The organism is Pseudomonas matsuisoli, from assembly GCF_014647635.1.
GTDB lineage: Bacteria > Pseudomonadota > Gammaproteobacteria > Pseudomonadales > Pseudomonadaceae > Pseudomonas_P > Pseudomonas_P matsuisoli.
The window spans coordinates 1-56,595 of the sequence record NZ_BMPO01000008.1 but is presented as its reverse complement, the minus strand read 5'-3'; the positions used below and the strand labels follow the sequence as shown (position 1 = coordinate 56,595).

Genomic DNA, 56,595 nt, shown 5'->3' with positions numbered 1-56,595 from the left:
CTGGTGACCAGGAGGGCCAGCGCGACGATCAAACGCGTCACGGCGCCCCTCGCGCAGGACTGTTTACGCTGGTGCGTTGCACCGTGAACCGATGTTCGTCGCTACGCTGCACGACGTTCCCGTTCTGGGTTACCTCCACTGCCAAGGTGTGTTCCCCACGATCCATCTCCGTGAGGGTGAAGCCCGAGGCGTCCGGGGTTTCCGCGTAGACCTGGCCATCGACCAGGAGTCGCAATCCGTGTCCTGGGAACAGCGGCGGTTGCAGCGTCACACCGACTGAAAAGTTGCCCGCATTCGCGCGCAACGCGCCGCCGTTTTCCGGCAGCCCCGTGAGTTCGATGCGGCTGTAGGGCGGCTGCGCGGTTTTCACGCCGGCTGTAGGGGGCGGCGATGGCGGCACTTCTGGGACGGATACGGTATTGGCGGGCGGCAGCTCGACTTGCTCAGCTTTGACGCCCTCCGGGGACTGATCGCTGAACACCACGTTGCCAGCGGCATCGGTGTATTTGTAGATCTGCGCGGAGACGGGCAGGGCCAGGCACAGCAGCAGGGCGGGCAGCAGGTATCGCATGGCGAGTCTCCAACAAGGTACGAAAGTGTGCGACGGAAGCTTAATGCAGCGCCAATACGAACGTGAGCATCGTATGGCGGACGGTGTACGGATGCCGATGGCGCGCATGTCTCAGGGTCTTCCCCCGGATGACGGGTCCGGTCGGATCGGTAATGGATCGGTTTGACCGGGTCGTGGGTCATCCGGTCGCCGATAGGGCTCTGGACTGCGTGGAAGCCGGTGTTCCGGAGGAGGCCGTTGCATGCCAGGGGGCAGGCGATTCTGGCCGGGTACGACCCGTAGGTCGTGCGGCGCGGTTGGCTGCCGAATATCGATTTCGGCAGGGCGACGATCCGCTGCGAAGGCAGCGCTCCCTACCGCGAGCGCCAGCATGCTCATGCCAAGAGAAAACGCGAGTCGGTGCATCGTTTTTTACATCTCCGCGTGGGGTCACCGTGGCTATCGCGAAGTTGTCCCCTATGGACGTGCATGAGGATGTGGACAACCTGTCGGGCGTTCGCTGCAGCCCAAGCGCTGCAAGGCTTTCAGTGTTCTGATCAAATTTTGATCAGCTCATGTTGTGGACTGTTTATGTTTCCCACAGAGGCTGTGAGGCGAGCTGTGGATAAGGTGTGTGAACAACGTCAGGCGCTAGGCGCGGCGGGCCGTTCGACAGGCCGCTCACTTTTTGAGCGATTTATACCATCGGTAGTTCGTGAGTCCTGGAACGTTACTGATCACGGGGCATGTATCTGATACGAAAGAAAAACGGCCTGTTTACCCACAGTTGCTGTGCACGCGGTTGTGGATAACGTGTGCAGACACGCTGGGTTGCCAGGCAGCGCGGCGCTTTAAACGTACTGTTTAAATATTGACCAGCTGACCTTTATGCACTACTCATGACGTAAGTCGCTGCAACGAAAGCAGTTTTTTGGATTGCTTTGGCCTTGCCGCAGCGAGTTACTCACAATGGCTGTGCATGCTGCTGTGCATAACATGTGTGGATACCTGGCAGGCCTATAAGCAGCAAGGCTTACAGCGCGCTGTTCGTTTTTTGATCAGGCCTGATCCAGGCGATCGCCGCTCGGGCTGCAGTCGTATCGGTTTCGGTAACAACGCGAAAAATAGGATGAGGACTCGAAGCCACACGCAAGGCTGATTTCCAGCACGCTCATGTCGGTCTGACGAAGCAGCTGGCGGGCTTTTTCCAGGCGCAGGCCGAGGTAGAACGCTGAAGGTGTCTCGTCAAGGTGAAGCCGGAAAAGCCGCTCCAGTTGGCGGGCGGTTATATCGACTCCGCGCGCGAGCTCCGCTGTGCTGAAGGGCGATTCGGTATGTTGCTCCATCACACCGATGACGTGGATAAGCTTGCGATTCTGCAACCCATAACGCTGGCCAATGCGCAGGCGCTGGTGATCCTGGGGCGAACGGATGCGGCCGTAGACGAACTGTTCGGAGACCTCGACGGCCAATTCGGTACCGTGGGCCTCGGCGATGAGGTCGAGCATCAGGTCGATGGACGCCGTTCCGCCGGCAGAGGTGATGCGTTTGCGGTCGATCTCGAACAGTTCCTGGGTCACTTCCAAGCCAGGGTAGCGTTCCTGAAACGAAGCAATGGCCTCCCAATGCAGCGTGGCGCGGTAGCCGTTCAATAGCCCTGCTTCGGCCAGCAAATAGCTGCCCGTATCGATGCCGCCGAGCATGGCTGCCTCACTGGCGCGCCGTAGCCAGTTCGCCAGCACCGCGTCGTAATGCGCCAGGGGCTCGAACCCCGCCACGATAAAGACCCAGTCTTCATGTCCGGGTGCCTGCAAGCCATGGTCGACGTTCAGCGACATGCCGTTGCTGGCAGAGACGGGCCCGCCGTCGAGTCCCATCACCCGCCATCGATAGGTATCCGGACGGAATCGATTCGCCACGCGCAGCGGTTCGATGGCTGACAGGAATCCCATCATCGAAAACTTCGGAATCAGCAGAAACCAGATATCACGGGGCATTACGCGCACTCGTCGTCGAGAAGGCAGATGGGCTCACTGTACCGCAGGTCGCCTGAGTTCAAGTGAGGGTCGCTGGAGTGCGCACGATCATATCGGTGAGCCCGTAGTCTGAAAGGCGAACCACAAGCGGATTGCACGAGAGCGTGTGATCGAAAAACAGAACAAACCGCCTTGAGGATGGAGCCTGATGAAAAAAATGATGACGAGTTGCGCGCTTTCTCTGCTGGTCGCGGGTAATGCGATCGCGGCCGAACCTGCTGCATGTCAGAAGCCGCGCATTGGTGTAGTGGGCTGGACCGATGTCGTCGCCACGACTGCCATCAGCGAAGTACTGCTGGAGGGCCTGGGATATGCCCCGAAGCAGACGGTCGCTTCCCAACAAATCGTATTTGCCGGAATGCAGAAGAAACAGCTCGATTTCTTCCTCGGCTATTGGAACCCGATCATGACCGAGACCATCACCCCGTTCCTGAAGTCGGGTGATCTGGAGGTACTGAAGGTGAACCTGGACGGCGCTGTCGCGACGCTCGCTGTGCCACGCAAGGCCTATGACGCAGGTCTGAAAACCTTCGCGGACATCGCCCAGTTCAAAGATAAGCTGGACGGCAAGATCTACGGTATCGAGCCTGGCACGGGCGCCAATACCGGCATCCAGAAAATGATCGACTCGAACCAGTTCGGTCTGGGCGACTTCAAGCTCATGGAGTCCAGTGAAGCCGGCATGCTGGCAGCGGTCAACCGCGCGGATCGCCGTGGGGAATGGGTCGTATTCTTCGGTTGGGCGCCGCATCCGATGAACGTTCAGATGGACATGGAATACCTGACGGGTAGCGAAGACGCGCTGGGCGCTAATGATGGCGCGGCGACGGTCGAGACGGTGGTTGCCAAAGGCTACACCGATCAATGCCCGAATGTAGGGCAGTTGCTGAACAACCTGACCTTCACCATCGAGCAGGAAAGCCGCTTGATGCAGCCGATCATGGATCGCAAGAACCCTAAAGCGGTGGCGACCCAGTGGCTCAAAGAGCATCCGGACGATCTCGGCAAATGGCTGTCCGGCGTGACCACCTTCGATGGCAAGGATGGTGCGGCCGCAGTGAAGGCGCATCTCGCGAAGTGAGCCATTACTAGCTCTTGTAGGAGCGGGCTTGCCCGCGAAAACAATTCCTGCCGCGAAGATCGTGTTGACCTTGCCGCCGCATTCGCGGGCAAGCCCGCTCCTACAAAAGCATTCGCGCACCACACTCATCTTTTTCACTCAGGAACCAAACACCGTGAACTACGACGTCATTGTGACCTGCGCCGTTACGGGCGCGGGCGATACCGTGGGCCGTAATCCCCATGTTCCCGTGACCCCGAAACAAATCGCCGATGCCGCAATTGAGGCGGCGCGGGCCGGTGCGACCGTCGCGCATTGCCATGTGCGTGACCCTGAAACGGGCAAGCCCAGCCGTGATGTCGAGCTTTACCGCGAAGTGGTCGAGCGCATCCGCGACAGTGAGGTTGACGTCATCCTCAATCTCACCGCGGGCATGGGCGGCGATCTCGAGATCGGCGCGGGAGAATCGCCGACTGCGTTCGGACCCGGCAGCGACCTCGTTGGGCCGCTGGAGCGTCTCAAGCACATCGAGGCGCTACGCCCGGAAATCTGCACCTTGGATTGCGGCACGCTCAACTTCGGCGATGGCGACTACATCTACGTCTCGACGCCGGCACAACTGCGTGCCGGTGCAAAGCGCATCACCGAACTGGGCGTGAAGGCCGAGCTGGAGATTTTCGACACCGGCCACCTCTGGTTTGCCAAGCAGATGCTCAAGGAAGGCTTGCTCAAGGACCCGCTGTTTCAACTCTGCCTCGGTATCCCGTGGGGAGCGCCAGCCGATACCGCGACCATGAAGGCAATGGTGGACAATCTTCCGGCTGACGCCACCTGGGCCGGCTTTGGTATCGGCCGCATGCAGATGCCGATGCTGGCACAAGCTGTGCTGCTCGGCGGCCACGTGCGCGTGGGGTTGGAAGACAACATCTGGCTCGACAAGGGCGTTCCCGCCACCAATGGCAGTCTCGTCGAGCGCGCGGGGGAAATCATCGGCCGTCTGGGGGGGCGTGTACTCACCCCGGCCGAAGGTCGCGTGAAGATGGGGCTCGCTCCGCGCCGCTAGCCCACAACCTCTTGTCATTGTTGCCGGCCGTATATGCGGTCGGTCGTCTCTATTCGCCATCAGGAAGCTCCGTCATGGCTTACGTCACCGATATCAAGACATTCGCCGCCCTGGGCACGGGCGTCATCGGCGCGGGATGGATAGCCCGCGCGCTTGCGCATGGCCTGGATGTGCACGCCTGGGACCCGGCTCCCGGCGCCGAGCAGACATTGCGTACGCGGCTGGCGAATGCCTGGCCGGCGCTGCAGAAGCAAGGGTTGGCCCCTGGCGCATCGCTGGAGCGCCTGCGGTTTTTCGACACCATCGAGGCCTGTGTCGAGCACGCGGATTTCATCCAGGAAAGCGCCCCCGAGCGGCTCGATCTCAAGCGCTCGCTCCACGCAACGGCAAGTGCTGCTGCGCGGCCCGACGTGATGATCGGCTCCAGCACGTCAGGCTTGCTGCCCAGTGAGTTCTATGGGGACGCCGTGCATCCCGAGCGTTGTGTGGTAGGCCATCCGTTCAATCCGGTCTACCTCCTGCCGTTGGTGGAGGTCGTAGGCGGGGAGCGAACGGCGCCTGAAGCGCTAAGCGCAGCGATGAGCGTCTATTCATCGCTCGGCATGCGCCCGTTGCACGTGCGTAAGGAAGTGCCGGGTTTCATTGCCGATCGACTGCTCGAGGCGCTGTGGCGTGAAGCGTTGCACCTGGTGAACGACGGTGTGGCCACAACGGGTGAAATCGATGATGCGATTCGCTTTGGCGCCGGGCTGCGCTGGTCGTTCATGGGCACCTTTCTCACCTACACGCTGGCAGGCGGTGAGGCGGGCATGCGGCATTTCATGGCGCAGTTCGGCCCTGCGTTGAAGCTGCCCTGGACCTATCTGGAAGCGCCGGAGCTGACCGATTCGTTGATCGACGCAGTCGTCGAAGGAACATCCGCTCAGCAGGGGCAACGCAGCCTGGCTGATCTCGAACGCTATCGTGACGACTGCCTGCTCGCGGTAACCGCCGCCATTCGCGAGACCAAGGTTCGTCACGGTTTCGCTTTCGAGGAATAGCCATGCTGGAGACCTATCGTACGGACGTCCTGCCCGAGTGGACCGATTACAACGGCCATCTGCGCGATGCGCATTATTTGCTGCTATTCAGTTTCGCCACGGATGCGCTGATGGATCATCTTGGTCTGGACGCTGCCGGTCGTGCTCGTACGGGGCATACGCTGTACACGCTGGAGGTACATCTCAACTATCTGGCTGAAGTGAAAGTGAGTGAAACGGTGTGCGTCATGACGCAGCTGGTAGGCCGCGACCGTAAACGGCTGCACGTTTACCACGCGTTGTATCGGGGAGAGACGTTAGCGGCTGCCAGTGAACAGATGTTGATGAACATCGACACAGCGACCGGGCGCTCGGCGGTTTTTGAAGAGACGGTTGAAAAGAGCGTCGAGGCGTTGATGAAGACGCAGTGCGGTATGGAAAAGCCTGCTTATTGCGGTCGGGTTATCGGTCTACCCGCTGGACGATGAAACGGGTCCTGGCCGAGGGCCAGGACCTGTCGCAATCAGTTTTTCTTTTCTTTGCTGGCGCCAGCGTCTTCGGTGCCTTCGTTCGCACGGTCGTCATCCGGCATGCCGGTCGCGGTGGAAGCACCTGGGCCAGTGTTGACGCCTGCGCCCGAGCCGCCTGCAGTGCCGTCGTCAGTACCCATGGAGGCTTCCGGGGTCGCTTTGCTGTGGTCTTTGTCGTGCGTGCCGTCAGCTGCGTAGGCAGTGCCGAAAAGGCCCATCAGAGAAGTCAACAGCAGGGCGGTTGTCGTTTTGCTTTTCATATGTACATCTCCTGGAATGTTTTATGGCCTTACCTGTGTTTTGGCCGCAACAGGCTCGCGATCGTTCAATCGGGTCATGAGTCGTTACGGTTTTAGGGGCAAATTGCTTTAATCCTCATGAGACGTGGATGGAGCTGTGGATAACCTGTAGGCGATCGCTTGCATACCGCGCTAGGCACGGCTTGCGGAGACATGATTAAAAAATGAGCACTATCAGAGGGTTAGCATCGAGGTTGCACACAATATCTGTGTGGCGACCTGTGCATAACCTGTGCGAGTAAGCCTGGAGGCCCCGCAAGTTAAGGGCTCGACGGGTGTTGGTCGTATTTTGAACAGAGACGACTGGCGATCAGCGATACGAACAATGTAGGGGCGACTATAAGTCGCCAAGGCGGTAAGAAAGCGCCGCCCGGTTGCCCCTACGCTGACGATGCATCCGAATGCGTTCGATACATCAGTACTCGATAACGACGTCGCCCTTCGGCGTGCTGCAGCAGGACAGGATGTACCCTTCGGCCTCGTCTTCCTCGGTGATTCCGCCGTTGTGGTCCATTACCACTTCGCCAGACAGCTTCATCACCTTGCACGTGCCGCAGATGCCCATCCCGCATGCTTTGGGAATGTGTAAGCCAAGTTGCGCGGCAGCAGCATGCACCGTCTCGCCGGATGCGATGCGGATGCTCTTGCCTGTGGATGAAAATTCGACCTGATGCAGTTCGGCGGCCGGGATATCCGGTGCTTCGGCTGCCTGTTCGGCGAGTTCCTTCACGTCCTCGCGGATTTCGGCTGGGACTGGCCCAAACGCTTCCTCGTGGTAGCGGTTCATGTCGAAGCCGTTGGCTTGAAGCAACTTCTTTACCGCCGACATGTAGGGCGTCGGGCCACAGCAGAAGATCTCCCGCTCCAGATAATCCGGCGCCATCAGCTCGAGCATGTGCTGGTTAAGGTAGCCGCGATAGCCGGACCAACTCCAGCCCAGGTCCACGCGTTCGCAGATCAGGTGCAGGCTGAAGTTATGAATGCGCGAGGCCATGTGCTCGAGCTCGCGATGGTAGATCACGTCACGCGGTGTACGGGCGCTGTGGACGAACGTCATGTCGACGTTGGCGTTGGTGTCGAACAACCAACGGGCCATGGACATGACCGGGGTGATGCCTACCCCTCCGGATAGGAACAAGATCTTGTCCGACGGGTTGTCGATGATGTTGAAGAGGCCCACCGGGCCATGCACGGGGAGCTGGTCACCTTCGGACAGGTTGTCGTGCAGCCAGTTGGAGACCTTACCGCCGGGGATGCGCTTGATGGTGATGGAGAAGCTATAGGGCACCGAGGGTGAGCTCGAGATGGTGTACGAGCGCATGACGGGCTGGCCGTCGATCTCCAGTTCCAAGGTCACGAACTGGCCAGGCTTGAAGAAGAACAACACCGGGACATCCGCCATGAAGCAGAAGGTGCGCACGTCCCAGGTCTCCTGGATGACCTTCACGCAGCGCACCACATGGCGGCCGTTGGTCCAGGTCTGGGTCGTAACCGGGTTGAGGAAGTTGTTGCTCATGGCGACCTCTGTGCGCGTGCTCATCGGCATCCGGATGCGTCCGGGGGCTCTGGTTCTTGCGGCGGATTGTGGAACAACGGCAAGCGACGCCATTTACCTGCCAGCGACATCGGCATGCTTATCGCGACCGGCCCCTAACCATGGGGCTTTGCGCGTCGGAAACGGATTCGGCCATGTCGTCCATGGATAAGGTTCGGGTTTTTGCCAAGAACACACTGGCGCCAGCCGAAAACCGAAGTATTTCCCGAGGATCGTGCCTGCTACGCAGTCGCGATCACAGAGCGTCCAGCAACCTCAAAGTCCGCGAATCGGCACGTGGGCGGGCTGTCGTTCAGCCAAGGAGAGGGCCAGGTTCGCCGTCTTGCGTCTACCGTAAAAGCCACTTTTGCTCCGGATGCGAAATCGTCCGGTATGAGGAGTTACCGATGGATGTCACCGCTTTGAGCCTGGGCGATCCGCTGGAGCCCGCACGCAAGGCCACCGCCGAGATGTTGCAGAACCGTGAGCGCACGTTCTCCCTGCCGCAGCCGTTCTACAGCGACGAACGCCTGTTCAAGATCGACATGCAGGAAATCTTTCACAAGGAGTGGCTGATCGCAGGCATGACCTGCGAGATCCCGGCCAAGGGCAACTACCTGACGCTGCAACTCGGTGACAACCCTGTCATGGTGGTGCGTGGCGCCGAGAACAAGATTCACGCCTTTCACAACGTCTGCCGCCATCGCGGCTCGCGCCTGTGCGTGAGCGAGAAGGGCAAGGTGGCCAAGCTCGTTTGCCCCTATCACCAGTGGACCTACGAACTGGACGGTCGCCTGTTGTTCGCCGGGACCGAAATGGGCGCGGACTTCAACCTTGCGGACTACAGTCTCAAGCCGATCCACGTGAAGACAGCGGGTGGCTATATCTTCATTTCGTTGGCGGAGAATCCGCCGGCGATCGACGATTTCCTGCGTACGCTCGAGCACTACATGGAGCCGTACGACATGGCCAACACCAAGGTCGCGGTCCAGACCAACCTGTTGGAAAAGGCCAACTGGAAGCTGGTGCTGGAGAACAACCGTGAGTGCTACCACTGCAACGGTTCGCACCCGGAGCTGCTGAATACCTTGCTGGAATGGGACGACGTGACCGATCCGCGCGCGACGCAGGCCTTCAAGGATCAGGTGTCCGAATGCACGACGCGCTGGGACCGCGACAACATTCCGTATGCACACGCCAGCTTCGGCCTGCGTAACCGTATCGTGCGCATGCCGCTACTCAAGGGCACCGTCTCCATGACCATGGATGGCAAGCCGGGGGTGAAGAAGTTGATGGGGCGCATCACCGATCCCGACTTGGGCTCAATGCGTATCCTGCACCTGCCGCATTCCTGGAACCACTGCATGGGCGACCACATCATCGTGTTCACCGTGTGGCCGATCAGCGCGCAGGAAACGTTGGTCACCACCAAATGGCTGGTGCACAAGGATGCGGTGGAAGGCGTCGATTACGACGTGGAGAACCTGCGAAAGGTCTGGGATGCGACCAACGATCAGGACCGGCGCTTGGCCGAGGAAAATCAGCGCGGTATCAACTCCACGGCTTACCAGCCAGGGCCGTATTCGAAGACCTACGAATTCGGCGTGGTGAATTTCATCGATTGGTACAGCGAGCGCATGCTCGCGAACCTCGGAGCCGAGCCCGCGCCGTATTTGCGGCAGGTTAACGAGTAAGAGAGGGGCGTAGGGTGGATAACGGCGCAGCCTTATCCACGCTACAAAGCTATCTCTGTGGGAGCGGGTCGGGCGGCGATCCGCCATGCCCGCGAAGCAGCATTGAGCCCACCACCGGTTGCGTGCCTTGATCCCTTCGCGGGCATGGCCCGCTCCCACAGGAGGATTAGGGGCGCCTAGCCAGCAGGGTGGACTAGCCCCAGGGGTAGTCCACCGCTTACCGCGCGAAAGCCATCACTCAAATCATGTCGTCGAAACGCGTGTCCGCTTTGTACACCAACGGATGGGCAAAGCCTGGCACGTTGACCTGTCGTTCATTCAACGCAAGCTCGCTGTCGTCGATCAGGCCTTCGCCGAAGTTGTAGATCACATCGAGCTGCCCCTTCAGCGCCTTTTCATCGTATGCCGCTGCGGCGGTGCGAGTCTCGTCACGGCGCTCGCGCCACGCGTTTAGCTTCGCTTCACCATGCCGCTTGGTCAGCATGCGTTCGACCACGTGCGGGGCAAGCACATAACCGCTGGCATTGTTGCCGCCGAACCCCTTGGAGTTGATGAAGCACACATCCAGCGATTCGGGCGCGTATTCGCGGTCCTTGGTGACGATACCCAGGTGCGACTGATGAACATCATCCGCGACCTTGTCGATGGTTTTGATCCCCGGAATGACGCCGTACCGGAATGTGCCGAGGGCAGAAATCAGCTGATCACCGCTGGCCGGCGCCAGTGAGTGGCCAACGAATGCCTTGACCGCCGTGACCGGCCATTGCGGGATATCGAACGCCGCTGCGACACGGCCCAGCAATTCGGACTCGGTGACACGGTTCGCTGGCGTACTGGAGCCGTGGGCATGCACGAAGCTGCGGGTGCGCACCGCGTCGATACCGACAAGATGGGCGGCGCTGGCAACGGCGCTGGCCATGCTCAGGTAATTGCCTGGGCCTGGCGCGGAAATGGACTTCTTGAAGCCATCCGCATTGACGAATACGTCGGTGACGGCGCCGTGGATATCGGCGCCCAGTTGCAGGGCGAGCTCGTCATCCATCAGTACGACGAATTGCGCGGCTTCGGCCAGGGTGAATCCGCAGTTATCGCCGAAAGGACGGCTGGCGCGGCGGAAGTCGACCTCATCCTTGCCTTCGATCGAGCGCAAACCCTCTTCGGTCGCCAGGGCACCCATGGCGCCGTAGCCTTCGATGCACTCGAGGGTGATTGGCGCCTCGGCGTTGCCGACGATCACCACGCGCGCGCGGCCTGAGGAAATGACCTCGATGCCTTTCTGCAGGTTATAGAGGAAGGTCGCGCAAGCGCCGGTGACGCTGCCCGTGGCGCCGACGCTACCCAGCACATAGGCATTGATGAAGTCAGCGGGCATCGTGTTCAGGCCTAGTGGCAGCTGCTTGGCGCTGACCCGGCTGCCGCGCAGGCGCGATTGCAGCAAACCGCCGAAGCCGTACTCGTCGATCTGACTCATGATGTTGCCGGCGAACACCGCGACCTCATCCGGCGCGACGCTGTCCGCGATGGTCTGCCAGTCGATACCGATCGAGCGCAATGCATCGGTGACACCCGCGATGGTCAGTTGCAGCGCGCGCGGGTGGAAGCGCGAGTTGTAGAGTTCGGAGGGATCGAAGCCCGTGGGGAGCTGGCCGGCGGACTTGACCGGCAATGGCCGGTAACTATCGACCTTGAACTCACAGCTGCCGTGCACCGTGACGCGAACGTCACTGCCTTCCAGCGGTTCGACGCTCCAGTTTGCGGGCAAGGGCTCGGGTAGGAGTTTTTGCTGTGTGGTGAAGGCCAGCGGCTGGTCCGGCGCCATATCGACCGATAGGTTCTTGTGCCAGTGAGCGGCGTCGACGTCCAGATAGCTCGTCTCGATGCGGCGCACGAGAGTCGAGTCGAGAATTTGCTGGCCCAGGCGACGCTCTATCTCTGCTGCCGTGATGGGCTCGCCTTGATGGAAAAAGCCTTCGTCGCGGCCTTCGACAAGTTTGGTCATGACGGCCAGCCCGGCGAGGGTTTCCTGGCGCGCTTGGCTGTCTAGCGTCTCGATTACGGTGCGGCGAAAGCCGTGGTGGAAGGAGCTGCGGCCAGCGGCGTTGTAACCGCCGAACCCAACGATAACGGGCAATCGAGACATGCTTTTCGAAAACTCCTCAAACAGTAGGGCACGCCGCACGGATCGGATGTGTGCCCAGCCTGCTCGTCTTCCGGGATGGATAGCGAGCGTGGCTCGAACAGGGATACCTGACCTGACGTGGTTGAATGGCGCCGGGTCACGGTTTTTTACAAGTATGACGGGCCTGCCGAATTTAGTCAGGTCCGAAGTTGGTGCGGGGGCGAATGGCCTGCGAAGTATTCGGCCTGCCGGCGTCTACGTTGGTATGGGGGCGGCAATGCATGTTTTGGTGTCCGGGCGATTCGTCATAAAGCAGGACAGCCGCTTTCGCGGGAGCCTGATAGGGGCATCGGCTTCAGCTGCGTGCGATATCTTGGGCAATACCCCGTCAAGGTCGAACCAAAGCTCAGCGCATGCGACCCAAAAGCAGGCGACTAAAGTCGCCCCTACAGGGTTTGAGCCACGCTTGAGCGGCAACGGCAACCTCGCATCAATGTAGGGGCGGCTTTAGCCGCCTGTGATGCACCAGTCACACCCACGTTAGGGACAAAACGCGATTCGAAGCCGCACGTAGGCAGGGCGCATCTCCGCGCATGAAAGAAAAAACCCGGCGCGAGGCCGGGTTCTTTCAAAACGAACCGCTGTTACGGCATCCCCAACCAATTCGGCAGCGCCGTCGAGATCCATGGCACGTAGGTGATGAGCACCAGGAACGACAGCAGCAGCATCAACCACGGCATAGCCGCGCGGATGACCGACGTCACCGGCATGCCCGTCACCGCCGAGGTCACGAACAGGTTCAGGCCCACCGGTGGCGTGATCAGGCCGATTTCCATGTTCACCACCATGATGATGCCCAGGTGGATCGGATCGATGCCCAGCTCCATGGCGATCGGGAACAGAATCGGCGCGAGGATCAGGATCACCGCCGACGGCTCCATGAACGCACCCGCAATCAGCAGCACAATGTTCACCACCAAGAGGAACATCCAGGGTTGCAGGCCCGCTTCGAGCACCATGGCGGTGATTTGTTGCGGCAGCTGCTCGGTGGTCAACACGTGGGCGAACAGCATCGCGTTGGCGATGATGAACATCAGCATGATCGACAGCTTGCCCGACTCGATCAGCACTTTCGGGCAATCCCGGATGCGCATGTCCTTGTAGACGAACAGGGCGATGAACGCCGAGTACACCGCCGCCACGGCAGCCGCCTCGGTCGGGGTGAACATCCCGGAGTAGATACCGCCGAGGATGATCACCATCAGCAGCAGACCCCAGACGGCCTTGCGCGCGGCGGTCAGCCACTCACGCACCGTTGCGCGTGGCAGCGCGGGCAGGTTCTTTTTCACGGCGACGATATAGATCGCGACCATCAGCACCACGCCAAGCAGGATGCCTGGGACTACGCCGGCCATGAACAGCTTGCCCACCGACTGCTCGGTGGCCGCAGCGTAGACCACCATCACGATCGACGGCGGAATGAGGATGCCCAGCGTGCCGGCGTTACAGACGATGCCGGCGCCGAAGGCTTGCGGATAGCCCGAACGGACCATCCCGGCAATGGCGATCGAACCCACGGCGGCTACCGTGGCAGGCGACGAACCCGACAGGGCCGCGAACAGCATGCACGCCAGCACCGCACCAATGGCCAAACCACCGCGAATGTGGCCGACCGTGGCATTGGCGAAGTCGATCAAACGACGGGCCACACCCCCGGTGGTCATGAACGCCCCGGCCACGAGGAAGAACGGAATCGCTAACAGCGTGTAGTGCTCGGACGTTTCGAACAGCTTGATGGCCAGCGAGCGGACCGAGTCCTGGCTGAACAGCATGATGGTCAGCGAGCCGGCCAACCCGAGGGATACGGCAATGGGCACACCGATCAGCATCAGCGCGAAAAGCACCGCAAAGAGGAATGCAATGGTCATGTCACTTCTCCTCGTCCGCAAGTTTCAGGGCATCAGCGGCTTCGTCGGCCAGGCCGAGTCCCGTTTGCTGGTCACGCAGAATGCGTACGAGGATTTCGAAGAAGCGAATGAACGCCAACGCGAAACCGATCGGCACGATCATCCCGATGTGCCATTGCTGGATGCCAAAATGGCCGAGGTCTTCGGCGCCGATGCCGGCGTTGAACAGCACCTTCATCCAGTCGAAGCTGGCGACGCTGAGCAGCCCGGCGTAACCGAGGCAGCAGAGCACGGCGAGCACTGAAATGATCTTCTGCACATGGCGCGGCGCAAGCTTCACCAGCGCATCTACGCCAATGTGCCCGCCGGTGCGCACGCCGTAGGAAATCCCGAAAAAAATGAGCCAGGCAAACAGCGCTTTGGTCATCGCGCTGCTCCAGGTCATGGCCTGGGCGTGATCGAGGATGAAATCGCCGATCGCATAGAAGAAATCACTGGCGCCTTCGAAGGAATCACCCAGCGAATAGAACACGGTGTAGAGGTTGTTAAGCATCACGTAGACGAACGTGATGAGGGTCATGGCCGCCAGGAGGAATGCGATAAACGCTTCCTCGAAGCAGTCCCAGAAGCGCCGTAAAGCGTCCATCGGGGCATCTCCCGTCGAGTTGCATTGGTATTGTTGGAACGGGGAGCGCCTTGTCGACGGGGCTCGCCGACAAGGCAGGAGGCGCCAGCGGCGCCGGGTAACACTTACTGCTGGTTGGACGCCTCGGCGGCCTTGATCAGGTCAGCCCCGATCTCACCTTCGAATTTCTGCCAAACCGGCTTCATCGCTTCACGCCATTCTTCGCGCTCTTCCGGCGTCAGGCTGATGATTTCGGTGGTCTTGGCGTCCACGATGCGCTGCTTGTCGCCTTCGTTCAGTTCGTTGGCCTGCTTGTTCACCTCGGCCGTCACTTCGCCGATGATTTTGGTCAGCTCGGTGCGAACGTCTTCAGGTAAACCTTCCCAGAACTTGGTGTTGGTGATGAGCATGTAATCCAACAGACCATGGTTGGACTCGGTGATGTACTTCTGTACTTCATGCATCTTCTGCGAGTAGATGTTGGAGTACGGGTTCTCGGCACCGTTGACTACCCCAGTCTGCAAGCCCTGATACACCTCGGCAAAGCTCATCTTGCGTGGGTTGGCGCGGACGGCTTTGAACTGCTCTTCGAGCACGGCAGACGCCTGGACGCGGAATTTCAGGCCGCGGGCATCTTTAGGCTCACGCAGCGGCTTGTTGGCAGAAAGCTGCTTGAGACCGTTGTGCCAGTAAGCGAGGCCGGTGATGCCTTTGCCTTGCATGGAGGTCAGCAGTTCCTGGCCTTGCGGGCTGTGCTGGAAGCGGTCGACGGCAGCCATGTCATCAAACAGGAAGGGCAGGTCGAAGATCTGAAGTTGCTTGGTGTAGTGCTCGAACTTCGCCAGGGACGGAGCGATGATCTGGACGTCGCCCAGCAACAGCGCTTCCATTTCCTTGCCGTCACCGAACAGCGACGAGTTCGGATACACCTCGACTTTCACCTTGCCGGGCAGGCGCTCTTCCGCCAGCTTCTTGAACAGCATGGCACCTTGGCCTTTAGGGGTGTGCTCGGCAACGACGTGGGAAAGCTTGATGGTGATCGGATCGGCGGCCTGGGTGATTCCGGCAAGTCCGATAGAGAGTGCGCACACGAGCGCCTTGGCGGTGAACTTCAGCATTGGGCTTCCTCATTGTTATTGGTCAATGCGCATTCCGATGCGCACAGCAACGCCAACAACAACGAGCTCGGAGCTCGAGAGAAATAAACGCCTTGCTTGTTTTTGTTGGCTCGGGCATCTGAGCAAAAAAGATGCCTATCGCGCCAGACGCTCTAGCTCAATGGTCTTATCTATCGGCTGACCGTAACTATGGCGGGTATCCGCCGTTTATTCGCCTTCTGCTGGCGGGTTTCCGCCTTGCTGGAGTTGGAGACCATGTTTCTTCAGCTTGTCATGCAGGGTTTTCCTGGGCAGGCCCAAACTTTCGGCAAGGCTCCGTAGTGACGTATGTGGGCGGCTTAGTTCGGCGGCGATCAGGGCCTTTTCGAACGCCTCCACTTGCTCGTTGAGCCCGTCGGCCGAGGACTCCGCGAGTTGCTCCACTGGCGTGTCGAGACCCAGATCCAGACCGATGGCAAAACGTTCGGCGGCGTTTTGCAGTTCCCGGATGTTTCCCGGCCAATCGTGCCGGAGTAGCAGCGCCCTTTGCGCCGGGGTCAGGGCGCGAACGGGAAGCCCGTGGCGTGATGCCGCCGCGCTGGCGAAATGCTCGAACAGCACCAGTGGATCTTCGTCGCGCTCACGCAGCGCCGGGATTTTCAGCGGCGCAACGTTGAGCCGGTAATAGAGGTCAGCACGGAAGCGCCCTTGATCGGACGCTTGACGCAAGTCCTCCTTGGTCGCGGCAATGACGCGAATATCCAGCGGGATCAGCTGGTTGGACCCCATCCGCTCGACCACGCGCTCTTGCAGCAGCCGTAATAACTTGACTTGAACATCCAGGTTCATGCTCTCGATTTCGTCAAGAAACACGGTGCCCCCGTTGGCGTACTCGAACTTACCGATGCGGCGCTTCTGGGCGCCCGTGAACGCTCCGGCTTCGTGGCCGAACAGCTCGCTCTCAACCACGGATTCAGCCAGTGCACCGGTATTGATCGCAACGAAGGGGCCATTGCGCCGGGCCGAAAGGTCGTGCAAGGCACGGGCGACGACCTCTTTTCCCGCGCCGGTTTCGCCAAGGATAAGTACATCCGCCTGAATCGCGGCCAAGGCGCCGACCTGTTGGCGAAGCCGCTGCATGGCGCCGGACTGCCCAAGCAGGCGGGCATCCAATGCGCGACGTTCAGTCAAGGCCAAGCGCAGGCTGCGGTTTTCCAATACCAGGTTGCGGCGATCCAGCGCCCGGCGCACGCCATCGAGTAGCGCCTCGCTCGGGAAGGGTTTTTCCAAGAAATCGTAGGCCCCTTCGCGCATCGCCTGCACGGCCAGCGGGACATCGCCGTGGCCCGTGATGAGCAGCACCGGCAGCTCGGCATCCTGCTCGTGCAGTTGCTTGAGCAGCGTCAAGCCATCCACGCCCGGCATGCGGATGTCACTGACGACCACGCCCGGCCAGTCGCGCTCGATGCGAGGGGCAAGGCCTTGGGCATCTGTGAGGGCCATGACCTTCAGGCCGGCGAGGTCCAGCGTCTGGCTCAGGGCGTTACGCAGGTGCGCGTCGTCGTCGATCAGCAGGACCTGTATGGACGAGTCGATGATGTTGGCCTTGCTCAATTCGATGGGTCCTCTGGGGCATGTGGAACGACGCCAGGCGCAGAGCGGCACAAGCGCAGCCGGATCAAGGCGCCGCCCTGTTCGTGATTGGCGAAATGCAATTCGCCGCCCAGTGCGCGGGTCAGGGTATCGCAGATGGCGAGGCCCAGCCCTAAGCCCTGGGCACTGGTCTTAGTGGTGAAAAATGGCTCGATGGCACGCGCCAGCGCATCCTCGGTAAAGCCCGGACCGTTGTCGCGAATGAGCAGGGTGACGCTGTCCGCAGCTTCTTCGGTGCTCAACCAGAGCTTTCTCGGCACGGCTTTTTCGGTCAACGCGTCCAGTGCGTTTGCCAACAAATTACCGAGCACCTGGCGCAGGCGGGTTTCACCGGCCTGAACCCAGAGCGGTGCGTCGGGCAGGTCCCGGATCAACTCGACGTCCAAGCCGCGGCGACGTTTGGCGAGCAGCGCCAGCGCGTCTTCGAGTGCCGGTTGCAATGCAACGCTTTCTGGCGCATGGCGATCGCGCCGCGCGAAGGCCCGCAGGTGGGCGATGATCGACGCCATGCGCCCGGTGATTTCGCTGATCTGTTGCAGGTTGCCGCGGGCATCGTCGGCACGCTTGTGGTCGAGCAGCACCACAGCGTTGTCGGCATAACTGCGAATCGCTGCCAGCGGCTGATTGAGTTCATGGCTGATGCTCGCCGACATGGTGCCCAGGGCGGACAGCTTACCGGCCTGCACGAGTTCGTCCTGGGCGCGAAACAACTCCTGCTGCGCGTGCTCACGCTCCAGTACTTCGTCCTTGAGCCGGGCGTTCAGGCGTTCCAGGTCACGGGTGCGCTCCGCGACCCGGTGCTCCAATTCGCGGCGCGCCTGCGCATCATGAGCGATACGCTCGAGGTAGTGGCGCCGGCGCAGCATCGTCAAACCAATGAGCAAGATCAGGACCAGCAACACCGCAGTGCCAACCAGCAGCACCGTATTCACGGGACGCTCGATCAGCGTGATAGGGGCCTTGATACTGACGGTCCAGCCCATTTCGTCGAGGTGCCGTTCCTGCGTCAACCAGGCGCGCTCGATCAGGTCGATGGGTTGTGGGTCCAAGGTTGGGTAGGGTTGGATGGACTGAATCTCGCGACGTTCCTGTTCACTCAGCGGGCGGGTGGCGCGAAAACGCCATTCCGGGCGTGAGGTCAGGATGACGACGCCGTAGCTATCCGTCACGACCAGCTGCTCGGGCGTGTTGCCCCACAGCGTTTCGGTATGGTCCAGGTCCACTTTCACAACCAGCTCGCCAATGACGCTTGCGCCTTCTCGTACGGGGGCCGCGAAGTAATAGCCGCGTTTGCTCGATGTCGTGCCCAGGCCGAAGAACCGGCCGAGCCGCCCGGCGACCGCATCCTGGAAGTACGGTCGGAACGAAAAGTTGCGTCCAACGAAACTGTCCGCGCTCGCCCAATTGGACGCCGCCAGTGTTTCGCCGTCGGGCGCCATCAAATAGATCGCATCCGCCCCCGTCAACTCACGCATTCGAGAAAGCAGGCGATTGGCCTCGTCCACATGGTTCGGATTGCGTTTGTCTTCCAGAACATGGCGTAGGGCCGGCAGGTCACCCAAGGTCTGCGGCAGTACCTCATAGCGCTTGAGAATGCCAAGAAGGTTGGCCACGTAAAGGTCCAGCGTCTGGCTGTTCTGTTGCGCCAACTCACCGCGGTAATACTGCTCGGCCAGCCGCTGCAGCGGAAACAGCAGGAGCGCGAGCATCAGCGCCAGCAGAAGCAGGTGACGCCAGCGTGGTCGCGAGGAAAGCTCGGAAGGGTCGATATCAAGGGACATTGAGGTGAGACGAATGAAAACCGGCGGCCATTATGCCTGCTCGCTCGGCGGACCACGACGCTCGCGAGCGTGGCTTGGCCGCCCTCCGTCGGCCTGCTGGCATTGCTCGCCCCTGGAGCCGCCGGCGAGCGATCAGCCCAGCAGCGCCACTGATTTGATCTGAGCCCAGACCTGCATATCGCGGCACAGGCCCAGCTGTTCGAGCGAATAACGGGTGATGCGCGCAAGCAACGCGGTGCCTGCCACGTCGAGCCTGACGAGCCGGTGCGCAGGGTTGTCGGTTTCGGCGACTGTCATGACCCGTGCGGGAATGATGTTGAGCACACTGCTGCCGGTAGGGCGTTCCAGGCTCAAGCTGACGTCACGGGCCTGGACGCGAATACGTAAGGGCTCACCAATGGCGCGCGGCGGATGCGCCAGGCGTAGCGTCTGCCCGTGATCGAAGGCGACCGACAGCAGGCCGTAGGCCGCGTCATGGCCGGTTACGCGCCCCTTGATCAATACGCCTGCATCCTCGCTCAGCGCAAGTGGCAGGTCGGTACGCGCCAGGGTTTCACTCGTCTCGCCGCTGGCGATTGCGCGGCCGCTTTCCATCAGCACGAGGTGGTCGGCAAGGCGAACAACCTCGTCCGGCGCATGACTGACGTACAGGATGGGAATGTCCAGCTCGTCATGCAGCCGTTCGAGGTAAGGCAGGATTTCCATCTTGCGCTTGTAGTCGAGGGCGGCAAGGGGCTCGTCCATCAGCAACAGGCGCGGGCTGGTCAGCAGTGCACGGGCGATGCCGACGCGCTGGCGTTCGCCACCGGACAGACGATTGGGCATGCGTTCGAGTAGATGGGTGATGCCCAGCAGTTCGATGGCGTGGTCCTGCGCGATGCGCCGCTCGCGCGCGTCGACGCGTTTTTGGCCGTAGGCGAGGTTCTTCGCCACGGTCAAATGCGGAAAAAGATTGGCGTCCTGAAAAACATAGCCGATAGGGCGCTTGTGCGGCGGGACAAATAGGCCGGAGGCGCTGTCCTGCCAGCGCTCGCCGTTCACTGTCAGCTGTCCCTGGCTGCGGGCTTCGAGACCGGCAATGCAGCGCAGCAATGTCGTCTTGCCGGAACCGGAAGGGCCGAACAACGCCGTTACGCCCGAGCCCGGTAATCGCAATTCGACAGCGAGATCGAACGCATCCCAGCCCAAGAAGAAGTTCGCTTCGATCATCGTCAGCTCCACGTCGTCCGGCGTCGGCTGGCATAGAGCGCAAGCAACACGACAAACGAGAACACGACCATGCCGCCAGCCAGCCAGTGGGCTTGGGCGTACTCCATCGCCTCGACATGATCGAAAATCTGTACGGAGACCACACGTGTTTTCTCGGGAATATTGCCGCCGATCATGAGCACCACGCCGAACTCGCCGACGGTATGGGCGAAACCCAGGATCGATGCGGTGATGAAGCCCGGCTTGGCCAACGGCAGGACGACCGTGAAGAAACAGTCGAGCGGGCTGGCGCGCAGCGTGGCAGCAGCTTCCAAAGGGCGCGGGCCGATGGCATCGAACGCGTTCTGCAACGGTTGCACCACGAACGGTAGTGAATAGATCACCGAGCCGACCACGAGGCCGGCAAAGCTGAACGGCAGACGACCAAGGCCAAGGGATTCAGTGAATTGCCCAACGAAGCCATTCGGCCCCATTGCAACGAGCAGGTAGAAGCCGATGACGGTCGGTGGCAGCACCAGCGGCAGGGCGACGATGGCACCCACTGGCCCCTTGAACCAGGACTGCGTGCGCGACAACCACCAGGCGATCGGCGTACCGATCACCAGGAGGATAAGCGTCGTGACGGTGGCGAGTTCCAGCGTCAGGCGGATCGCCGCAAAATCAGCGCTCGTCAGTGGCATGCGTTATTCAAGCGTGTAGCCGAAGGATTCGATGATCTTCGCCGCTTCCGGCGTTTTTAGGTAATCGACGAACGCCTTGGCGGCCGCATCGTTGGCCGCGCCCTTGAGAATCACAGCATCCTGGCGGATGGGGTCATACATGTCTTCCGGCACCATCCAGGCCGCGCCTTCGGTCACCTGGCCGTCCTTGAATATCTGCGATAGCGCAACAAAGCCAAGTTCGGCGTTACCGCTCGAGACGAACTGAAACGCTTGGGTGATGTTGGTCCCCTCGACGATCTTGCCCTTGAGCATTTCCGTCAGGCCGAGTTTTTCCAGCGTTTGCGTCGCCGCGAGGCCGTAGGGCGCGGTTTTCGGATTGGCGATGGAAAGATGTGCGAACGTGTTTTGTTTGAGCACGTCACCTTTCTCGTCGACGTAGTCGTCCTTCGGCGACCACAGCGCCAGCTTGCCGATGGCGTAGGTGAAGCGTGAGCCGGGCGCTATCTCACCTTCGCTTTCAAGTTTGGCGGGTGTGCTGTCATCTGCGGCAAGAAAGACCTGGAACGGCGCGCCGTTCTTGATCTGTGCGTAGAACTGGCCCGTGGCGCCAAAGGAGGCAACCAACGTGTGACCGGTGGCTTTTTCGAACCCGGGCGCCAGCGCCTGAACCGGGGCCGTGAAGTTCGATGCCACCGCAACCTGAATATCGTCTGCGTTCGCCATGAAGGGCAGTGCGGCCAATGCAAAGGTGAAACCGAGTGCTTTCTTGATCATCTTCGAGTCCTCCCGACTCCATTTTCGAATGGTCATGACGGCCGTGCCAGCAACACGCTGGACGCTTTGAAAAAGGCGCATGCCCGAACACCAGGACTGAGCTCCAGCGCTTCGCTGCTGGCGCGGGTAATGACAGCGGCGATGCTGCGACCCGATGGCAGTGCTACGGTAATTTCGTCGTTGACCGGCCCCTCGTGGACACGGCTGACTTCGCCCCACAGCTGATTACGTGCGGAAATCCTCAGGCCGTCTTCGCGCGCGATCATCACGGACGACGCCTTGATCAGCGCCAAGACCTCTACGCCCTCGGCGAGCTCCAGGTTTTCCACGCTTTCACCGGTGATGACCGCGGCCAACACAGTGGCATCGTCGAGCCGCACTTGTACTTCGCTTTCCACACCGTCTCCGGCGATACGTTCGATACGGCCGTGAAATTGATTGCGTGCGCTGCTGCGCCATTGCAGGCGCTGCACCAACCGGCGAAAACCTTCGATGTCCGAGGCCTCTCCTTGGTCGAGGGCTGCGGTGATGCGAGCAACCGTGGATTGGTAATCCGCCTCAAGTGCTCGATAGAGCGCAACGACCTGTTTGCCGTAGGGCGTAAGCCGTGTGCCGCCACCGCCTGCACCTCCTGTCGCACGGGCAACGAGCGGTCGCTCGGACAAGTTATTGATCTGGTCGACCGCGTCCCACGCTGCTTTGTATGACAGCGGTACCGCTTTCGCGGCTTGGCTGATCGATCCGTCTCTTTCGATGGCTTCCAGCAGACGGATACGCGCCTCGGTCAATTCGGTGCCGAGGGCATTGAGCAAGGAAAGACGAGCAGAGAGGTGAGATGGCATGAAATGGATTTGCAGACTGGCGAAGGGCTACCGTTATATCTTCAAAGCTATAACGGTGAAAGTCTTTTGTCGTGTTCGTTCAGCTTGAGATTCATTCCTCGTTGCGCGTGCCGCCTTGTTTCAATAGACGGGGAATGAAAAAGAAGATGCTCAAGGTCAGTAGGGTGCAGGCGGTCGCCGAAAACGCATGACCTAGCCCGGCGGCAACACCGATTGCCGCGGTGAGCCAGATGCCGGCGGCGGTGGTAAGGCCTTTCACGTCACCGACGCTGCTGCCTTTGATGATGGTGCCGGCCCCCAGGAAGCCGATGCCGGTGACGATGCCTTGGATCACTCGGCTCAACGCATCGCCTCCGTGCCCTAGCTGTTCGGGGGCGATGACCAGCAGGGCGGCACCGACGGCGACTAGCATATGCGTACGCACACCCGCGGCCTTGCCGCTTTGCTCACGCTGGTAGCCCAACAGTCCGCCGAGTAATGCGGCGATCACGAGACGCATGAGGGTTCGGGTGATCTGTTCCGGATCGCTGAAGCCGGACAGTTCGTCGAGGGCGGTTTGCGAGATCGTTTGAGACAGGGTGCTCATTGCAGGCGGCCAGGGTCGGGTGTCTTTTCAGTAGACCGGCGGTGGCAGGAAGGGATTCGATTTAGCTATGTGGAAGCGGTGAGGGACGCTTTTCGTAGGAGCGGCCTTGGCCGCGAAAGCAGACTCAGGCACGACGAAGCTTTCCAGGTGAACGACGCTCGCCGTCCTTGTGAGGCTGGATGCTGCGGCGGCACCATTTGGTTTTCGGTCGCATGAAAGACCGCTTTCGCGGTCAAGGCCGCTCCTACAGAAGCGCGTGGATGCGCGCTGGACTTTCGTGGGGGCGGGCCATGCCCGCGAAGCGATTTTGGAGTTGGCAGGGTAGACCTGGTTAGGCCTATCGCGGGCATGGCCCGCTCCCACAGTCGTATGTGGAGGCGTGGTGTGTCGGTTGCTTATCGGTCGCATGAAAGACCGCTTTCGCGGCCAAGGCCGCTCCTACAAAAAACGCATGGATGCGCGCTGGACTTTTGTGGGAGCGGGCCATGCCGCGAAGCGATTTTGGAGTCGGCAGGGCGGGTCTGGTTAGGCCCGCCCCCGCAGTTTGGGGGTATGGAACGTTAAAGCGCGGAAACCCGCACCACCGCATCTGCTTTCTGCTTCAAAGCCGGGTTCAGCTGAGTCCCCAGTCCTGAGCCAGTGGGTGGCAGCAGGAAGCCGTTTTGCACGTTCGGCAGCGTCGTGACGAGTTCCTGGTAGAACCCGGCCAGATACGCACGCACGACTTCCTGGAAGATCGCATTGGGACTGGACAGGCCCAGGTGCAGCGATGCCATCAGCACCACCGGACCGGTGCAGTCGTGCGGCGCGATCGGCTTCTGGTACGCCTCGGCCATGGTGGCAATTTTCTTCGCTTCGCTGATCCCGCCGCACCACGACAGATCGAGCATCACGTAGTCGACTGCATCGGCTGCGAGCAAGTCGCGGAAAGCGCTGCGGGTCGCAAGCGTCTCACTGCCACATACCGGAATGCCGGCGTGACGACGGTAGTCGGCGAGGGCGCCGACGGAGTCCATTTTGATCGGATCTTCTGACCAGAAAATGTTGTAGTCCTTTAGCTCGCGGGCGATGGCCAATGCGGTGGTGGTGTTCCACAGCGAATGGAACTCGCACATCACTTCGATGCGATCGCCGACTGCCTTGCGAATCTTCTCAAACGGTTCCAGGCCCTTCTTGATGTCCACCGAGCTGATGTACTGGCCGCCGGTCTGCAGCGCGAAGCTGTCGAACGGCCAGATCTTCATGGCACTGAAGCCTTCCTCGATCAGGCTCTGCGCCAGTTCATCGGGGCATTCGACAAAGGCCACCTGATCGTCGTAGCGGCCTGTCACCTGGGTATCGCCCTTCGAGACGATGCGCCGTTGTTCACCTCCGGTGTTGAAGTTGCCGCCTGCGCAGGTGTTGTAGGCACGCATGCTGTCGTGCGCCAGGCCGCCCAATAACTGGTAGAGCGGCTGGTTCACCGCCTGACCGAAGATGTCCCACAGGGCGATATCCAGCGCCGATGCCGCCCGGGTTTCGACGCCGGAGCCGTTGAAGCCAAGGTAACCACGCAGCATCGCCTTGCTGTGACGTTCGATCTGGAGAGGGTCCTTGCCCAGCAACATCCCGGCCGACAAGGAGTGAATGTAGGCTTCCACCGCTTCGGAGCCGCGGAAGGTTTCGCCAAGACCGATCTGGCCGTCATCGGTATGGACTTCGACCCAAAGCAGATTCGGCAGGCTTTTCAGGCGGGTGGTTTCGATGCGAGTGATCTTCATGGTTCACGCCTCTCCGTAAACGACGTTTTGTAGTTTTTCGCCGGATTTCAGACGCGCGATATTGGCCGCGATGAACGAATAGCGGCGCTCGAATAGCCCGTGAGTCCAGCCGGAGATGTGCGGCGTGCAGAACGCATTGGGCAGGTCTTCGAAGCGGTGCTTGGCCGGCGCGACGGTGTCGCTGCTGCCAGCGGGGTACTGGTACCAGACATCAAGAAACGCCTTGGCGATCTTCTGCTCGGTCAGGGCCGCGTGAAGCGCATCCTCGTCGACGACTGCGGCGCGCGCGATGTTGATGAGCACCGCATCCTCGCGCATGGCATCGAATTGGGTGCAGCCGAACGAGCCGCGTGTCCCGTCATTTAACGGGCAGCTCAGAACCACGTAATCAGCGCGCGGCAGGATCTCGTCGATCTGCTCTGCGCGGTAGGCTTCACTACAGGGGCCCTCGACGTGTCCGTTCTCGGCACGACCGGAGATCGCGATGACCTTCATGCCGAACGCCTGCGCACGCGTAGCGACCGCCTGACCGATGCGCCCGAAACCGACGATGATGACCGTCTTGCCAAACAGCTCGCCGCGCGGTTTGCGGGCGAGGTAGGCGGCGGAGAAACGCTCGGTATCGAACGTTGCACGCGCTTTACCGAGGTCGATTTCGTGTTCGAGCATTGTCGCCATGGCGTACTCGGCCATGGGGATCTCGTGTTCGAAGACGTTACAGGCGACGCTGCCAGCCGGCATGATCGAAAAGTCGATACCGTCGAGGCCCGCGCCCGGAACGTGCAGCAGGCGAAAACGCGGGACTTCGGCTTTGTTCGGACGCTTGAATCGCATGGCGACGAGCACGTCTGCGCCGTCAATCTGCTCATCCCATTCTGGGGATTCGTGCGCTTCACGTGGCAGCGCGACATATTCGGCCTCGAAGCCAAGCTCGGCGGCAATTTCGTCGCGGTGAGTCGCGGCTTCTCCAATCATTACGATTTTCATGGTTGATCTCCCGGCAGCGGGCCTGCTGATCTTGTTGGATTTGTAATTCGATGCGGAATGGTATCGCTACCATTTGACGCTGTACGCTATCGATTCCTGGTGGAGCTGGCAAGGCTGGGATGAAAGGCGAGGTATGTCAGTGCCGGGGAATAGAAGTGCAGAGCGCTTCCAATCAGCACCTAGGTGATTGATTAGGCGTAGCGTAGCCGACTCGGAGCCTGTAGGAGCGGGCATCTGTAAGACCTGCGTGGGCTTAACCCAGATGCCGAAGCTTAAAGGCTGAAGCCTTACCGCGTGCTTTCCCGCTCCAGGATTGTGTAGCCGATATCGTGCTGGACGGTCGCGTCTTCGTTTTCGAGCAATCGCTTGAGTAGAGCCGCCGCAGCAACGTCGCCCATCGCGCGGCCATCGATCTTCACCGTTGAGAGCGGAGGCAGGGTATGCGCGGCGAAATTCATATCGCCAAAGCCCAGCACGGAGAGGTCCTCCGGTACCCGCAGCCCTTGCGCCAGTGCTTCGGTCAGGACGCCATGCGCCAGCGTATCGGAGGTACACACGACTGCACGGAGCCCCGGCGCCTTTTTCAGCAGCTCGCGCAGTCCGAGGCGGCCGTGCTCGAGCGTCGGTACGCCGGGGAAACACGCTTCGGGCACGTCCGTGATTCCGTGTGCACGAAGTTCTTCGCGAAATGCGGCCATGCGCCGCTGACCCCGAGGATCGCCCACCGTCAGGGTGGCGAAGGCGCGATAGCCTTTGCCGTACAGGTGGCGAGCGATGTCTCTACCGACGGATTCGTGAGAGAACCCCACGAGCATGTCGATCGGATCGACGCTCAAATCCCAGGTCTCCACCACCGGCACCCCGGTGGCTCGCAGCCGCTGGCGACTGGCTTCGGTGTGCAGCGTACCGGTCAGAATGATGCCGTCCGGGCGTCGACTGAGAATCACCTCCAGGAGCTCCTGCTCTTTGTCGGGCTCGTAGCCGGATATCCCCAAGAGCACCTGGTAGCCGGATTTACCGAGGCGCTCAGTGATCGCCTGGAACGTGTCGGAGAAGATCGGGTTAGTGAGGATGGGCACCACCACCGCGACCAAATGGCTGCGATTACTCGCCAACTGGCCCGCGACGAGATTGCGGACATAGCCGGTTTTCTCGATCGCTTCGCGCACCTTGAGCAGCGTTTCTTCCTTCACCTGACCCGGCTGATTGAGTGCACGGGACACGGTCATTGGCGCGACGCCGGCGGCTTTCGCCACGTCCGATAAGGTGACGCCGCCGGAGGCTCTGCCCTTGCGGCTATTAGGTTTGTCCGACATGGGTACTTCGTGTTCGCTGTTTCGGCTCATCCTACCAGCGCGGATGGGCGAACGCCCATCGAGTGAACGTTGGGGCCTCGTGCCCGCTCTGAATTAGCACACCCGCCGACCGCACACTGAACGAGGTCCATTGTCGCCATGGCGAAACCTGATCCGGACTACCTCCAATGGCTGATCGAGCAGTCCATGCTCGAAACCGCAAAGCAACGTTCCCGTCTCTATGCTGGTCAAGGGCGGCTTTGGCAACATGCCTATGCCCAGGCGCGGCCGCGGGCCGTGACTGCCGTGGCGTCGGTCTGGTTCACCGCCTACCCCCCGTCGATGATTACGCGAGAGGGGGGCTCGGTGCTCGATGCCCTGGGGGATGACAGTGTGTGGTCCGCACTCTCCGAGTTGGGCGTGCAAGGCATTCACACCGGCCCGATGAAGCAGTCCGGCGGGCTCACTGGGCGCCGGTATACACCCACGATCGATGGCAATTTCGATCGCATCGGTCTCGGCATCGATGAGCGTTTTGGCACCGAGGAGGAGTTCGTTCGCCTGAGCCGAATGGCGGCCGCGCACAATGCGGTGGTCATCGACGACACAATTCCGTCCCACACTGGCAAGGGCGCTGATTTCCGTTTGGCGGAGATGGCCTACGAGGACTACCCGGGCCTCTACCACATGGTGGAAATCCATGAACCCGACTGGGGAATGCTGCCGGACGTGCCGGAAGGCCGCGATGCGGTGAACCTCATGCCGGACGTGGTCGATGCGCTGAGCGAAAAGCACTACATCGTCGGTCAGTTGCAACGGGTGATCTTCTTCGAACCGGGAGTGAAGGAGACCGACTGGAGCGCGACGCCGCCCATCATCGGTGTCGACGGCAAGACGCGTCGTTGGGTCTATCTGCATTACTTCAAGGAAGGGCAACCGTCCCTCAACTGGCTGGACCCGACGTTTGCCGCGCAACGTATGGTGATCGGGGATGCGTTGCATTCCATCGATGTGCTTGGCGCGCGGGGTGTGCGTCTCGACGCCAACGGTTTCCTGGGTGTGGAAAAGCGCCCTCATGGCCAGCATGCCTGGTCGGAAAGCCATCCCTTATCAGTCACCGGCAACCAGTTGCTGGGTGGCACCATTCGCAAAGCCGGTGGTTTCAGCTTCCAGGAACTCAACCTGACGCTGGACGACATCGCTGCCATGTCCCACGGCGGCGCGGATCTCACTTACGACTTCGTCACCCGTCCGGCGTATCAGCACGCGTTGGTGACCGGAGAAGTGGAATTCCTGCGGCTGATGCTGCACCAGATGCATGCGTTCGGCATCGACCCAGCGTCGTTGATCCACGCCATGCAAAACCATGACGAGCTGACGTTGGAGCTGGTGCATTTTTGGACGCTGCACGCCAACGACACCTATCACTACAAGGGCCAGAGCCTGCCCGGCAATATCCTGCGCGAGCACGTCCGCACGGAAATGTACGAGCGGCTGACCGGCGAGCACGCGCCCTATAACCTCAAGTTCGTCACCAATGGCGTCGCTTGCACCACGACGAGCATCATCACGGCTACGCTGGGTATCCGCGACCTGGACACAATCACGGCTATCGACGCGAAGAATATCCAGCAGTTACACCTGCTTCTCGTCATGTACAACGCTATGCAGCCGGGGGTGTTTGCCATCTCCGGTTGGGACCTGGTCGGTGCGTTGCCGTTACCGGCAGAAGAGGTGGAAGCGTTGATGCAGGACGGCGATACGCGCTGGATCAACCGTGGTGGTTATGACCTGGGCGATCTAAACCCCGACGCCGAGGTGTCCGCCGAGGGCATCCCGAAAACCCGCGCCCTGTACGGGAGCGTGGTCGAGCAGTTGAAGGATCCGGAGTCCTTCGCCTCGCAGGTCAAACGTATCCTGGCGGTGCGGCGCTCCTACGGTGTGGCATCGGCGCGGCAATTGCTGGTGCCGGTCACCGAACATCCCTCGCTATTGGTGATGGTGCACGAACTGCCGGCAGGGCGTGGTATTCAGGTCACCGCCCTGAACTTCGGGCCCGAGCCCCTCAGCGAAACGCTGCACTTCCCGGATATCGAGCCTGGGCCAGTGGTGGACATCATCAGTGAACGGCTGGAAGGCGACCTCACGCCGGAAGGTGATTTCCGCATCGAACTCGACGGCTACGAAGCGCTGGCGCTACGGGTCGTGACCAACATCCCGATCAGCTGATGAGGTGCCGTCCGTGCCTTGCTCGAACGATGGTGATGAGGTGAGCTGATCGATCAAGAGGCGCGCTACGGGTGAGACAGTGGCGCCGCGGCGCGTAATCAACTCGTAGGGCTCGCTGGTATTGCGCAGACGTAGGGGCAGGATGGTCGTCATGCCAAAAGCGGTACAAAAGCGCGCCACGTCGATCGACAGTAGTGCGACCAGGTTCGGGTTCTTCTGCAGCAGCGTCAGCGTGGTGAACGCGGACGTCGTTTCCAGCAACTGCGTGGGGAAATGGATACCGGCGTCGTGGAACTCACGCTCCAGCGTTACGCGCATGGGCATATTGGCGGAATACACCACCCAGCGTGATTCAGCGAGGTCGGCCAGTTCCAGCGTTTCGCGACTGGCCAATGGGTGTGCGCGGCTCGCAACCACCGCGAGCGTCTCCTGACGGATCGGCAGGCTGTCATAGAGTTCTGGCTGGCGACTGATGCTCGTTCGGCAGACCGCGACGTCCAGTCGGCCCTGGTCGAGCAACTTGAGCAAGCGCGCGCTGGTGTCCTCGACGATCTCGACCGACAGCGTTGGGCGACGTTCGAGCAGGGCGCTCAGCGCTTCGCTCAGGAAGGGGACCGCGCCCATGATAGTGCCGACCGCCAAACGCCCGCCATGGCCTTGCAGGATGCCGATCATTTCGTCGCGCAAATGGCCGAGGTCGGTCTGGATCAACTTCGCATAACGAATGGCGCAATGGCCCAGATCATTTGGCTCCAGCCCCCGGTGTGTGCGTACGAACAGCGTGGTACCGAAGGTGGCTTCGATCTCCTGCAGCGCTTTCGTAGCGCCGGGCTGGCTGATAGCAACCTGCTCCGCTGCCTTGATCAGAGACCCTTGCTCGCCCAGTGCGATAAGCAGACGCAATTGCTTCAGGCGTAGGCGGGAAAGGATGGAATTGATCGACGGAAGCATCGCTATAGCCTTTGGTTATATTTGTATCAGGCGCTCTCATTAGCCATGGCGAATCGCGCGGCATAGTGTTCGGTCACGACGGCGTTTGGACGCGATGCCACTCTCGCATCCTATCCAAGTGCGGACGGCCCAGCTATTACAAGAACAACAGGAGTTTTCCATGGCGCTCATCAATTACCTCACCCAGGTCCAGTTCGACTTCGGGGCCATCAGCCAGCTGCAGGCCGAATGCGAACGTCTGAACATTCGCCGACCCCTTTTGGTAACGGATGCCGGCGTACGCGCAGTTGGCATCGTCGATCAGGTTCTGAAGCAACTCGCCGACAGCGGCGCGGTGCCGATTTTCGACCAGACCCCACCAAACCCGAATGAAGGCGCCGTGCGTGTGGCGGCGGCGCTGTACCGCGACAGCGATTGCGACGGGATCATCGCCGTCGGTGGCGGCTCGTCCATCGACTTGGCCAAGGGTGTGGCGGTGTGCGGTACCCATGAAGGGCCGCTCAAGCAGTTCGCGGTCATAGAAGGGGGAATGGGGCGCATCACCAGCGCCGTGGCGCCGGTCATTGCCATACCGACCACCGCTGGCACCGGTAGCGAGGTTGGTCGGGGCGCGATCCTGATCCTTGACGATGGGCGCAAAGTTGGCGTGCTGTCGCCTTATCTGATACCGCGCTCCGCGATCTGCGATCCCGAACTGACGTTCGGCTTGCCACCGATGCTGACGGCCGCCACGGGCATGGACGCCATCGCCCATTGCATGGAAACCTTCATGTCGCCGCTCTTCAATCCGCCGGCGGACGGTATCGCGTTGGATGGCCTGCGCCGAGGCTGGGCCTACATCGAACGTGCGACCCGTGAACCCGATAATCGCGAGGCGCGCCTCAACATGATGAGCGCGTCGATGCAAGGCGCCATGGCGTTTCAGAAAGGATTGGGCTGTGTGCACAGCCTCAGTCATTCACTGGGTGGTATCAATCCGCGGTTGCATCACGGCACGCTCAACGCGATCTTCCTGCCGCAGGTCGTTGCGTTCAATGCCGACGCACCGGGCATGCGGCAGGACAACAAACTGGCGCGCATGGCCCAGGCGATGGATCTCGACGGTCCGAATGCGATCATTCCGGCACTGCGCGAGATGAATGTACGGCTCGGCTTGCCGCTGGGCCTGGCGAAGTTGGATGTAGACCCTGCGCTGTTCCCGCGGATCGTCGAAGGCGCATTGGCCGACCACAGCCACAAGACCAATCCGCGCGAGGCGAGCGCCGAGGACTATCGGCAGATGCTGGACGCCTCGCTTTAAGCGGAGCCCGGTCGGTCGATACACATTCGTGGCGAGGCACAACGAGGAGTGGCGGTATGGATCTGGGCATTTCGGGCTGCTGGGCGCTGGTCTGCGGTTCCAGCAAAGGCTTAGGCCGGGGCTGCGCGCAGGCGTTGGCGGCAGAGGGCGTCAATTTAGTGCTCAACGCGAGGGGCGCCGAGGCACTGGAAAGCACCGTGCGTGCGCTCCGTGAGGCCCACCCGGATATCGAGGTGCGCGGCGCTCCTGGCGACATCAGCGACTCCTCCGTCCGCGAGCGTGCATTAGCCGTAGCGCCGCGCATCGACATTCTCGTCACCAATGCAGGGGGACCGCCGCCGGGTGATTTCCGCGACTGGACCCGCGATGACTGGCTACAAGCGTTGGATGCCAACATGCTCACGCCGATCGAGCTGATCAAGGCCTGCGTCGATGCCATGGCCGAGCGCGGCTTTGGGCGAGTGGTGAACATCACCTCGGGCGCGGTCAAGGCGCCGATCGACATCCTGGGGCTTTCCAATGGTGCACGCAGTGGCCTGACCGGATTCGTCGCGGGCCTTGCGCGTCAGCCGAGGTTGGCGGGGCGCAATGTCACGATCAACAACCTGCTGCCGGGGGCCTTCGAGACCGAGCGCTTGCATAAGACGTTGGCGGCAGCCGCTATTAAAAGCGGACGTTCTCCAGATGAGATCGCAGTGGAGCGTCAGGCAGGAATTCCCGCAGGGCGCTTCGGTTCGCCGGAAGAATTCGGCGCCTTCTGCGCCCTTTTATGCAGCCGCCATGCGGGCTATTACACCGGGCAGAATCTACTGCTCGACGGTGGCGCCTATCCCGGCGTGAATTGATGCGGCGAGTGCGCTTCGGTTGCGTCATACGCGACTAAAGTCGCCCCTACAGAAGATATCTGCGGTCCCTGTAGGGGCGACTTTAGTCGCCCGCAATCCAGGCCGTCGCTTCGTCCGGTGCTCTACATCGTTTCTTCCCCTCCGAATGTCCTTGCGGTCCGCTGGACTTTGGCTACTCGCCGCGCCGCTCGGCTATCATCTGCGCTTGGTGGATGAGCCGCCGGACGCCGCAGATTGGGCCGCGCCTAGGGACTATGAACAAGAAACACCTCAACAATCAGCTTTTCGAGCTGATCCTCGCCAGTATCCAGGCGGGACGTTTGCAGCCAGGCACGCTCTTGCTGGAAGGTCCGCTGGCCGACATTTTTGGCGTCAGCCGCTCGCCGGTTCGTCAGGCCCTGGCACGCCTGTCTGAAAACGGCCTCATCCAGACCTTCGAAGGACGCGGTTATCTTGTGGGCACCGAGCCCGCTACCCCTCAGCGGCGCCCGCTCTGCGCCGACGATTTCGCCATCGCACCGGCACGCCGTCCCAAGCGCACCGAATCCTGGCAAGGGGTTTACGACGCGATCGAGCGCGAGCTGCTGCAGCATTCCTTGTTCGGTTCGCACCGTATCAATGAACTGGAATTATCGCGGCACTTTTCCATCAGCCGTACCGTTTCCAACCAGGTGCTTACGCGGTTGCAATTGATGGGGCTTTTGGAGAAAGACGAACGCTCGCGCTGGCTCGTTCCCGAGTGGGATGAGCAACGTCTGGCGGACCTCTACGAAATCCGCCGACGCCTCGAACCTTACGTGCTTTCACGCGCGGCCGAGCACTTGCCGAAGGCGCGCGTGGTGCGCTTCATCGATCGGCTACAAGAGGCAGTGGAGCAGTACCCGGAGATGGAAAGCCGGCACTTCGACGATCTGGAAAGTGATCTGCATATCCGCACGTTAGGCTACTGCCCGAACCGGCAAATGCTGACGCTGTTGCAGCGCACGCACTCGCTGCTGCTCTCCGGTAAACACATTCTGCTCGACAAGAGCTATTTCCCGGAGGAAGAACCGTTCTTTCAGGAGCACCTTGCGGTGTTCGAGAGCCTACGTGAGCACCGAGTCGACCAGGCGTGCGCGTACATGGAAGAGCATCTGCTGATCGCTGAGCGCAAGGTAAGCCAGCGTCTGACCCAGTTCAAAATGCAGAACACCGTGGAGGACGTGCCCTTTCTTGAACGGGTCGGCTGAGGTTTTGCGCGGCGCAGCAAAACCTCAGCCGAGCCTTGCCAGCATCAGGTCACCGCGCCTACCGGCCAGGGCACGAACTCGTTATCGCCGTAGTTGTAACCTTCACTCTTCGAGGGAGAACCCGATGCGATCTCGATGATCGTTTCGAAGATTCGCTCACCCGCCTGTACGATGTTTTCCTGACCATCCACGATGCCACCGCAGTTGATGTCCATGTCGTCCTGCATGCGTTGGTACATCTCGGTATTCGTCGACAGCTTGATACAGGGAGCCGGTTTGAAGCCCGAAACCGAGCCGCGGCCTGTCGTGAAGCAGATCACGGTGGCGCCAGAGGCAATTTGACCGGTAACGGAGACCGGGTCGTAGCCGGGACTGTCCATGAACACGAAGCCTTTTTCGGTGATCGGCTCGCCGTATTCGTAGACCGCGTTGAGCGACGTCGAGCCGCCCTTAGCCGCGGCGCCGAGGGACTTTTCAAGAATGGTCGTCAATCCGCCGGCCTTGTTGCCGGGGGAAGGGTTGTTGTTCAGTTCAGCGCCGTTGATGGCGGTGTAGTGCTCCCACCAGCGCAGGCGCTCGAGGAGTTTCCTGGCGACATCGTGGCTGATGGCGCGCTGGATCAACAGGTGCTCGGCGCCGTAGATTTCCGGTGTTTCGCTGAGGATCGCCGTGCCGCCGTTACGCACCAGCAGGTCAGCCGCGTAGCCCAACGCAGGGTTGGCAGTGATGCCGGAATAGCCATCCGAACCGCCGCATTCCAGCCCTACCATGAGGTGCTCGACGCTTTCCTCGGTGCGCTCCAGCCGGCCGATCGCGCGGGCGACGGTCTCGACCTGTTCGATCGCTTTCTCGATGCTCTTGCGGGTGCCACCGGCGTTCTGGATGTTGAAGACGCGGAAGGTGTCGCTTTCCACCAGCGCGTGCTTTTTCATCAGCGACGAAATCTGATTGGTCTCGCAGCCCAGCCCGATGATGAGGGCGCCGGCGATGTTCGGGTTACGGGCATAGCCCCAGATGCTGCGCTCCAGAAACTTGAAGCCTTCGGAATCGGTGTTGACGGCGCAGCCGCCTCCATGGGTGAGGGCGACCACGCCGTCGATATTGAGTGAGCGCAGCAGGGGCGAATCGTTGAAATGCGTGGCAACTGCGCGCGATACCGTGGCCGAGCAGTTCACGGTGGAGAGAATGCCGATGTAGTTGCGTGTTCCCACGCGCCCATCGGGTCGGCGGTAGCCCATGAAGCGGCGACGTTCTTCGGGCGGGAGGACCGGCGTTCGTGCAACCGGCGGCGGTAGCGCGTCCGTGGTGTGGCTGGCCGGCATGTCGACGTTATGGACATGGACGTGCTGGCCCGCCGTGATAGGCCGGCTCGCGACGCCAATGACCTGACCGTACTTGAGCACGGGATCGCCGACGGCAAGATCTCGCCGCGCGATCTTGTGTCCGCTGGGAATTTCGTCCAAGGCCGTCAGGCCGATTTCGTCGATAGGGCTGGATTTGGCGATGGCCCGCCGCGCGACGGCGACAGAATCGTTTTCACTGAGCACGACCACGGTCTGGTTGCGGGTAATGAGCTGCATTCGGGAACCTGCGTCTTGTTGTTATGGGGGCTTGCACGGGGCGAGTATGGTTCAAAATGAACATTGCGTGCAATGTTTGCTGGTGCTATGGTCATTGCCAATGGCGCTGACCGCCAGTCCCATAAAAACAACAGGCGAAGGTCACCTCACATGTCTGATGTCACTTCCTGCGCTGCTCGCAAAGCGCGTATCGCTCGCGTCCGAACCGTGATCGGCACCCTGTTCCGGGGGGCTCGCTGATGCGGCGGATCATCGATGGCTATTTCACCCTCCTGAAAGTCCTCGCGGTGCTGTGCCTGGCGACAATGGTCGTGCTGGTGTTCGGCAACGTGGTGCTGCGGTATGGCTTCAACCAGGGCATCACCGTGTCCGAAGAGCTGTCGCGCTGGGCGTTCGTCTGGCTGACGTTTCTCGGCGGCTTGGTGGTGCTGCGCGAGCGCGGGCACATGGGCGTCGATCTGATGCTGAAAAAACTGCCCGTTCTTGGGGAGCGCATCTGTCTGATCGCGGCGCAGATTCTGATGCTTGGCTGCTCGCTGCTGTTCCTCAAGGGCAGCTGGGTGCAGATGCAGATCAACCTCAGTTTCCCCTCACCCGTCACCGGGTTTTCCATGGGCTGGTTCTACGGCTCGGGCGTCGTGTTTGGCGCCTCTGCGGCGCTGATTCAGCTCTACGAGATCGGCCGTCTGATGGTTTGCCGCGATATCCATGAGCATTCGCGGCACCTCGAAACGCATCTCTGATACGCGCGCCATACCGCACAAAACAAAAAGAAAGAACGGAGTGAAACGATGGCTATCCTCGCCATATTCGTGTGCTCGCTGATCGGTGCGATGGCCATCGGTGTGCCGATCGCCTTTTCGCTGATCCTTTGCGGGATCGCGATGATGTACTACCTCGATTTGTTCGACGCCCAAATCATTGCGCAAAACCTGATCAATGGCGCCGACAGCTTCCCGCTGATGGCGGTGCCGTTCTTCATGCTCGCGGGCGAGCTGATGAACGCCGGTGGGCTCTCTAAACGCATCGTCAATCTAGCGGTTGCGCTGGTCGGCCATATCAAGGGCGGTCTGGGTTACGTCACCATTCTGGCCGCATGCCTGCTGGCGAGTCTTTCTGGATCGGCTGCCGCGGATGCAGCCGCGTTGGCAGCGCTGTTGGTCCCGATGATGGTCAAGGTCGGTCACGATCGAGCCACGTCAGCGGGCCTTGTGGCTTCCGCGGGGATCATAGCCCCGGTGATTCCGCCTTCGATCGGCCTGATTCTGTTCGGCGTCGCGGGTAACGTGTCGATCACCAAGCTGTTTCTGGCCGGCATCGTACCGGGCCTGCTCATGGGCGTTTCGCTGTGCGTCGCCTGGTACCTGGTATCCAGACGGGAAACGATCCAGATCAAACCGCGCGCCTCGAAGCGGGAAGTCGCGCGGGCGCTGCTGGATGGCATCTGGGCGTTGATCCTGCCGATCATCATTCTTGTCGGGCTCAAGGCTGGTGTGTTCACGCCGACCGAGGCGGGCGTGATCGCCGCGGTCTACGCGTTGCTGGTGTCGTTGTTCGTCTACCGCGAACTGCGCATCCGCGATCTTTATGGCGTGTTGCTCAATGCGGTAACCACCACGGCCATGGTGATGTTTCTGGTGGCGTCGGCGATGGTCGCGGCCTGGGTCATCACCGTGGCCGACCTGCCTAGTGAAGTCATCGCGCTGCTTGAGCCACTGATGGACAGCCCGCGACTCTTGATGCTGTTGATCGTGGTGATCATCGTGCTCATCGGCATGGCCATGGACATGTCGCCGATCATCCTGATCCTGGCGCCCGTCATGCTTCCTGTGGCGGTAGAGGCCGGTATCGATCCTATCTACTTCGGCGTGATCTTCGTGATGACCTGCGCCATTGGCTTGATCACGCCCCCCGTGGGGCTCGTGCTCAACGTCGTGGCCGGGGTGACCCGTATCGACTTCATGTCGACCGTGAAAGGCGTGCTGCCCTTCCTGCTCGCTGAGTTGCTAATCATCGCGCTCTTGCTGATCTTCCCGGACCTGCTGCTGGTGCCGGCCCGCTGGATCTCAGGTTGACCCGAAACCGTGCTCGCGCGCCGCAGCGCGAGCGGACAAGGAGGTCGCAGTGGCCTTCCGAACGAAGCCGAAAGGCGTACATAAGAAGAGGAAAACCGTCATGAAAATAATTCCAAAAGCCTTGACCGCATTGCTGTGCTCGGCCCTGATGTTCTCCGCCGCGAGTCATGCCGAAGAGGTGGGTCGCCACAGCTTCAAGATCGCCTTCGTTCAGGCCAAGAACCACCCCCACGGGTTGGGGGCGCAGAAGTTCGCCGAGCTCATCAAGGAGAAGAGCGACGGCAAGATGAAAGTGATGGTGTTCGCCAGCGGCACGCTCGGCGGGGACACTCAGGTCATCTCCTCGCTCCAGGGCGGGACGGTCGACATGACGCTGGTCACGCCAGGCCTGCTCACCGGTATCGAAAAAGGATTCGGCCTCTACGGCATGCCGTTCCTGTTCCAGAACGCCAAGGAAGTGGACGCCGTGCTCGATGGCGAAGTAGGGCAGAAACTGCTCGAGCGTTTGCCGCCGCATGGGCTGATCGGTCTTGGCTACTGGGACCATGGCTTCCGTCATGTTTCCAACAACGCACGGCCCATCACCAAGCTCGAGGATCTCAAAGGCCTGAAGATCCGCGTACAGCAGATTCCGACGGCCATTGAGACCTTCAAGGCGCTGGGCGCGAATCCAGTACCGATGTCCTTTACCGAACTCTATACGGCGCTCGAAACCGGCACCGTGGACGGCCAGGAAAACCCGCTGGCAGCGGTCGAAACCTCCAAGTTCTACGAAGTGCAGAAGTACGAGTCGCTGACCGGGCACTTCTATGATCCGCTGGTGGCCATTTTCAGCAAGAAAGTCTGGGACGGTCTGAACGAGACCGAGCGCGACATCGTGCGTAAGGCGTCGCTCGAAGCACAGGCGTACGAGCGCAAGGTCTCCCGCGAAATGGACGTGACCTCGCGTAAGGCGCTGACGGATGCCGGGATGCAGGTCAACGAGGTTGCGCCGGAAGAAATCGAACGCATGCGTGAGCACCTGAAGCCTGTCACCGAGCGCTTCACCCAGGAATACGGCGCCGAGCTCGTTGGCGAAGTGATGGCTGAAATCAAGAAAGTGCGCGATGCACAGTGATGCGACGGTGCGGTTGGCAAGCGTCAGCCGCACCCCGACAGCCAGGAGGATTCCATGTCTGATTTGAATGTCGGTTTCATTGGTTTGGGCTTGATGGGGCGGGCCATGGCTGGGCATATCCTGCGCAAGGGATATCGCTTGCATGTCGTGGCCAACCGCAACCGTGAACCCGTCGATGCGCTGGTGGGCGAGGGCGCCCACGAGTCGACGTCGGCCGCCGCACTGGCGCGTGAGGTGGACGTCGTACTGCTGTGCTTGCCAGGTTCCAAGGAAGTGCAGCAGGTCATGGCGGGCGAGGCGGGACTGCTCGCCGGGCTTGGTGCGGGCAAGATCGTGGTGGATTGCAGCACGGGCGACCCGAGTTTGACCGAAGGGATTGCCGCTGCAGTGGTATCGACCGGTGCGGGCTACCTCGATACGCCGGTCAATCGCACGCCCGAAGGAAGCCGCGGAAGGGCGTCTGAACGTCTTGGCGGGCGGAGATGCCGCGCTGTTGGAAAAAGTGCGTCCGCTGCTCGAAAGCTTTTCTGAAACCCTGCATCACCTAGGGCCGGTCGGCTCGGGCCATAAAGCCAAGGTCATCCACAATTTCATCGCCCAGGGCAACGCGGCGGTCCTGGCCGAAGCCTTCACGGCGGCGGCGAAGAACGGCATCGACCTGGCTGCATTCGCCGACATTTGCAGTTTAAGCGGCGGCCATAGCCGCACCTTCGATCGGATCATTCCGTTCGTGTTGTCGGGTGACGACTCAGGGCAGCGCTTCGCCATCGCGAACTGTGAGAAAGACATGCGCTACTACACGCAATTGGCGAAAAGCTCACCGTCCACTGGCATCGTGGCCGAGTCGGTCTACCAGACCTTCCTCCTGGCGAAAAGCCTGGGGCACGGCGAGAAATACGTGCCGCATCTGTTCGATGTGCTTGGTGAGATCAACGGTGTGCGTGTTCGCGCGGCGGAGAAAAAACCATGAAGCTGCTGCGCTACGGCCCCAAGGGGCAAGAGAAACCAGGGCTCGTCGATGCAGGCGGTGGGATGCGCGATCTGTCCGCACACCTGGCGGACATCACCGGCGACACCCTGTCCGCGAATCGTTTGGCTGAGCTGGCGGCGCTGGATGTCGAGCGCCTGCCAAGGGTGGACGGCGAGCCGCGGTTGGGCACGCCATGGGGCGGTATCGGCAAGATCATCTGCGTTGGTCTGAACTATGCCGACCATGCCAAGGAGTCCGGCCTACCCGTACCGACCGAGCCAGTGCTGTTCACCAAGGCGATCAGTGCGATCAACGGCCCCTTCGATGATGTGATGCTGCCACGCGGCTCGGAGAAAACCGATTGGGAAGTGGAGCTGGGCATCGTGATCGGCAAGCGGGCGCGCTATGTCGAGCAGGCGCATGCACTGGAGCATGTGGCGGGTTACTGCATCGTCAACGATGTGTCCGAACGTGCCTTCCAACTCGAACGTGGCGGCACCTGGGACAAGGGTAAGGGGTGCGATACCTTCGCACCGATCGGCCCCTGGTTGGTGACACCCGATGAGATCAGTGACCTGCGTGATTTGGCGCTCAACCTGTCGGTGAACGGTGAGACCTGCCAGCAGGGAAGCACCCGCACCATGATCTTCGGCGTGGAGGAGATCGTCAGCTACATCAGCGGTTTCATTACGCTGGAGCCGGGCGATCTGATTTGTACGGGCACGCCTCCAGGCGTAGGCGCCGGCATGCAACCACCGCGTTTTCTGGCGGCGGGTGACGAGATGCGCCTGTCTATCGCCGGCCTCGGTGAGCAGCGTCAGCGCGTCGTCGCCTGGGCGCGTCAGGACTGATTCGGCGGCGGCTTTCGGCCGCCGCTTCTTTCGAGCGAAAAAACATGAAGAGACGGCTGTACCCCGGTCGCGACTACCGGCGCGCGCAGAATATAGACGAGCTACGCGAAATGGCCCGGCGCAGGCTGCCCAATTTCTCCTTCGAGTACGTCGAGGGTGGCGCTGATGATGAAGTCACATTGCGCCGCAATCGCAGTGTTTTCGAGTCCATCACCTTGCAGCCGCGCACGCTGCGTGCAGTCGGCGCGCGGGATCTGAGGCGCGATTTTCTGGGTGTCGAATCGAAGCTGCCGTTCATGATCGGGCCCACCGGGTTCAACGGACTGCTGACGCATCAAGGGGATTTGCACCTGGCGGAGGCGGCCGCGCAAGCCGGTATTCCGTTCGTATTGAGCAACGCATCCACCGTGTCCATCGAGGACATCGCCGCCGTCGAAGGCGTGCGGGCATGGATGCAGATCTACCTCTATCGCACCCGTGAGCATGTGGCGAAGCTTGTCGAGCGCGTCAGTCGGCTGGGGCTGGAAGCCATCATGGTGACCACCGACAGCGCGATCTTCGGCAATCGGGAATGGGACCGCCGCAATTACGTGCGGCCCCTGAAACTGGACTGGCGAAACCGGCTCGATACCGCGCTGCATCCCGAGTGGATGTGGGACGTGCTGGTGCCCCATGGCGTGCCCCGTTTCAAGAACATGGGTGATCTGCTCCCGCCCGGGCAGGACAGTGTGAAGGGCGCGGCCAGCGCCTTGGCGGCCGAGCTCGATCCGACCCTCGCTTGGGCCGACATCGCCTGGCTTCGGGATATCTGGAAGGGCAAGCTGATCGTCAAAGGGCTGATGCATCCCGCAGATGCAGAGATCGCGCTCAAGTACGGCGTCGACGGGCTCGTGTTATCGAACCATGGCGGGCGCCAGCTCGATGGTGCCGTTTCCGCGATGGACACCCTGCCAGAGGTCGTGCAGCGTGCGCGCGGGCATATGCAGGTATTCCTCGATGGCGGCTTCCGCCGCGGCAGCGACATTGCCAAGGCCTTGTTGCTTGGCGCTGATGGCGTATCCATTGGCCGAGCCGGGCTCTACGGTCTCGCCGCTGGTAAAGGCCCCGGCGCGAGCCATGCGATCGACATCTTGCGCGTCGAGCTGGACCGTACCGTTGGCCTGTTGGGTTGCTCTGGTCTCGACGAACTACGGCCAGAACTGATCCATGATCCGCTCTGGCGGGCACGCGCGCAGCAAGCCTTGGGGTGAAGCTGCCATCTGCTTCAGCATTTCACCGCTGTGGGAGCGGGCCATGCCCGCGAAGCAGTCCCAAGGGCAGTGTCGTTTTACTGTTCCGCTGCTGGTGGCTACGACTGAGCACCGCTCGATCAGCTTCTAAAGGGCGTTCCAAAAAGCTACCAATACGGTGTCCTGCATATAATTTTGTAGGGCGGGTGCAACCCGCGGCTTTCTGCGGCCACGCGGGTTTCACCTGCCCTACGAGACTACCGCTGAGCAAAGCCCGGTCCGACACGATCGGAAGGGACGCTAACCATCAAGCAGCCTCTAGAACGGGCAATCCAGTCCACCGTCCGCCGCTGCGCTCCGTACTGCCGCGAGTACGTCCGCCGGCAGTGGAATCCCTTCGGTCAGATAGCGCTCTCGTCGTGCCAGACCGGCGTGTCCGGGTAAGCGTACCGGTTGCCCTGAGATGCGTTCCCGGCTTGAGCGGCACCGAGAGACGAAGTGATCCATTTCGCCTTCGAATGCTTGCAGACCGCCGAAATGCTCGGGGTCGAGCACCATGACGCAGACGGCCGCCCCCCAGCCTTCTGGCTGATCCCGGCGGCCAAAGCCACCGAGCCCGGCCGTCAACGCCTCGACCATGGTGCCGAGGGCAAACCCTTTGTGGCCAAACTCCAAGCCGCCCAGAGGCAGGATGCTGCCCGGAGGGTCGGTGAAGAAGGCTTCCGGGTCACGGCTGAGCTGGCCTTTGTTATCGAGCAGAGTGGCATGTTCCAACTGCTCGCCTGCGGCGCGTGTCTTGTTCACCAGGCCATTGGTGATGTTGGACATGCTCACGTCGATAAGGATGGGCTGTTGGCTGGTTGGAATGCCGATCGCCAGTGGGTTGGGTGTGTACACCGGGTCCAGCCCGCCGAATGGCGCGACTGACGCAACCGCGGGGTCGGAGGTGTAGATGATCGGCATGAGGCCATGCTTGGTCACTGGCTGCAGATAAGCGGCGAGACACGCAATGTGATGCGAGCGGCGGATGTTGGCGATACCAATGCCGAACGTCTTTGCCGCATTAGCCGCGAATGCCAGAGCATGCTCGACGCAGTACGGCCCTAGCAGGTAGTTCGCATCGTATTGCGCGGCCACTGGCGTCTGCCGAACTGTTTCCAGCGCCGCTGGATCGACCCGCGCATGCCCGGCGCGAATGTCCTTGAGATAGCCCTGCGCCAGTTTCACGCCATGGGTGTGATGACCGAGCAGGTCGCCTTCGAGTAGCACGCGGGCGACGGTCGAGGCGACCTTATCGCTGGCTCCGTGCCTTTCAAACAATTGCTGGATCAGGCCGTGAAGGGCCTTTGCATCGACGGCGGACATTATCGACCTCCTTGAGGCGCGGATTGCAGGGCCGGCCGCTTGCGGTATTTGAGCCAGGCTTTGGTGAACAGGGGGAACAGCACGATCAAGGCGACCAGCGCGCCCAGGCCCGCACTAATGGGGCGCTCGAAGAACGCAAGCAAGTTGCCGTTGGACTTGATCATCGAGGTCATGAAGTTGTTTTCCAGGATGTTGCCCAGCACGAGCCCCAGGATCGCGGGGGCGATCGGAAAGTCGGAGCTGGCCAACAGGTACGCCGCCACGCCACAGGCCAGCATGATCCACACGTCGGTCAGCGAGTTGTTGATGGCGAACGCGCCGACGATGCAGAACGCCAGGATGATTGGCATCAGGACCTTGGCCGGGGTAACGGCGAAGATATGGGCGCTGCGGATCGCCAGGTAACCGATGGGGATCAGGATCAGGTTGGCAACGAAGAACGCCGTGAACAGGCCGTAGGCCATTTCGGCGTTGTCTATGAAGATCGTCGGCCCGGGGTTCATGCCCTTCATGTATAGCACGCCGATGACGATCGCGGTGATCGAGTCCCCCGGAATGCCGAACACCAGGGCTGGGACCCAAGCGCCGCAAATGCCGGCGTTGTTGGCCGAACTCGCATCGACGATGCCTTCGAGGTGGCCCTTGCCATAGGCCTCAGGCGTCTTCGAGCGCTTCTTGCTGACCGCGTAGGAGATCCAGGCTGCAATGTCCGCACCGGCGCCGGGAAGTGCGCCGATCAGGGTACCCAGCACACTGCCTCGCGTGACGTTACGCCAATGCTTGCGTAGGTTGCCTGGGACCTTGCCGAAGACCGTCCCGGTTTGCGGATGGCGTTCGGCGCTGTCGCCCTTGGCTGCCGCAGAGGCGGATTCGCGGCTGGCGTACAGTTTCATTACTTCGTTGAGGGCAAAGCAGCCGATCATCACCGGAATGAAGTTGATGCCGCCCATGAGGTCGGGCACGTCGAAGGTGAAACGTGGGCTGCCGGTCACCATGTCCAGGCCCACGGTCGCCAGCAACAGGCCTACCATCAAGGAAAGGAAGCCTTTTACCGGGGAGCCGGGCGCAATGAACACCGCGCTGCTTAGGCCGAGAACGGCAAGCCAAAAGTATTCGAAGGAGCTGAAGTTCAGAGCGAACTCCGCCAGCGAGGGGGCGACCATGATCAGCACCAAGGTGCCGGCCAGGCCGCCGATGACCGAACAGATGAGGTTGGTGCCCAAGCATTCACGCACGCGGCCCATGCGACCGAGCGCACTGGCATCCGAGACGTACGCCGCTGACGCAGGTGTGCCTGGAATGTTCAGGTAGGCCCCGGGGATGTCGCCGGCGAAGATGGCCATGGCGGCCGTGGTAATGATCGCGGCGATGGCGGCGGTCGGTTCCATGTAGAAGGTGACGGGCACGAGCAGGGCGACAGCCATGGTCGCGGAGAGCCCGGGGATCGCGCCGACGAAAACGCCGAACAGTGCGGCTACGACAATGACGAGCATCGTCTGCAAGTTGAACACCAGCAACATGCCATCGATGAGTTCGGACATGGCTAATTCCTCAGAAGCCCCATGGGCCGAGTGGTAGCGGCACGGACAGGAGTCGGGTGAACGCGAAGGTGACGATGGCAGCTGCGATGACGGAGGTCAGGATGGCCGGCAGCAAGCGAACACCGCGCGAGCAGAACAGCATGAACATGGCTAACGCGAGCGTCAGTCCCGTGCCGAGCGTGTCGGCCAAAAGGATGTAGCCGATCACGGCGACGACAGGGAGCACAACGGTCCAGCTAGGCCTTGGCAATTGGGCCGCTATTTCGCCCGCAGCGCGGGCTCTATTCATTTGGCGTACGCCACTCAAGGCGAGCAATACGCCGCCCGCGAGCATGCCGGTGCCGATTAAGGTCGGAAAAAGGTCGGCGCCATATTGCAGGCCGTCGATGGTGCTGAACGAACGCGCCATGACGATGACGGCGATGCCCAGCACGGCGAAGAGTAGTCCGAGGATCAGGTCCTTCATGACGAAGCTCCTTAGGGGCTGATGACGTCTCGTTCGCAGCCACACGCGCGACAAAGCATCAACAGACCCTCGGTTGAAGGGTGCAAAGACGCCGTCCTGCAGCGGCATTTGGCCGGTGGCAGCACGGCGCCCCATGCGTTACTTCTTCAGGCCGATCTTCTCGATGATGCCGCCCATGTACTCGTCGTTTTCCGCGAGGAACGTCTTGAACTCGGTGGGATTACGCCACTCAACACCGAAGCCCTGCTTCTTCATGAAGTCCTGGTACGTGTCGCTTTTGTAGGCCGCTTCGAGCGCCTTGCCGAGTTTTTCGACGACAGCAGGGTCCATGCCCTTGGGTCCGGCGACGCCGCGCCATTCCCCAAGCGAGTAATCGCTGCCGATGGTTTCCTTGATGGTCGGAATGTTCGGGAACGCGGGATTGCGTTCTGGCGAAACGACCGCCAGACCCTTGGCTTTGCCGGCATCGATCATCGAGCGTGCTTCGGGCACGGAGGACGGCACGATCTCCAGGTTGCCGGCAGCGAGCTCGACCATGGCAGGTGCTGCACCTTGACTGGGAATCCAGCGGACCTGATCGGGCGGAATGTCTTGGTCCAGCAGCAGCCCGGCGAACGCCACGTGCCAGATACCGCCAAGGCCAGTGCCAGATGCGCTGAAGGTGCCTTTGGGTTTTTCCTTGATGGCCGCCAGCAGCGACTGCACGTCGTTGTAGGGCGCGTCCGCGGCGATCTGCACGCCAGGGTAGTCGTAGTTGGTCATGGCGAGGGGCGTGAAGTCCTCGCGGGAGATCTTGGTGAGGCCCTGCCAATGCAGCATGTTCAGCTCACCAGTGATGAAGCCGAGCGTATAGCCGTCAGGACGCGCGCTGGCCATGGCCGTGTGGCCGACGACGCCACCGCCGCCAGGACGGTTGACGACGTTTACCGTGGTGCCCAGTTCTTTCTCCAGCGCAGTGGCGATACCGCGCGCGGCTGCATCGCTCCCGCCGCCTGCAGCCCAGGGAACGATCAGCTGAATGGGGCGTTCGGGATAATCGGCCAGTGCCAAGGGAGAGGTGAAGAGCGCGGAGAGTAGCAGGGCCCGGAACGGGCGCAGGAGGAAAGGCCGGCCATTGCGGTCGTCATTCTTCATCGTTTTCACCTATTGAAATTATTGTTAGTGATCCGTCACGTCGGCATACGAGGCCGGGCGCGTGGTCGAACTTATGGGCTACGGCGAGGCGCGTGTCTAATGAGCCTTTCTCATCGGACTATAACGCGCGGTTATTGGCTTCAGCGGTTGGCGTGAGTGAAGCCCTTCCTGCTGTAGGAGCGGGCCATAGGCGCGAAGGCGTGCTGGCCGCACGCTGCGCGAGTGGGGGCCAAATAAGAACAAGCGCTCTTTAGCTGCTCGTTTCTAGCCGGGCCACGTCGCGCAGGATGCGAGCGAATGCCTGTGCATTGGCAGAGGTGGGCTCGCCAATGCGCAGCAGCAGCCCGTAGCCCAGCGTAGGCGTGTTGAGGGCCGTATCCAGCTTGCACAGTCGACCCTCGGCAAGGTGGGTTCGGATGATCGATTCCGGAAGCAGCGCGATGGCCTGGCTGCATTCGAGCAACTTGAGCGTCGTCTGCACCGACGTCGTTTCCAGGCTATTGGTCGGCACGCCCATATCGGCTTCGGCGAACGCGTGTTCGAGCATGCGTCGCAGCGGGGTATTGCTCGGGTACAACACCCACGGCCAGCGCAGTAGCGCATCGCCGGACACGGCGCGTTGCTCGGCCAGTGGATGGCCGGCACCTGCGGTCAGCACAAACGGCTCATGGTAAAGCGGCTCGAAACTGAAGCGGCGCTGCTGGTCCGGCTCGGTGTAGCGGCCCACCACGAGGTCAAGTTCCTTGCGTTCGAGCATCGCCAGCAGGTGATCGCTGGTCTGCTCGACGAGCTCGACCGCCAGCAACGGCCGCTCGCGCTTGATCCGCAAAATGGCTTCGGGCAGTGCATTGGCGGTGGCGGCGAAGATTGCCCCGACCCGCAGCTGGCCATAGCCGCCGCGGCGCAGGTTCGCTAACTCGCGCTCGAAGCGCTGGCTATCGTTGAGGGTGCGCTGGGCGTATTCGATAACCGCGCGACCCAGTTCGGTGGGCGCTAATTCGCGCGGCCGGCGCTCGAACAGCACCACGCCAAGCAAGTCTTCGATGTCCCGCAGCATCTTGCTCACCGCCGGCTGGCTAAGGCCCATGCTCTGCGCGGCCGCGTGCATGTTCGCAGTGCGACCGAGCGTCTCGATCAGCAATAGGTGACGCAGGCGCAACCAATTGTGCAGTGCTGGTCGGCGTGGGTGCCCACCGTCGACATCCTGTCCTTCGTCCGATAACGGATCCATATCAACCCTTGAGGAATAGTCATTGGAAGCGCCGGTGGCGGCTGGCTATGGTCGCACAGCCTCAATATGCGCTCCACGGCCGCTGCGCTTCCATCGGCAGATGTCGCCTGTGCCGTACAAATCATTACAAGGATAAGAAACGATGCCCAAACCTCTTGTGTTGACGCCGGAGAACACGCTTCCCGAAGACGGCCTGGCCGGGCTTCTCGTTGGACGCGCCTGGATTCCCGGTACGCCAGGCGGCCCTTCGCCCGTGCTGCTCCGTGAAGAGGGTGTGGTCGATCTTTCCCCGCTAGCACCGACGCTGGCCGCGTTGTTCGATCTACCGGAGCTGGTCCAGCGTTTGAACGCGTATTCGGGGCAACCGATATGCACTGTCGAGGCATTGCTGGAAAACAGTGGTAGCACGCGCGATCCCTCGCGGCCATGTGCGCTGGCGCCGGCTGATCTACAAGTGATCAAGGCAGCAGGTGTGACGTTCGCATCGAGCATGGTGGAGCGGGTCATCGAGGAGCGATCGGGCGGCGATCCACAACGCGCAGAGGCCGTACGCGCGAAAGTCCGTGATCTCATCGGTGATAACCTGCGCGACGTGCGCCCTGGGTCAGAGCGTGCCGAACGGCTGAAGCAGTTGCTGATCGAGCAGGGCCTTTGGTCCCAGTATCTGGAGGTCGGTATCGGGCCGGATGCCGAGATCTTCACCAAGGCGCCGGTGCTCGCCGCCGTCGGCACTGGCATGGAGATTGGCATTCATCCCAAGTCGGAATGGAACAATCCAGAACCTGAGGTGGTGTTGGTCGTGAATGGGCAGGGCGACGTGCTTGGCGCCACCCTTGGCAACGACGTTAACCTGCGCGACTTCGAGGGGCGCAGTGCACTACTGCTGAGCAAGGCCAAGGACAATAATGGCTCTTGCGCCCTTGGCCCGTTCATCCGGCTATTCGATGAGGGATTCACTCTGGACGACGTTCGCCAGGCCGAGGTCGACTTGCGTGTCGAGGGTGAGGAGGGATTCGTGCTTTCCGGGCGCAGCTCGATGAGTCAGATCAGCCGCGACCCGTTGGACCTCGTCGCACAAACGATCAACGCCAACCACCAATATCCCGACGGGTTCCTGCTGTTCATGGGCACGCTGTTCGCACCCACGGAGGACCGCGATCATCCCGGTGGCGGGTTCACTCACAAGCTTCATGACGAGGTGCGGATTTCCAACCGGTGGTTGGGCAGTTTGCGCAACCGCGTGAACCACAGCAGTGCGGTGTCTCCGTGGACGTTCGGCGTCGGGGCGTTGATGAGCAATCTGGCGGAGCGGGGTTTGCTAAACCCGCGCTGAAACGCAAGAGGTGGTGATGCCACGGCCGGCATCACCGCCGTAGTTCGTCCAACAGCATCTGCGCGGGCGGGGACAAGGCCATGCCATGGCGCACGATCACGCCATAGGGCTCGTTACGGCTGGCGAGCGTCAGTGGCAAACGCGAGAGCATGCCGAACCGTTCACCAAAGGCGGCGGCGTCCGCTGGCATCAGCGCCACCAATGACGGGTCTTCCTGCAACAGGCTGAACATGGCGAAGGTGGAGGCCGTTTCCACGGGGTAGCGTGGGAATTCGAGGCCGGCGGCGGCAAGCTCGCGCTCCAGCAGCAGGCGCATCGGCATGTTGGTCGGGTAGATCACCCAGCGGTGCCTGGCCAATTCAGCGAGATCGACCTGGTCTTTCCCGGCCAGTGGATGCGTGGGATGCGCCACCACATCCACCGTTTCATCGTGCAAGGTCAGGCAGTCGTAGGCGTCGGGACGGCGGCTGACGCTGCTACGGCAGATCGCAAGATCCAGCCGGCCCTCGTCCAGCAGGGTCAGCAGGCGTGCGCTGGTGTCTTCGATGACCTCCACCGACAACGCCGGTTGCACGTCACGCAAGCGAGTCAGTGCGCGCATCAGTAGCGGTACCGCACCCATGATCACGCCAACGGACAGCCGGCCTCCTTGGCCTTCGAGAATGCCGACCATTTCTTCGCGCAGGTGCGCCAGGTCGCTGTGGATCAACCGTGCATAACGGATGACGCAGCGACCCAGGTCGTTGGCCTGCAGGCCTTGGCTGCTGCGGATGAACAGGCTGGCACCGAACGCCGTCTCGATGTCGTGCAGGGCTTTAGTCGCGCCCGGCTGGCTGATGGCGATCTGTTGAGCGGCGCGATGCAGCGAGCCCTGCTCATCGAGCGCAATCAGCAGGCGCAGGTGTTTCAGGCGGAGTCGCGAAACGATGGCGTTGAGTGGCGAGACCATGGGGATAAGTAACGGTTATCGCTAGATCAGAAGCTTTCATTAGGCAGCAGGCGGGACGATTTTTAAAGTGCTGTGATTCGCGGAGCCCGCGACTTACAACAATAAGGATCGATGTCATGCGGCTGATTCAATTCGAGAACGAAAATGGCCAGCGCCACGTGGGCGTAGTCGATGGCGACCGTGTACAGGTAGTGAAGGGCGTGACCAGTACGCGCGAACTCGCGCTAAGCGCCATTCGCGGCGGTAAGGGGCTACTGGCGCAGATCGACGCCCAGGGGCTCGAATCCGGCCCGGTCTATCGCGAGTTGCTCGAAAGCAACCGCGTGCTGGCGCCGTTGGATCACGACGATGCGGCGCATTGCCTGGTCAGTGGCACGGGGCTGACCCATCTGGGCAGCGCTTCCACGCGCGACAAGATGCATCAGCAAGTCGCGGTCGAGGAAAAGGTCACCGACACCATGCAGATCTTCCGCTGGGGCCTGGAGGGCGGTCGCCCGTCTTCAGGTACGCCCGGTGCGCAGCCAGAATGGTTCTATAAGGGCGACGGCAGCATCGTCGTCCGCCCGGGTCAGGACTTTCCGGTCCCTGATTTCGCCGAAGACTTTGGCGAGGAACCGGAGCTGACGGGGCTTTATGTCATCGGCTACGACGGCAAACCGTACCGGGTAGGTTTCGCCCTCGGAAACGAGTTTTCCGACCACGTGACCGAGCGCAAGAATTACCTCTACCTCGCTCATTCCAAGCTGCGTTATTGCTCGTTCGGGCCTGAACTGTTGATCGGTGAATTGCCGGCGCACCTGGCAGGCACCAGTCGTATCCTTCGTAATGGCGAGGTGCTCTGGGAGAAAGAATTCCTTTCTGGCGAGAGCAACATGTGTCACACGCTGGAGAACCTCGAGTACCACCACTTCAAGTACGCGCAGTTCTTGCGACCGGGCGATGTACACGTGCACTTCTTCGGCACGGCGACGCTGTCTTTCGCCGATGGGATCAAAGCCGAGCCTGGCGATACGTTCGAGGTGTCGCTCGACGCGCTCGGTGAGCCGTTGCGTAACGGTATCGCCGTGCATGCGGTTGCAGTTCCGGCAGGCGGCGTGACGTCGCTATAAAGGTGTCACGGCGCTGATGGGGGCGCGAGATGAGTTGCATGTCGGCAACCCGTCAGCGCATCCCCGTCTAGCGGGCGCCCGCGTGTTCACCCGCTAGGCCGAGCGCGCGGCGCGCTTTCGTGCTGCCGCATTGAGTAGTAACCCTGCCAGCAAGACGACCGCCGCGCCGGTAGTGCCGGCTGCATAGGGGATCCATCCCGGCATCTCTGGAAGCGCCAAGTCGTGCGCGGCCATCTCTCCCGCGATCCAGCCAAGCAGTGCGCCGCCAAACGTGACGATGATGGGGAAGCGATCCATCAGCCACAGCACCAGGCGACTCCCCCAGACGATGAGCGGGATACTGATGAGGATGCCAATCGCGACGAGCACGATTTCACCGTGGGAGGCCGCGGCAACCGCCAGCACGTTATCCAGGCTCATGACCGCGTCGGCGATGATGATGGTTCTGACCGCCCCCCAAAGGTGGGTACTGGCCTTCAGGTCTTCGTTGTCGTCTCCATCGTCACGAACGAGTTTGATGCCGATCCACAGCAACAGGGCGCCCCCTACGAGCCTGAGGTAAGGCAAGTCCAGCAGTTCGAGGGCGAAGAAGATCAGTGCCAGCCGCAGCACGATAGCGCCAAGCGCACCAATGACGATGGCGCGGTTGCGCTGATGGTCGGGAAGGCGTCGGCAGGCGAGCGCGATGACAACGGCATTGTCGCCACCCAGCAGTAGGTCGATCGCGATGATCTGGGCAACGCCAAGCCAGAATTCCGGGGTGCTGATAAGGTCCAGCAACGTGGGGCTCCTTGAGAAACGCGGCGAGAAGATACGGGCAGTGGACGGCGGTAAAAACCGACCAACCCTGAACACTGACATCTTTTGACATGAATGAGTCAATCGAATGTCCTTTCCATGGGGCGCGCCAGGTATGCGAATTAGCGGGATTGGTTTGTTCTATACGCGATCCGGAGTGACCCGGCGGTCGTAAAGCTTGCGTGGCGCACTGGACACACACACATGACGGTCTGCCAGGCAGCTTCGCCGGCTCAGGCCAGCAAACGGTCGAGCAGCCATGCGGCGGCGGGGCCCAGGTCGCGCTGGCGAGACCAGACGACATCCACGGCCACGTGCCGTGGCCAGCCATTGGCCGTCAGCTCTGCAAGGCGGTTTTGCCCATAGGCGTTTACCAGTGGTTTGGGTAACGCTGCCCAGCCGAACCCAAGGGCAGCCATTTCAAGTAGCAGTAGATAATCTGGCGCGGCCCAGCACTGCGTTCCGCTTGCAGGCATATCGTCATGTCCACCTTCGCTCGCGGCGACGCTCGAGAGTCGGAGCGCTCGCCAGCGTTGGAGCGTCGCGTCGTCGACCCGAGGTGTTTCGGTCAGGGCATGGGTTCGGCTGACGAACAAGCCAAATTCGGTACTTTCACGTGTGCGCGCATGGGCGATATCGGGAGGATAGCGGTGCTGCGCTGCCAATAACCCCAGGTGCGCGCGACCCTGGCGAACCAGGTCAAGGACATCGACCCGCTCGGCAATCAGGCATTCGAACTCCAGCTGTGGATAGCGCTCGTCGAGTTCCGTTAGCCGCGCTTCGTATTGGTTTTGTTGATAAGCGTCCGACAGGGCGAGGGTGAGTCGGGCTTCCTCGCCCCGCGAAAGGGTGTTGGCCTGTCGGCTAAAGCGATCCACGGCTGCAAGAATGGCTTCGGCATGGTCAAGCAGGCTGGCGCCGGCGTCGGTCAGCACCAAGCGCCGAGTATGGCGCTGGAAAAGCTCGACACCGGTATCGAGTTCCAGGCGGGCGATGGCTTCGCTAATAGTGGACTGGCTTTTGCCCAGCTTTCGTGCCGCCTCGCTGAAGGAACCCGAGGACGCGGCATGGGCGAACGCTTTCAATGATTCGGTGGATGCATTCATCGGTTATTCCGATAGCAGCTAATTAGTAAACAAGGGGAATGCCGATGAATATAGCGCGACTCCTGAGCTGGAACGCAAACGATGCTGTCTGTCATCCAACGATCCTTTACTGAGCGGCTGATCCACGCGGCGCTGTTCGAACTCATCGCCGTCTTGATCTGCGCGCCCGCACTGGCGTGGTTTACCGAAAAATCATTGGCTCACGCTGGATTGCTTACGCTCATGTTTTCCGTGATCGCGATGCTCTGGAACATGGCATTCAATGCAGGCTTCGACGCGGCTCAGCAACGCCTCAAGTTTCAGCGGGGGCTTGGGATGCGGCTGGTGCATGCCGTGCTGTTCGAGCTTGGATTGATCTTCCTGCTCGTCCCGCTGGCGGCTTGGTGGCTTTCCATTAGCCTGCTGGCGGCACTGGTGTTGGATATCGGGCTGATCCTGTTCTTCTTGCCGTATACGCTAGCCTTCAATTGGGGGTATGACCTTCTGCGGGTGCGGCTGTTGGAGCGCAGAACGTCTGCTTCTGGTCGCTGCCCTGAGGCGTGACGACGTTTCGAGGACGACCTCGGCCATAAAAGGCAAACACGTACGGGACGGCCCGTTTGTTTTTGGAGATAGCCGCAATGGCGTGGGTGTATTTGATTTGTGCAGGCGTGTTGGAAGTCGTTTGGGCGTTTTCGATGAAACAGTCAGAGGGGTTCACGCGGCTGTGGCCGACCGTGATAACGATCTTCGTGATGATCGCAAGCTTCGCATTGCTCTCGATCTCGATGAAGTCGCTGCCACTTGGGACCGCCTATACGATTTGGACCGGTATCGGTGCGGTAGGCGCCTTCGTCGTCGGCATTGCAGTGCTGGGGGAAGCTGCTAATCCAATGCGGATCGCGGCCGCGGTGTTGATTATCAGTGGTTTAGTCTTGATGAAGCTGTCGTCGTCCTGACCGTTACCGTACGGCCGCTCGCTCACCGTATCGTGGGTGACGAGGTTAGCTGGCTTTGCTTCTGATCGGGGCGCCGATATGATGCGCCGTTCATGTACGGCGACCCCCCTTCGTATGAATAGACTTTTGACGCGGCTCAGCGACGGCGCCTTTCACTCCGGCGAAGCGCTTGGTGAGCATGTCGGGCTTAGCCGCAGCGGTGTCTGGAAGCGGTTGCAGCAACTTAAGACGGATTTCGGTCTCGATGTACATGCTGTCCCCGGCAAGGGTTATCGTCTAGCGCAGCCGCTGCGGTTGCTCGATCGTGACCAATTGGCCGCGAGCCAGGGCAGAAGCGCCTGGCCCATCGACGTTCTGGATGTCGTGGACTCCACCAGTACCGAGGTCTATCGCCGGCTGGTTGCGGGCGCGCGCCCTCCATTTGCCGTTATCGCCGAGCAACAATCTGCCGGTAAAGGACGGCGTGGACGCCAGTGGATAAGCCCGTTTGGGCAGAACATCTATTACAGCGTCGTGATGGAGTTCACCTCCGGGCTCGAAGCGCTTGATGGGTTGAGCCTGACGGTCGGTGTGGCTGTGCTCGAAGCGCTGCAATCGCTTGGCGTCGAAGGGCTCGGGCTCAAATGGCCAAACGATCTTTTGATCGCCAATCGCAAAGTCGCCGGCATCCTGATCGAATTGCACGGCGACCCGGCGGACGTGTGTCGCGCCGTCATTGGAGTGGGCATCAACGTGAATATGCGGGCTGCGGATGTGATCGACCAGCCGTGGACGTCCTTGAGCAATGCCTGTCACCGCGACTTCGATCGGACCGAGCTTGTGCTTCGACTGACCGAATCGCTGCATGCGTGCGTTGCCGAGCATCGCCAGGGTGGTTTCCGTGCGTTGAGGTCTCGCTGGGAAAACGCGCACGCCTGGCGCGGCGAGGCTGTGGCGTTATTGGCAGGAAATTCGAAAATGTCTGGCGTCGCCCTTGGCGTCGACGATCGCGGTGCGCTGCGTTTGATGGGGCCCGATGGCGAACGCAGCTACAGTGGCGGTGAGCTTAGCTTGAGGCTCGATTCATGATCCTGGAAATGGACTGCGGTAACAGCCTGATCAAATGGCGTGTGCTTTGCGAGAAGACGTGCGCGAGCATGGGCGGCGGAGCGGTCGATACGCCTGATCGCTTGTTGGAAGAGCTGCATGCGATGGAATCGCTCCAGCTATCGTTTTGCCGATTCGTCAGCGTGCGCAGCGAAGAGGAAACCCAACAGTTATCGATGTCGATCGGTAACGATTTCGCTATTCCTGTGGCCGTCGCCAAACCGTCTACGTCCTTGGCGGGTGTAACCAACGGGTACGATGACTATCAACGGCTGGGTCTGGATCGCTGGATGGCCATCGTTGCGGCGTATTCTCTGTCCAAAAGGGCGTGCATCGTCCTGGACCTAGGGACCGCTGTCACGTGCGACCTCGTCTCTCGCGAGGGCCGGCATCTGGGGGGGTATATCTGCCCAGGCGTGCCGCTGATGCGTGATCAGTTGCGGACGCACACCCGAAGAATTCGCTATGACATGGCGTCCGCAGAGAAGGCTCTAACACTTCTCGAACCCGGGCGATCTACCGTGGAAGCCGTCGAGCGGGGGTGCGCATTGATGATGCGTAGCTTCGTCGCAACGCAGGTCGCCATGGCGGCGGAGTTCATAGGGATGGAGATGGATGTGTTCTTGACCGGCGGTGACGCAGTGCTTGCGAGCGAAGCCATCAACAACGCTCATATCGTGCCGGACCTGGTCTTCCAAGGGCTGGCAATCGCCTGCCCCCAGCCTGGTCGTTCCTAATGCGCTGGCTATTCATGCTGCTGGTGGTGCTCAACCTTTTCTATTACGTCTGGCATTTGCAGGGCGTCGCTTCTGAGCCAAGGCCTGCGGAGTACTCGGCGCTGAAAGCGGCCGAAAAGCACAACATACAATTGTTGAGTGAAGCGTCCGAGCGGCTTGCACCTGCGGTGGCGGGAGCTTCCAGGGCAGAGCCGGAAACCTGCCTGTTCATTGGCGGCGCCGCACAGCAGGACTTGGCTGACCAGCTGCGTCAGCGTGTACTAAGTCTGGGTGCCCAAGGCGATATACGGGAAGAGTCCGTCGCATCCGACACCGATTTTTGGCTTTATCTACCGCCATTGGCGTCGCGGGAGGCCTCGTTGCGTCAACTGCGAGAGCTGCAGGCGCGTCAGATCGAAGGGTATCTCATTGGCGAGGGGGATCTTACCAATGGCATTTCCCTGGGTATGTTCGCGCGCGAAAGCGTCGCGCAGGCGGCGCGAGACAAGATACGTGCGGCGGGGTATGACCCTGCGATGCGCGAGCTACCGCGGGCGCGCACGTCTTACTGGGTCAGAATCCTGCCGGATGAGCGTCGTCTAATCGGGCCTCAGGTCCTGGAGCAGTTGAGCAAAGACTTCCCCGGCCTTCAGCACCGACTCGAAGCGTGCGAGAGCCTTGCATCTCCCTAAACCTTCGAATAAGATGGCGCCCGCTTTCAGACAGGGTGCGCGATGCGTGACCAGGAAGAAGCACTGTCGACATAGCTAACCTTAAGTTTTAATTAAGAAAACGCTTGACAGTAGGGTGGCATGAAATGAGAATGCCGCCTCCTTTTGGAGGGATCCCTCCACCAGTTTCTAGCGAGAGCTACCGGGCTCCGCGGGTATAGTTCAGTGGTAGAACCTCAGCCTTCCAAGCTGATGATGCGGGTTCGATTCCCGCTACCCGCTCCAGCTTTGATGTTGTTCTGGCATTACGTTTGGCTCATGTAGCTCAGTTGGTAGAGCACACCCTTGGTAAGGGTGAGGTCAGCGGTTCAAATCCGCTCATGAGCTCCATTCTCGAGCAAGGCAGATATGTAGATATCTGCCTTTGTTTTAATGGTCGCGAACTCGTTCAGTACATTGATGGGGGCCGAAAAGATGGCAAAAGAGAAATTCGAACGTAACAAACCGCACGTCAACGTAGGCACTATCGGTCACGTTGACCACGGTAAAACCACTCTGACCGCAGCGCTGACCAAGGTTTGCGCTGAGACCTGGGGCGGTTCTGCGCGTGATTTCTCGCAGATCGACAACGCACCTGAAGAGAAGGCGCGTGGTATCACCATCAACACGTCCCACGTTGAGTACGACTCGGCTG

The 56,595-nt window shown here is 61.0% G+C and carries 53 protein-coding genes and 2 tRNA genes (1 of these 55 only partly in view); 26 read left to right on the top strand and 29 right to left on the bottom strand.

What is annotated here, in order from left to right; all coding sequences use genetic code 11:
* The 3 genes from IEY47_RS16290 to IEY47_RS16280 all read right to left on the bottom strand — a co-directional run.
* Positions 1-41, bottom strand: the start of a protein-coding gene (locus IEY47_RS16290; RefSeq protein ID WP_188984575.1) for a DUF4124 domain-containing protein. 577 nt of this gene lie to the left of the window's left edge; only the first 41 of its 618 coding nucleotides appear in the window; it begins with the start codon at positions 39-41; its stop codon lies off the left edge, out of view.
* Complete coding sequence (locus IEY47_RS16285) at positions 38-571, bottom strand: DUF4124 domain-containing protein (RefSeq protein WP_188984573.1); 534 nt, start codon at positions 569-571, stop codon at positions 38-40. Before IEY47_RS16285 ends, IEY47_RS16290 begins: the two co-directional genes overlap by 4 nt.
* Before the next feature lie 1,037 nt (positions 572-1,608).
* Positions 1,609-2,547 (bottom strand): GlxA family transcriptional regulator, encoded by a 939-nt coding sequence (locus IEY47_RS16280; RefSeq protein WP_188984571.1) that lies wholly within the window; start codon positions 2,545-2,547, stop codon positions 1,609-1,611.
* A 187-nt stretch (positions 2,548-2,734) separates the two neighbouring features.
* On the opposite strand from IEY47_RS16280, the gene choX reads away from it, so the two are divergent.
* From choX to IEY47_RS16260, 4 genes are all read left to right on the top strand, one after another.
* Positions 2,735-3,667: a choline ABC transporter substrate-binding protein gene (gene choX / locus IEY47_RS16275; protein WP_188984569.1), complete on the top strand. Its 933-nt coding sequence runs from the start codon at positions 2,735-2,737 to the stop codon at positions 3,665-3,667.
* Between the two features lie 154 nt (positions 3,668-3,821).
* The gene (gene cdhC / locus IEY47_RS16270; protein ID WP_188984924.1) at positions 3,822-4,709 is read left to right on the top strand and encodes a 3-dehydrocarnitine:acetyl-CoA trimethylamine transferase CdhC; all 888 of its coding nucleotides are present in this window, start codon (positions 3,822-3,824) and stop codon (positions 4,707-4,709) included.
* 74 nt (positions 4,710-4,783) lie between these two features.
* On the top strand, positions 4,784-5,749 hold the full coding sequence (locus tag IEY47_RS16265) for an L-carnitine dehydrogenase (RefSeq protein WP_188984567.1): 966 nt from the start codon (positions 4,784-4,786) through the stop codon (positions 5,747-5,749).
* Positions 5,750-5,751: 2 nt separating this feature from the next.
* Positions 5,752-6,216, top strand: a complete 465-nt coding sequence (locus IEY47_RS16260; protein WP_188984565.1) for a thioesterase family protein — start codon at positions 5,752-5,754, stop codon at positions 6,214-6,216.
* A 35-nt stretch (positions 6,217-6,251) separates the two neighbouring features.
* Here IEY47_RS16260 and IEY47_RS16255 read toward each other — a convergent pair whose 3' ends face one another.
* Both IEY47_RS16255 and gbcB read right to left on the bottom strand, forming a co-directional pair.
* Complete coding sequence (locus tag IEY47_RS16255) at positions 6,252-6,518, bottom strand: hypothetical protein (protein WP_188984563.1); 267 nt, start codon at positions 6,516-6,518, stop codon at positions 6,252-6,254.
* Between the two features lie 454 nt (positions 6,519-6,972).
* Positions 6,973-8,073 (bottom strand): glycine betaine monooxygenase reductase subunit, encoded by a 1,101-nt coding sequence (gene gbcB, locus IEY47_RS16250; RefSeq protein WP_188984560.1) that lies wholly within the window; start codon positions 8,071-8,073, stop codon positions 6,973-6,975.
* A gap of 425 nt (positions 8,074-8,498) precedes the next feature.
* Between gbcB and gbca the strand changes: the two genes are divergently transcribed.
* A complete protein-coding gene (gene gbca, locus IEY47_RS16245) occupies positions 8,499-9,785 on the top strand; it encodes a glycine betaine monooxygenase oxygenase subunit (protein ID WP_188984558.1) in 1,287 nt (428 codons plus the stop codon).
* Positions 9,786-10,023: 238 nt separating this feature from the next.
* Here the strand turns inward: gbca and IEY47_RS16240 are convergent, their stop codons facing one another.
* From IEY47_RS16240 to IEY47_RS16175, 14 genes are all read right to left on the bottom strand, one after another.
* Positions 10,024-11,925 carry a beta-ketoacyl synthase gene (locus IEY47_RS16240; protein WP_188984556.1) on the bottom strand — a complete coding sequence of 634 codons (1,902 nt, stop codon included), beginning with the start codon at positions 11,923-11,925 and terminating at the stop codon, positions 10,024-10,026.
* A 623-nt stretch (positions 11,926-12,548) separates the two neighbouring features.
* Positions 12,549-13,832, bottom strand: coding sequence for a C4-dicarboxylate TRAP transporter large permease protein DctM (gene dctM, locus IEY47_RS16235; protein WP_188984554.1), 1,284 nt, complete (start codon positions 13,830-13,832; stop codon positions 12,549-12,551).
* A gap of 1 nt (position 13,833) precedes the next feature.
* The gene (locus tag IEY47_RS16230; protein WP_188984552.1) at positions 13,834-14,457 is read right to left on the bottom strand and encodes a TRAP transporter small permease; all 624 of its coding nucleotides are present in this window, start codon (positions 14,455-14,457) and stop codon (positions 13,834-13,836) included.
* A 104-nt stretch (positions 14,458-14,561) separates the two neighbouring features.
* Positions 14,562-15,554 (bottom strand): C4-dicarboxylate TRAP substrate-binding protein DctP, encoded by a 993-nt coding sequence (gene dctP / locus IEY47_RS16225; RefSeq protein ID WP_188984550.1) that lies wholly within the window; start codon positions 15,552-15,554, stop codon positions 14,562-14,564.
* Positions 15,555-15,761: 207 nt separating this feature from the next.
* Positions 15,762-17,147, bottom strand: coding sequence for a sigma-54-dependent transcriptional regulator (locus IEY47_RS16220; RefSeq protein WP_188984548.1), 1,386 nt, complete (start codon positions 17,145-17,147; stop codon positions 15,762-15,764).
* A complete protein-coding gene (locus IEY47_RS16215) occupies positions 17,144-18,967 on the bottom strand; it encodes a sensor histidine kinase (protein ID WP_188984546.1) in 1,824 nt (607 codons plus the stop codon). Before IEY47_RS16215 ends, IEY47_RS16220 begins: the two co-directional genes overlap by 4 nt.
* 132 nt (positions 18,968-19,099) lie before the next feature.
* Positions 19,100-20,176: a molybdenum ABC transporter ATP-binding protein gene (modC, locus tag IEY47_RS16210; RefSeq protein WP_188984544.1), complete on the bottom strand. Its 1,077-nt coding sequence runs from the start codon at positions 20,174-20,176 to the stop codon at positions 19,100-19,102.
* 2 nt (positions 20,177-20,178) lie between these two features.
* Entirely contained in the window at positions 20,179-20,856 is a 678-nt protein-coding gene (gene modB / locus IEY47_RS16205; RefSeq protein WP_188984542.1) for a molybdate ABC transporter permease subunit, read from the bottom strand.
* 3 nt (positions 20,857-20,859) lie between these two features.
* Positions 20,860-21,612: a molybdate ABC transporter substrate-binding protein gene (modA, locus tag IEY47_RS16200; RefSeq protein WP_188984541.1), complete on the bottom strand. Its 753-nt coding sequence runs from the start codon at positions 21,610-21,612 to the stop codon at positions 20,860-20,862.
* A 32-nt stretch (positions 21,613-21,644) separates the two neighbouring features.
* Positions 21,645-22,454: a TOBE domain-containing protein gene (locus IEY47_RS16195; protein ID WP_188984539.1), complete on the bottom strand. Its 810-nt coding sequence runs from the start codon at positions 22,452-22,454 to the stop codon at positions 21,645-21,647.
* Positions 22,455-22,545: 91 nt separating this feature from the next.
* On the bottom strand, positions 22,546-23,040 hold the full coding sequence (locus IEY47_RS16190) for an MgtC/SapB family protein (RefSeq protein WP_188984537.1): 495 nt from the start codon (positions 23,038-23,040) through the stop codon (positions 22,546-22,548).
* A gap of 560 nt (positions 23,041-23,600) precedes the next feature.
* Entirely contained in the window at positions 23,601-24,800 is a 1,200-nt protein-coding gene (locus IEY47_RS16185) for a mandelate racemase/muconate lactonizing enzyme family protein (protein WP_188984536.1), read from the bottom strand.
* 3 nt (positions 24,801-24,803) lie between these two features.
* Positions 24,804-25,787, bottom strand: coding sequence for a 2-hydroxyacid dehydrogenase (locus tag IEY47_RS16180; protein WP_188984534.1), 984 nt, complete (start codon positions 25,785-25,787; stop codon positions 24,804-24,806).
* Between the two features lie 287 nt (positions 25,788-26,074).
* Positions 26,075-27,103 carry a LacI family DNA-binding transcriptional regulator gene (locus IEY47_RS16175; protein WP_188984532.1) on the bottom strand — a complete coding sequence of 343 codons (1,029 nt, stop codon included), beginning with the start codon at positions 27,101-27,103 and terminating at the stop codon, positions 26,075-26,077.
* Between the two features lie 138 nt (positions 27,104-27,241).
* On the opposite strand from IEY47_RS16175, the gene treS reads away from it, so the two are divergent.
* A complete protein-coding gene (gene treS, locus IEY47_RS16170) occupies positions 27,242-29,311 on the top strand; it encodes a maltose alpha-D-glucosyltransferase (RefSeq protein ID WP_188984530.1) in 2,070 nt (689 codons plus the stop codon).
* On the opposite strand, the gene IEY47_RS16165 is transcribed toward treS, so the two are convergent.
* Positions 29,279-30,262 (bottom strand): LysR substrate-binding domain-containing protein, encoded by a 984-nt coding sequence (locus tag IEY47_RS16165; protein ID WP_188984528.1) that lies wholly within the window; start codon positions 30,260-30,262, stop codon positions 29,279-29,281. The genes treS and IEY47_RS16165 overlap by 33 nt on opposite strands.
* Positions 30,263-30,422: 160 nt before the next feature.
* On the opposite strand from IEY47_RS16165, the gene gbd reads away from it, so the two are divergent.
* From gbd to IEY47_RS16150, 3 genes are all read left to right on the top strand, one after another.
* Positions 30,423-31,562, top strand: coding sequence for a 4-hydroxybutyrate dehydrogenase (gene gbd, locus IEY47_RS16160; protein WP_188984526.1), 1,140 nt, complete (start codon positions 30,423-30,425; stop codon positions 31,560-31,562).
* Positions 31,563-31,618: 56 nt separating this feature from the next.
* Complete coding sequence (locus tag IEY47_RS16155) at positions 31,619-32,407, top strand: SDR family oxidoreductase (RefSeq protein ID WP_188984525.1); 789 nt, start codon at positions 31,619-31,621, stop codon at positions 32,405-32,407.
* Between the two features lie 254 nt (positions 32,408-32,661).
* Positions 32,662-33,636 carry a GntR family transcriptional regulator gene (locus IEY47_RS16150; protein WP_188984523.1) on the top strand — a complete coding sequence of 325 codons (975 nt, stop codon included), beginning with the start codon at positions 32,662-32,664 and terminating at the stop codon, positions 33,634-33,636.
* 44 nt (positions 33,637-33,680) lie between these two features.
* Here the strand turns inward: IEY47_RS16150 and IEY47_RS16145 are convergent, their stop codons facing one another.
* Positions 33,681-35,216, bottom strand: a complete 1,536-nt coding sequence (locus IEY47_RS16145; protein ID WP_188984521.1) for a UxaA family hydrolase — start codon at positions 35,214-35,216, stop codon at positions 33,681-33,683.
* Positions 35,217-35,455: 239 nt separating this feature from the next.
* Between IEY47_RS16145 and IEY47_RS16140 the strand changes: the two genes are divergently transcribed.
* The 7 genes from IEY47_RS16140 (at position 35,456) to IEY47_RS16115 (ending at position 41,479) form a co-directional block, all read left to right on the top strand.
* Entirely contained in the window at positions 35,456-35,959 is a 504-nt protein-coding gene (locus IEY47_RS16140; protein WP_188984520.1) for a TRAP transporter small permease, read from the top strand.
* A gap of 48 nt (positions 35,960-36,007) precedes the next feature.
* Positions 36,008-37,291, top strand: a complete 1,284-nt coding sequence (locus IEY47_RS16135; RefSeq protein ID WP_188984518.1) for a TRAP transporter large permease subunit — start codon at positions 36,008-36,010, stop codon at positions 37,289-37,291.
* A gap of 100 nt (positions 37,292-37,391) precedes the next feature.
* Positions 37,392-38,408 carry a TRAP transporter substrate-binding protein gene (locus IEY47_RS16130; RefSeq protein ID WP_188984516.1) on the top strand — a complete coding sequence of 339 codons (1,017 nt, stop codon included), beginning with the start codon at positions 37,392-37,394 and terminating at the stop codon, positions 38,406-38,408.
* A gap of 54 nt (positions 38,409-38,462) precedes the next feature.
* Positions 38,463-38,939: an NAD(P)-dependent oxidoreductase gene (locus tag IEY47_RS20555; RefSeq protein WP_229779491.1), complete on the top strand. Its 477-nt coding sequence runs from the start codon at positions 38,463-38,465 to the stop codon at positions 38,937-38,939.
* Positions 38,911-39,378, top strand: coding sequence for an NAD-binding protein (locus tag IEY47_RS20550; RefSeq protein WP_229779501.1), 468 nt, complete (start codon positions 38,911-38,913; stop codon positions 39,376-39,378). Before IEY47_RS20555 ends, IEY47_RS20550 begins: the two co-directional genes overlap by 29 nt.
* Positions 39,375-40,229, top strand: a complete 855-nt coding sequence (locus IEY47_RS16120; RefSeq protein ID WP_188984514.1) for a fumarylacetoacetate hydrolase family protein — start codon at positions 39,375-39,377, stop codon at positions 40,227-40,229. Before IEY47_RS20550 ends, IEY47_RS16120 begins: the two co-directional genes overlap by 4 nt.
* 44 nt (positions 40,230-40,273) lie before the next feature.
* On the top strand, positions 40,274-41,479 hold the full coding sequence (locus IEY47_RS16115) for an alpha-hydroxy acid oxidase (RefSeq protein ID WP_188984512.1): 1,206 nt from the start codon (positions 40,274-40,276) through the stop codon (positions 41,477-41,479).
* A gap of 297 nt (positions 41,480-41,776) precedes the next feature.
* Here IEY47_RS16115 and IEY47_RS16110 read toward each other — a convergent pair whose 3' ends face one another.
* The 5 genes from IEY47_RS16110 to IEY47_RS16090 form a co-directional block, all read right to left on the bottom strand.
* The gene (locus IEY47_RS16110) at positions 41,777-42,823 is read right to left on the bottom strand and encodes an Ldh family oxidoreductase (RefSeq protein ID WP_188984510.1); all 1,047 of its coding nucleotides are present in this window, start codon (positions 42,821-42,823) and stop codon (positions 41,777-41,779) included.
* Positions 42,823-44,364: a tripartite tricarboxylate transporter permease gene (locus IEY47_RS16105; RefSeq protein WP_188984508.1), complete on the bottom strand. Its 1,542-nt coding sequence runs from the start codon at positions 44,362-44,364 to the stop codon at positions 42,823-42,825. The genes IEY47_RS16110 and IEY47_RS16105 overlap by 1 nt, the downstream gene beginning before the upstream one ends.
* A 10-nt stretch (positions 44,365-44,374) precedes the next feature.
* Positions 44,375-44,830 (bottom strand): tripartite tricarboxylate transporter TctB family protein, encoded by a 456-nt coding sequence (locus IEY47_RS16100; RefSeq protein WP_188984506.1) that lies wholly within the window; start codon positions 44,828-44,830, stop codon positions 44,375-44,377.
* Between the two features lie 138 nt (positions 44,831-44,968).
* Positions 44,969-45,964 (bottom strand): tripartite tricarboxylate transporter substrate binding protein, encoded by a 996-nt coding sequence (locus tag IEY47_RS16095; protein ID WP_188984505.1) that lies wholly within the window; start codon positions 45,962-45,964, stop codon positions 44,969-44,971.
* 250 nt (positions 45,965-46,214) lie between these two features.
* Positions 46,215-47,195 (bottom strand): LysR substrate-binding domain-containing protein, encoded by a 981-nt coding sequence (locus tag IEY47_RS16090; protein WP_188984503.1) that lies wholly within the window; start codon positions 47,193-47,195, stop codon positions 46,215-46,217.
* Positions 47,196-47,337: 142 nt separating this feature from the next.
* Between IEY47_RS16090 and IEY47_RS16085 the strand changes: the two genes are divergently transcribed.
* Positions 47,338-48,528 (top strand): fumarylacetoacetate hydrolase family protein, encoded by a 1,191-nt coding sequence (locus IEY47_RS16085; protein ID WP_188984501.1) that lies wholly within the window; start codon positions 47,338-47,340, stop codon positions 48,526-48,528.
* 31 nt (positions 48,529-48,559) lie between these two features.
* Here IEY47_RS16085 and IEY47_RS16080 read toward each other — a convergent pair whose 3' ends face one another.
* Positions 48,560-49,477 carry a LysR family transcriptional regulator gene (locus IEY47_RS16080; RefSeq protein ID WP_188984499.1) on the bottom strand — a complete coding sequence of 306 codons (918 nt, stop codon included), beginning with the start codon at positions 49,475-49,477 and terminating at the stop codon, positions 48,560-48,562.
* 116 nt (positions 49,478-49,593) lie between these two features.
* Between IEY47_RS16080 and araD1 the strand changes: the two genes are divergently transcribed.
* On the top strand, positions 49,594-50,586 hold the full coding sequence (gene araD1, locus IEY47_RS16075) for an AraD1 family protein (protein WP_188984497.1): 993 nt from the start codon (positions 49,594-49,596) through the stop codon (positions 50,584-50,586).
* Between the two features lie 93 nt (positions 50,587-50,679).
* Here the strand turns inward: araD1 and IEY47_RS16070 are convergent, their stop codons facing one another.
* Both IEY47_RS16070 and IEY47_RS16065 read right to left on the bottom strand, forming a co-directional pair.
* On the bottom strand, positions 50,680-51,366 hold the full coding sequence (locus IEY47_RS16070; protein ID WP_188984495.1) for a TerC family protein: 687 nt from the start codon (positions 51,364-51,366) through the stop codon (positions 50,680-50,682).
* Positions 51,367-51,617: 251 nt separating this feature from the next.
* Positions 51,618-52,490: a LysR family transcriptional regulator gene (locus IEY47_RS16065; protein ID WP_188984493.1), complete on the bottom strand. Its 873-nt coding sequence runs from the start codon at positions 52,488-52,490 to the stop codon at positions 51,618-51,620.
* 81 nt (positions 52,491-52,571) lie between these two features.
* On the opposite strand from IEY47_RS16065, the gene IEY47_RS16060 reads away from it, so the two are divergent.
* The 8 genes from IEY47_RS16060 to IEY47_RS16025 all read left to right on the top strand — a co-directional run.
* Positions 52,572-53,033 (top strand): multidrug/biocide efflux PACE transporter, encoded by a 462-nt coding sequence (locus IEY47_RS16060; protein WP_188984491.1) that lies wholly within the window; start codon positions 52,572-52,574, stop codon positions 53,031-53,033.
* 77 nt (positions 53,034-53,110) lie between these two features.
* Complete coding sequence (locus IEY47_RS16055; protein WP_188984489.1) at positions 53,111-53,428, top strand: DMT family transporter; 318 nt, start codon at positions 53,111-53,113, stop codon at positions 53,426-53,428.
* Positions 53,429-53,542: 114 nt separating this feature from the next.
* A complete protein-coding gene (gene birA / locus IEY47_RS16050) occupies positions 53,543-54,496 on the top strand; it encodes a bifunctional biotin--[acetyl-CoA-carboxylase] ligase/biotin operon repressor BirA (protein WP_188984487.1) in 954 nt (317 codons plus the stop codon).
* Complete coding sequence (locus IEY47_RS16045) at positions 54,493-55,251, top strand: type III pantothenate kinase (protein ID WP_188984485.1); 759 nt, start codon at positions 54,493-54,495, stop codon at positions 55,249-55,251. Before birA ends, IEY47_RS16045 begins: the two co-directional genes overlap by 4 nt.
* Positions 55,251-55,922: an SPOR domain-containing protein gene (locus tag IEY47_RS16040; RefSeq protein WP_188984483.1), complete on the top strand. Its 672-nt coding sequence runs from the start codon at positions 55,251-55,253 to the stop codon at positions 55,920-55,922. The genes IEY47_RS16045 and IEY47_RS16040 overlap by 1 nt, the downstream gene beginning before the upstream one ends.
* Before the next feature lie 190 nt (positions 55,923-56,112).
* A tRNA-Gly gene (locus IEY47_RS16035) sits at positions 56,113-56,186 on the top strand.
* 29 nt (positions 56,187-56,215) lie between these two features.
* Positions 56,216-56,291, top strand: a tRNA-Thr gene (locus tag IEY47_RS16030).
* Positions 56,292-56,375: 84 nt separating this feature from the next.
* On the top strand, positions 56,376-56,595 hold a 220-nt coding region (locus IEY47_RS16025), incomplete at its 3' end, for a GTP-binding protein (RefSeq protein WP_229779486.1).

Excerpts from the sequence above, each read along its gene's own strand:
- IEY47_RS16285 (WP_188984573.1), bottom strand. The coding sequence starts at position 571 with ATGCGATACCTGCTGCCCGCCCTGCTGCTGTGCCTGGCCCTGCCCGTC.
- IEY47_RS16280 (WP_188984571.1), bottom strand. The coding sequence starts at position 2,547 with ATGCCCCGTGATATCTGGTTTCTGCTGATTCCGAAGTTTTCGATGATG.
- choX (WP_188984569.1), top strand. The coding sequence starts at position 2,735 with ATGAAAAAAATGATGACGAGTTGCGCGCTTTCTCTGCTGGTCGCGGGT.
- IEY47_RS16265 (WP_188984567.1), top strand. The coding sequence starts at position 4,784 with ATGGCTTACGTCACCGATATCAAGACATTCGCCGCCCTGGGCACGGGC.
- IEY47_RS16260 (WP_188984565.1), top strand. The coding sequence starts at position 5,752 with ATGCTGGAGACCTATCGTACGGACGTCCTGCCCGAGTGGACCGATTAC.
- IEY47_RS16255 (WP_188984563.1), bottom strand. The coding sequence starts at position 6,518 with ATGAAAAGCAAAACGACAACCGCCCTGCTGTTGACTTCTCTGATGGGC.
- gbcB (WP_188984560.1), bottom strand. The coding sequence starts at position 8,073 with ATGAGCAACAACTTCCTCAACCCGGTTACGACCCAGACCTGGACCAAC.
- gbca (WP_188984558.1), top strand. The coding sequence starts at position 8,499 with ATGGATGTCACCGCTTTGAGCCTGGGCGATCCGCTGGAGCCCGCACGC.
- IEY47_RS16240 (WP_188984556.1), bottom strand. The coding sequence starts at position 11,925 with ATGTCTCGATTGCCCGTTATCGTTGGGTTCGGCGGTTACAACGCCGCT.
- dctM (WP_188984554.1), bottom strand. The coding sequence starts at position 13,832 with ATGACCATTGCATTCCTCTTTGCGGTGCTTTTCGCGCTGATGCTGATC.
- IEY47_RS16230 (WP_188984552.1), bottom strand. The coding sequence starts at position 14,457 with ATGGACGCTTTACGGCGCTTCTGGGACTGCTTCGAGGAAGCGTTTATC.
- dctP (WP_188984550.1), bottom strand. The coding sequence starts at position 15,554 with ATGCTGAAGTTCACCGCCAAGGCGCTCGTGTGCGCACTCTCTATCGGA.
- IEY47_RS16215 (WP_188984546.1), bottom strand. The coding sequence starts at position 18,967 with ATGTCCCTTGATATCGACCCTTCCGAGCTTTCCTCGCGACCACGCTGG.
- modC (WP_188984544.1), bottom strand. The coding sequence starts at position 20,176 with ATGATCGAAGCGAACTTCTTCTTGGGCTGGGATGCGTTCGATCTCGCT.
- modB (WP_188984542.1), bottom strand. The coding sequence starts at position 20,856 with ATGCCACTGACGAGCGCTGATTTTGCGGCGATCCGCCTGACGCTGGAA.
- modA (WP_188984541.1), bottom strand. The coding sequence starts at position 21,612 with ATGATCAAGAAAGCACTCGGTTTCACCTTTGCATTGGCCGCACTGCCC.
- IEY47_RS16195 (WP_188984539.1), bottom strand. The coding sequence starts at position 22,454 with ATGCCATCTCACCTCTCTGCTCGTCTTTCCTTGCTCAATGCCCTCGGC.
- IEY47_RS16190 (WP_188984537.1), bottom strand. The coding sequence starts at position 23,040 with ATGAGCACCCTGTCTCAAACGATCTCGCAAACCGCCCTCGACGAACTG.
- IEY47_RS16185 (WP_188984536.1), bottom strand. The coding sequence starts at position 24,800 with ATGAAGATCACTCGCATCGAAACCACCCGCCTGAAAAGCCTGCCGAAT.
- IEY47_RS16180 (WP_188984534.1), bottom strand. The coding sequence starts at position 25,787 with ATGAAAATCGTAATGATTGGAGAAGCCGCGACTCACCGCGACGAAATT.
- IEY47_RS16175 (WP_188984532.1), bottom strand. The coding sequence starts at position 27,103 with ATGTCGGACAAACCTAATAGCCGCAAGGGCAGAGCCTCCGGCGGCGTC.
- treS (WP_188984530.1), top strand. The coding sequence starts at position 27,242 with ATGGCGAAACCTGATCCGGACTACCTCCAATGGCTGATCGAGCAGTCC.
- IEY47_RS16165 (WP_188984528.1), bottom strand. The coding sequence starts at position 30,262 with ATGCTTCCGTCGATCAATTCCATCCTTTCCCGCCTACGCCTGAAGCAA.
- gbd (WP_188984526.1), top strand. The coding sequence starts at position 30,423 with ATGGCGCTCATCAATTACCTCACCCAGGTCCAGTTCGACTTCGGGGCC.
- IEY47_RS16155 (WP_188984525.1), top strand. The coding sequence starts at position 31,619 with ATGGATCTGGGCATTTCGGGCTGCTGGGCGCTGGTCTGCGGTTCCAGC.
- IEY47_RS16150 (WP_188984523.1), top strand. The coding sequence starts at position 32,662 with ATGAACAAGAAACACCTCAACAATCAGCTTTTCGAGCTGATCCTCGCC.
- IEY47_RS16145 (WP_188984521.1), bottom strand. The coding sequence starts at position 35,216 with ATGCAGCTCATTACCCGCAACCAGACCGTGGTCGTGCTCAGTGAAAAC.
- IEY47_RS16140 (WP_188984520.1), top strand. The coding sequence starts at position 35,456 with ATGCGGCGGATCATCGATGGCTATTTCACCCTCCTGAAAGTCCTCGCG.
- IEY47_RS16135 (WP_188984518.1), top strand. The coding sequence starts at position 36,008 with ATGGCTATCCTCGCCATATTCGTGTGCTCGCTGATCGGTGCGATGGCC.
- IEY47_RS16130 (WP_188984516.1), top strand. The coding sequence starts at position 37,392 with ATGAAAATAATTCCAAAAGCCTTGACCGCATTGCTGTGCTCGGCCCTG.
- IEY47_RS20555 (WP_229779491.1), top strand. The coding sequence starts at position 38,463 with ATGTCTGATTTGAATGTCGGTTTCATTGGTTTGGGCTTGATGGGGCGG.
- IEY47_RS16120 (WP_188984514.1), top strand. The coding sequence starts at position 39,375 with ATGAAGCTGCTGCGCTACGGCCCCAAGGGGCAAGAGAAACCAGGGCTC.
- IEY47_RS16115 (WP_188984512.1), top strand. The coding sequence starts at position 40,274 with ATGAAGAGACGGCTGTACCCCGGTCGCGACTACCGGCGCGCGCAGAAT.
- IEY47_RS16110 (WP_188984510.1), bottom strand. The coding sequence starts at position 42,823 with ATGTCCGCCGTCGATGCAAAGGCCCTTCACGGCCTGATCCAGCAATTG.
- IEY47_RS16105 (WP_188984508.1), bottom strand. The coding sequence starts at position 44,364 with ATGTCCGAACTCATCGATGGCATGTTGCTGGTGTTCAACTTGCAGACG.
- IEY47_RS16100 (WP_188984506.1), bottom strand. The coding sequence starts at position 44,830 with ATGAAGGACCTGATCCTCGGACTACTCTTCGCCGTGCTGGGCATCGCC.
- IEY47_RS16095 (WP_188984505.1), bottom strand. The coding sequence starts at position 45,964 with ATGAAGAATGACGACCGCAATGGCCGGCCTTTCCTCCTGCGCCCGTTC.
- IEY47_RS16090 (WP_188984503.1), bottom strand. The coding sequence starts at position 47,195 with ATGGATCCGTTATCGGACGAAGGACAGGATGTCGACGGTGGGCACCCA.
- IEY47_RS16085 (WP_188984501.1), top strand. The coding sequence starts at position 47,338 with ATGCCCAAACCTCTTGTGTTGACGCCGGAGAACACGCTTCCCGAAGAC.
- IEY47_RS16080 (WP_188984499.1), bottom strand. The coding sequence starts at position 49,477 with ATGGTCTCGCCACTCAACGCCATCGTTTCGCGACTCCGCCTGAAACAC.
- araD1 (WP_188984497.1), top strand. The coding sequence starts at position 49,594 with ATGCGGCTGATTCAATTCGAGAACGAAAATGGCCAGCGCCACGTGGGC.
- IEY47_RS16065 (WP_188984493.1), bottom strand. The coding sequence starts at position 52,490 with ATGAATGCATCCACCGAATCATTGAAAGCGTTCGCCCATGCCGCGTCC.
- IEY47_RS16060 (WP_188984491.1), top strand. The coding sequence starts at position 52,572 with ATGCTGTCTGTCATCCAACGATCCTTTACTGAGCGGCTGATCCACGCG.
- IEY47_RS16055 (WP_188984489.1), top strand. The coding sequence starts at position 53,111 with ATGGCGTGGGTGTATTTGATTTGTGCAGGCGTGTTGGAAGTCGTTTGG.
- birA (WP_188984487.1), top strand. The coding sequence starts at position 53,543 with ATGAATAGACTTTTGACGCGGCTCAGCGACGGCGCCTTTCACTCCGGC.
- IEY47_RS16045 (WP_188984485.1), top strand. The coding sequence starts at position 54,493 with ATGATCCTGGAAATGGACTGCGGTAACAGCCTGATCAAATGGCGTGTG.
- IEY47_RS16040 (WP_188984483.1), top strand. The coding sequence starts at position 55,251 with ATGCGCTGGCTATTCATGCTGCTGGTGGTGCTCAACCTTTTCTATTAC.